Annotated in this window: 51 protein-coding genes (1 of these 51 only partly in view); 15 read left to right on the forward strand and 36 right to left on the reverse strand. The window is 64.2% G+C overall.

What is annotated here, in order from left to right:
• The 3 genes in view from BN69_RS14380 to BN69_RS14390 are tightly spaced (at most 51 nt apart) and all read right to left on the reverse strand, a layout consistent with a single transcriptional unit that may run on beyond the window.
• Positions 1–462, reverse strand: the 5' portion of a protein-coding gene (locus tag BN69_RS14380) for a GNAT family N-acetyltransferase (protein ID WP_014892363.1). Its footprint begins 381 nt before the window's first position; the window shows 462 of its 843 coding nt (coding positions 1–462); its start codon is at positions 460–462; its stop codon lies beyond the left edge, outside the window.
• Positions 463–513: 51 nt separating this feature from the next.
• A complete protein-coding gene (gene prs, locus BN69_RS18905) occupies positions 514–2,034 on the reverse strand; it encodes a ribose-phosphate diphosphokinase (protein WP_014892364.1) in 1,521 nt (506 codons plus the stop codon).
• Between the two features lie 30 nt (positions 2,035–2,064).
• On the reverse strand, positions 2,065–2,721 hold the full coding sequence (locus BN69_RS14390; protein WP_014892365.1) for a dienelactone hydrolase family protein: 657 nt from the start codon (positions 2,719–2,721) through the stop codon (positions 2,065–2,067).
• A 194-nt stretch (positions 2,722–2,915) separates the two neighbouring features.
• Between BN69_RS14390 and BN69_RS14395 the strand changes: the two genes are divergently transcribed.
• The 4 genes from BN69_RS14395 (at position 2,916) to BN69_RS14410 (ending at position 5,538) form a co-directional block, all read left to right on the forward strand.
• Positions 2,916–3,104 (forward strand): hypothetical protein, encoded by a 189-nt coding sequence (locus BN69_RS14395; RefSeq protein ID WP_014892366.1) that lies wholly within the window; start codon positions 2,916–2,918, stop codon positions 3,102–3,104.
• A gap of 15 nt (positions 3,105–3,119) precedes the next feature.
• The gene (locus BN69_RS14400) at positions 3,120–4,184 is read left to right on the forward strand and encodes a hypothetical protein (protein WP_014892367.1); all 1,065 of its coding nucleotides are present in this window, start codon (positions 3,120–3,122) and stop codon (positions 4,182–4,184) included.
• A 10-nt stretch (positions 4,185–4,194) separates the two neighbouring features.
• Positions 4,195–4,866, forward strand: a complete 672-nt coding sequence (locus BN69_RS14405; protein WP_014892368.1) for a phosphoribosyltransferase — start codon at positions 4,195–4,197, stop codon at positions 4,864–4,866.
• Positions 4,867–4,968: 102 nt separating this feature from the next.
• Complete coding sequence (locus tag BN69_RS14410) at positions 4,969–5,538, forward strand: L,D-transpeptidase (protein WP_014892369.1); 570 nt, start codon at positions 4,969–4,971, stop codon at positions 5,536–5,538.
• Here BN69_RS14410 and yidD read toward each other — a convergent pair.
• From yidD to BN69_RS14485, 15 genes are all read right to left on the reverse strand, one after another.
• Positions 5,535–5,873: a membrane protein insertion efficiency factor YidD gene (gene yidD / locus BN69_RS14415; protein ID WP_014892370.1), complete on the reverse strand. Its 339-nt coding sequence runs from the start codon at positions 5,871–5,873 to the stop codon at positions 5,535–5,537. The genes BN69_RS14410 and yidD overlap by 4 nt on opposite strands.
• A 145-nt stretch (positions 5,874–6,018) precedes the next feature.
• Complete coding sequence (gene rpoC, locus BN69_RS14420; protein ID WP_041927408.1) at positions 6,019–10,197, reverse strand: DNA-directed RNA polymerase subunit beta'; 4,179 nt, start codon at positions 10,195–10,197, stop codon at positions 6,019–6,021.
• A 182-nt stretch (positions 10,198–10,379) separates the two neighbouring features.
• Positions 10,380–14,516, reverse strand: coding sequence for a DNA-directed RNA polymerase subunit beta (gene rpoB, locus BN69_RS14425; RefSeq protein WP_014892372.1), 4,137 nt, complete (start codon positions 14,514–14,516; stop codon positions 10,380–10,382).
• Between the two features lie 181 nt (positions 14,517–14,697).
• Positions 14,698–15,075 (reverse strand): 50S ribosomal protein L7/L12, encoded by a 378-nt coding sequence (gene rplL, locus BN69_RS14430; protein WP_014892373.1) that lies wholly within the window; start codon positions 15,073–15,075, stop codon positions 14,698–14,700.
• 42 nt (positions 15,076–15,117) lie between these two features.
• Positions 15,118–15,633 (reverse strand): 50S ribosomal protein L10, encoded by a 516-nt coding sequence (rplJ, locus tag BN69_RS14435; RefSeq protein ID WP_014892374.1) that lies wholly within the window; start codon positions 15,631–15,633, stop codon positions 15,118–15,120.
• Between the two features lie 500 nt (positions 15,634–16,133).
• The gene (locus BN69_RS14440; protein ID WP_244434968.1) at positions 16,134–16,427 is read right to left on the reverse strand and encodes a hypothetical protein; all 294 of its coding nucleotides are present in this window, start codon (positions 16,425–16,427) and stop codon (positions 16,134–16,136) included.
• 104 nt (positions 16,428–16,531) lie between these two features.
• Complete coding sequence (pheT, locus tag BN69_RS14445; RefSeq protein ID WP_014892376.1) at positions 16,532–18,946, reverse strand: phenylalanine--tRNA ligase subunit beta; 2,415 nt, start codon at positions 18,944–18,946, stop codon at positions 16,532–16,534.
• A complete protein-coding gene (locus BN69_RS18560) occupies positions 18,943–19,416 on the reverse strand; it encodes a HEPN domain-containing protein (protein ID WP_014892377.1) in 474 nt (157 codons plus the stop codon). The genes pheT and BN69_RS18560 overlap by 4 nt, the downstream gene beginning before the upstream one ends.
• Positions 19,417–19,418: 2 nt before the next feature.
• Positions 19,419–19,721, reverse strand: coding sequence for a hypothetical protein (locus BN69_RS14455; protein WP_014892378.1), 303 nt, complete (start codon positions 19,719–19,721; stop codon positions 19,419–19,421).
• A gap of 11 nt (positions 19,722–19,732) precedes the next feature.
• Positions 19,733–20,815, reverse strand: coding sequence for a phenylalanine--tRNA ligase subunit alpha (pheS, locus tag BN69_RS14460; protein WP_014892379.1), 1,083 nt, complete (start codon positions 20,813–20,815; stop codon positions 19,733–19,735).
• A gap of 244 nt (positions 20,816–21,059) precedes the next feature.
• Positions 21,060–22,052, reverse strand: a complete 993-nt coding sequence (locus BN69_RS14465) for a bifunctional enoyl-CoA hydratase/phosphate acetyltransferase (protein ID WP_014892380.1) — start codon at positions 22,050–22,052, stop codon at positions 21,060–21,062.
• A gap of 15 nt (positions 22,053–22,067) precedes the next feature.
• The gene (locus tag BN69_RS14470; protein WP_014892381.1) at positions 22,068–22,595 is read right to left on the reverse strand and encodes a DUF3280 domain-containing protein; all 528 of its coding nucleotides are present in this window, start codon (positions 22,593–22,595) and stop codon (positions 22,068–22,070) included.
• Positions 22,592–23,359 carry a M48 family metallopeptidase gene (locus BN69_RS14475; protein WP_014892382.1) on the reverse strand — a complete coding sequence of 256 codons (768 nt, stop codon included), beginning with the start codon at positions 23,357–23,359 and terminating at the stop codon, positions 22,592–22,594. The genes BN69_RS14470 and BN69_RS14475 overlap by 4 nt, the downstream gene beginning before the upstream one ends.
• A gap of 117 nt (positions 23,360–23,476) precedes the next feature.
• The gene (locus BN69_RS14480; protein ID WP_014892383.1) at positions 23,477–24,091 is read right to left on the reverse strand and encodes an SCO family protein; all 615 of its coding nucleotides are present in this window, start codon (positions 24,089–24,091) and stop codon (positions 23,477–23,479) included.
• Positions 24,092–24,195: 104 nt separating this feature from the next.
• A complete protein-coding gene (locus tag BN69_RS14485; protein WP_014892384.1) occupies positions 24,196–24,546 on the reverse strand; it encodes a hypothetical protein in 351 nt (116 codons plus the stop codon).
• A gap of 153 nt (positions 24,547–24,699) precedes the next feature.
• Between BN69_RS14485 and BN69_RS14490 the strand changes: the two genes are divergently transcribed.
• From BN69_RS14490 to BN69_RS14500, 3 genes are all read left to right on the forward strand, one after another.
• On the forward strand, positions 24,700–26,217 hold the full coding sequence (locus BN69_RS14490; protein WP_014892385.1) for a helicase HerA-like domain-containing protein: 1,518 nt from the start codon (positions 24,700–24,702) through the stop codon (positions 26,215–26,217).
• A gap of 254 nt (positions 26,218–26,471) precedes the next feature.
• A complete protein-coding gene (gene rpoH / locus BN69_RS14495) occupies positions 26,472–27,350 on the forward strand; it encodes an RNA polymerase sigma factor RpoH (protein ID WP_014892386.1) in 879 nt (292 codons plus the stop codon).
• 180 nt (positions 27,351–27,530) lie between these two features.
• Positions 27,531–28,208, forward strand: a complete 678-nt coding sequence (locus BN69_RS14500) for an SDR family oxidoreductase (protein WP_014892387.1) — start codon at positions 27,531–27,533, stop codon at positions 28,206–28,208.
• Positions 28,209–28,318: 110 nt separating this feature from the next.
• Here the strand turns inward: BN69_RS14500 and BN69_RS14505 are convergent, their stop codons facing one another.
• From BN69_RS14505 to BN69_RS14530, 6 genes are all read right to left on the reverse strand, one after another.
• A complete protein-coding gene (locus tag BN69_RS14505; protein ID WP_051013321.1) occupies positions 28,319–29,095 on the reverse strand; it encodes an ABC transporter ATP-binding protein in 777 nt (258 codons plus the stop codon).
• Complete coding sequence (locus BN69_RS14510) at positions 29,037–29,792, reverse strand: ABC transporter permease (RefSeq protein WP_014892389.1); 756 nt, start codon at positions 29,790–29,792, stop codon at positions 29,037–29,039. Before BN69_RS14510 ends, BN69_RS14505 begins: the two co-directional genes overlap by 59 nt.
• Positions 29,789–30,772 (reverse strand): ABC transporter substrate-binding protein, encoded by a 984-nt coding sequence (locus tag BN69_RS14515; RefSeq protein WP_014892390.1) that lies wholly within the window; start codon positions 30,770–30,772, stop codon positions 29,789–29,791. Before BN69_RS14515 ends, BN69_RS14510 begins: the two co-directional genes overlap by 4 nt.
• 156 nt (positions 30,773–30,928) lie before the next feature.
• Positions 30,929–31,672 (reverse strand): MBL fold metallo-hydrolase, encoded by a 744-nt coding sequence (locus BN69_RS14520; protein WP_014892391.1) that lies wholly within the window; start codon positions 31,670–31,672, stop codon positions 30,929–30,931.
• Between the two features lie 61 nt (positions 31,673–31,733).
• Positions 31,734–32,219 carry a DUF6790 family protein gene (locus BN69_RS14525; protein WP_014892392.1) on the reverse strand — a complete coding sequence of 162 codons (486 nt, stop codon included), beginning with the start codon at positions 32,217–32,219 and terminating at the stop codon, positions 31,734–31,736.
• Positions 32,216–33,784, reverse strand: a complete 1,569-nt coding sequence (locus tag BN69_RS14530; RefSeq protein WP_014892393.1) for an alpha/beta hydrolase — start codon at positions 33,782–33,784, stop codon at positions 32,216–32,218. The genes BN69_RS14525 and BN69_RS14530 overlap by 4 nt, the downstream gene beginning before the upstream one ends.
• Positions 33,785–33,974: 190 nt before the next feature.
• Between BN69_RS14530 and parE the strand changes: the two genes are divergently transcribed.
• Entirely contained in the window at positions 33,975–35,990 is a 2,016-nt protein-coding gene (gene parE / locus BN69_RS14535; protein ID WP_014892394.1) for a DNA topoisomerase IV subunit B, read from the forward strand.
• 160 nt (positions 35,991–36,150) lie between these two features.
• Positions 36,151–37,218 (forward strand): sensor histidine kinase, encoded by a 1,068-nt coding sequence (locus BN69_RS14540; RefSeq protein WP_014892395.1) that lies wholly within the window; start codon positions 36,151–36,153, stop codon positions 37,216–37,218.
• Here BN69_RS14540 and BN69_RS14545 read toward each other — a convergent pair.
• From BN69_RS14545 to BN69_RS14570, 6 genes are all read right to left on the reverse strand, one after another.
• Positions 37,199–38,566: a DUF2252 domain-containing protein gene (locus tag BN69_RS14545; protein ID WP_014892396.1), complete on the reverse strand. Its 1,368-nt coding sequence runs from the start codon at positions 38,564–38,566 to the stop codon at positions 37,199–37,201. The genes BN69_RS14540 and BN69_RS14545 overlap by 20 nt on opposite strands.
• Before the next feature lie 62 nt (positions 38,567–38,628).
• Entirely contained in the window at positions 38,629–39,021 is a 393-nt protein-coding gene (locus BN69_RS14550) for a (deoxy)nucleoside triphosphate pyrophosphohydrolase (protein WP_014892397.1), read from the reverse strand.
• A gap of 17 nt (positions 39,022–39,038) precedes the next feature.
• Complete coding sequence (locus BN69_RS14555) at positions 39,039–39,557, reverse strand: carboxypeptidase-like regulatory domain-containing protein (protein WP_014892398.1); 519 nt, start codon at positions 39,555–39,557, stop codon at positions 39,039–39,041.
• Between the two features lie 144 nt (positions 39,558–39,701).
• Positions 39,702–40,949 carry a bifunctional glutamate N-acetyltransferase/amino-acid acetyltransferase ArgJ gene (gene argJ / locus BN69_RS14560; RefSeq protein WP_014892399.1) on the reverse strand — a complete coding sequence of 416 codons (1,248 nt, stop codon included), beginning with the start codon at positions 40,947–40,949 and terminating at the stop codon, positions 39,702–39,704.
• A 203-nt stretch (positions 40,950–41,152) separates the two neighbouring features.
• The gene (locus BN69_RS14565) at positions 41,153–42,055 is read right to left on the reverse strand and encodes a peptidylprolyl isomerase (RefSeq protein ID WP_014892400.1); all 903 of its coding nucleotides are present in this window, start codon (positions 42,053–42,055) and stop codon (positions 41,153–41,155) included.
• A 125-nt stretch (positions 42,056–42,180) separates the two neighbouring features.
• Entirely contained in the window at positions 42,181–45,138 is a 2,958-nt protein-coding gene (locus tag BN69_RS14570; RefSeq protein ID WP_014892401.1) for a bifunctional [glutamine synthetase] adenylyltransferase/[glutamine synthetase]-adenylyl-L-tyrosine phosphorylase, read from the reverse strand.
• A 316-nt stretch (positions 45,139–45,454) separates the two neighbouring features.
• On the opposite strand from BN69_RS14570, the gene BN69_RS14575 reads away from it, so the two are divergent.
• Together BN69_RS14575 and BN69_RS14580 are read left to right on the forward strand one after the other, a co-directional pair.
• On the forward strand, positions 45,455–46,303 hold the full coding sequence (locus BN69_RS14575; RefSeq protein WP_014892402.1) for an ATP-binding protein: 849 nt from the start codon (positions 45,455–45,457) through the stop codon (positions 46,301–46,303).
• A 113-nt stretch (positions 46,304–46,416) separates the two neighbouring features.
• Positions 46,417–46,929, forward strand: coding sequence for a hypothetical protein (locus BN69_RS14580; RefSeq protein WP_014892403.1), 513 nt, complete (start codon positions 46,417–46,419; stop codon positions 46,927–46,929).
• 293 nt (positions 46,930–47,222) lie between these two features.
• On the opposite strand, the gene nth is transcribed toward BN69_RS14580, so the two are convergent.
• Complete coding sequence (nth, locus tag BN69_RS14585) at positions 47,223–47,924, reverse strand: endonuclease III (protein WP_014892404.1); 702 nt, start codon at positions 47,922–47,924, stop codon at positions 47,223–47,225.
• A gap of 48 nt (positions 47,925–47,972) precedes the next feature.
• On the opposite strand from nth, the gene BN69_RS14590 reads away from it, so the two are divergent.
• The gene (locus tag BN69_RS14590) at positions 47,973–48,464 is read left to right on the forward strand and encodes a DUF2244 domain-containing protein (RefSeq protein WP_014892405.1); all 492 of its coding nucleotides are present in this window, start codon (positions 47,973–47,975) and stop codon (positions 48,462–48,464) included.
• A gap of 32 nt (positions 48,465–48,496) precedes the next feature.
• On the opposite strand, the gene BN69_RS14595 is transcribed toward BN69_RS14590, so the two are convergent.
• The 3 genes from BN69_RS14595 to BN69_RS14605 all read right to left on the reverse strand — a co-directional run bounded on the left by BN69_RS14595 (position 48,497) and on the right by BN69_RS14605 (position 50,488).
• Positions 48,497–49,138 carry a DedA family protein gene (locus BN69_RS14595; protein ID WP_014892406.1) on the reverse strand — a complete coding sequence of 214 codons (642 nt, stop codon included), beginning with the start codon at positions 49,136–49,138 and terminating at the stop codon, positions 48,497–48,499.
• Between the two features lie 108 nt (positions 49,139–49,246).
• Complete coding sequence (locus tag BN69_RS14600; protein WP_014892407.1) at positions 49,247–49,606, reverse strand: hypothetical protein; 360 nt, start codon at positions 49,604–49,606, stop codon at positions 49,247–49,249.
• A gap of 441 nt (positions 49,607–50,047) precedes the next feature.
• A complete protein-coding gene (locus BN69_RS14605; RefSeq protein ID WP_014892408.1) occupies positions 50,048–50,488 on the reverse strand; it encodes a VOC family protein in 441 nt (146 codons plus the stop codon).
• Between the two features lie 112 nt (positions 50,489–50,600).
• On the opposite strand from BN69_RS14605, the gene BN69_RS14610 reads away from it, so the two are divergent.
• The 3 genes from BN69_RS14610 to BN69_RS14620 are packed head-to-tail and all read left to right on the forward strand — an operon-like array spanning position 50,601 to position 53,564.
• A complete protein-coding gene (locus tag BN69_RS14610; RefSeq protein WP_014892409.1) occupies positions 50,601–52,013 on the forward strand; it encodes a cation diffusion facilitator family transporter in 1,413 nt (470 codons plus the stop codon).
• A gap of 33 nt (positions 52,014–52,046) precedes the next feature.
• The gene (locus BN69_RS14615) at positions 52,047–52,304 is read left to right on the forward strand and encodes an exodeoxyribonuclease VII small subunit (protein ID WP_041926990.1); all 258 of its coding nucleotides are present in this window, start codon (positions 52,047–52,049) and stop codon (positions 52,302–52,304) included.
• 42 nt (positions 52,305–52,346) lie between these two features.
• Positions 52,347–53,564 (forward strand): DUF2235 domain-containing protein, encoded by a 1,218-nt coding sequence (locus BN69_RS14620; RefSeq protein ID WP_014892411.1) that lies wholly within the window; start codon positions 52,347–52,349, stop codon positions 53,562–53,564.
• Here BN69_RS14620 and BN69_RS14625 read toward each other — a convergent pair.
• Together BN69_RS14625 and BN69_RS14630 are read right to left on the reverse strand one after the other, a co-directional pair.
• Complete coding sequence (locus tag BN69_RS14625; protein ID WP_244434969.1) at positions 53,519–54,877, reverse strand: DUF3422 family protein; 1,359 nt, start codon at positions 54,875–54,877, stop codon at positions 53,519–53,521. The genes BN69_RS14620 and BN69_RS14625 overlap by 46 nt on opposite strands.
• Before the next feature lie 29 nt (positions 54,878–54,906).
• Positions 54,907–56,547, reverse strand: coding sequence for an alpha-D-glucose phosphate-specific phosphoglucomutase (locus BN69_RS14630; RefSeq protein WP_014892413.1), 1,641 nt, complete (start codon positions 56,545–56,547; stop codon positions 54,907–54,909).
• Between the last annotated feature and the right edge of the window lie 111 nt (positions 56,548–56,658).

A 56,658-nucleotide genomic window follows, 5' to 3' on the forward strand; every position in this document is an offset into this window, starting at 1 on the left:
GTAACGCACGATCTCGTCGAATGGAACTTCAGCCAATTCGGCCACGTCTGCAGGCGCTTCGCCGCCGCCGACGCATCGATGACGTATGTTGCGATAGGCGAATGTGAAGCCGTAGCGCGCATAGGTCTGCTGAAGGTCGATCGCGGCGTCGAGGCCGACATTGCGCCCCTGCACATGCCGCAGCGCGACGTCCAGGAGCCGAAGGCCGACGCCCTGTCCACGATGAGCCGGACGAACGATGAAAAGCCCGACATAGCCGAAGGACTCGTCATAGGCGACGGCGGAGACGCAGCCCAGAGGCTCGCCCGCGCGCTCGGCGATGAAGAATCCCGCCGGGTCGACGGCGTAGAAACTCTCCGCGTCATAAAGTCCGGGATTCCAGCCTTCGGCCGCGGCCCAATCGAGCGCGCGGTCAACTTCGCTCTTGGACATTCGGCGAATGACGATGTCTTCGAAGTTCATGCGAGGCTTGTGGCGCGAGTCGCTGCAGGACGCAACCGGAGCGCCCGGCGGCTAGGGACCGTCCTCCAGCAGCTGCGTGATCGAGCCATTTGCGTGCAGGCGTCGGATCGCCTCGGCCAGGAGGCCGGCGACGCCGACCACAATCAACCGGTCGCCAAGCGCGGCCGCCATGGGCGGTTGCAGCGGCGCTGTATCGGTGATGATGAGCTGGTCGATTGGCGCGCTCTTAAGCGCGGACGCCGCCTTTTCGGAAAAGACGCCGTGGGTCGCCGCGACCCAGACATGCGCCGCGCCATTCGCGCGGCAGGCCGCGGCGGTGCGCGCCACCGTGCCGCCGCCGGCGATGAGGTCGTCGATGATGATCGCGGTGCGATCCTTGACGTCGCCCGCGAAAATATCGCCGACGACGTGGCCTTCGCTTCGATATTTATCCATGAAGGCCTTGGCCACGGGCCGCTTCAGCATGCGTTCAAGCCGCAGCCGAAAAAGTTCCGCGCGCTTCTCGCCGCCAAGATCGGGAGAGACGACGGCGACGGGCCTGTCCCCGATGTTGGCCGCGACATGACGCGCAAACAGCGCCTGAGCGTCAAGGTGAACCGTCTCGCAACGAAAGGCGTTCTGAAAGGCGGCGATGTTGTGCACGTCGACGCAGACCACACGATCCGTTCCCAGCGCTTCAAACAGCTGCGCGACATAGCGCGTAGTGACCGGATCGCGGGGCTTGGTGCGCCGGTCCTTGCGCGCGAAGCACAGATAGGGCGTGACGGCCGTGACGCGCCGAGCGCCCGCGTCCTTCAGCGCGCCGATGAAGAACAGCAGTTTGCACAGCTTGTCGGCGCTGCTCGCGACCTCGTCGCCATTCAGGGTGAAAACGACGTAGCAGTCGCGGCCGCGCACGTTTTCGAGCGGCCGGATCTTATATTCGCCGTCTTCAAACTCGCGGTCTTCCAGCGGCGCGAGTTCGACGCCGAGCGCCTGCGCGACGTCTTCGCCAGCAGATATGCTGGCGCCGAGCGCGAAGAGCGCCAGGCCGGCCTCCGCTGTTTCGCGCGTCGCCCGTCTGGGCGCGCCATCCAGAACATGCGCCGAAATCGCGGTGAGCGCCGAGTCGATCGTGCTCCCGTCTTCCGAAAGCGGCGCCACCAGAATTTCCACGATGGCGCGATCGCGTCCACGTTCCGCGCTGGTGTATTGCGCGAGCACGGGTTGGCCGGTTCGCCGCACCTCCTTGAACAGACGACGCAGCCGCACCGCGCTGCGGCGATTTCCCGCTTCGCTCAGCCTGTCGCCGATCCGGTAAGGGCCCAGCAACGTCGCCGCCGCCGCCGCGCCTTCGATCAGGACGCCGTCGTCGTCCTGTCCCTCGAATCGATGAACGAACAAGGTTTCGGCGGCGCCGCGCTCTTCCGGCGCAAAGCTGATCGCGCTTCGCCGAGGCGCGACGGCGCCGGCGCGCGCCGCCTCCCAGCGCTCATGTAAGACATCGAGTTCCTGTCGTTTCGGCTGAGGCGCGAAGTCCAGACGTTCGAAAAGCCGCTTGAGCGGTGGTTCGGTCTGCGCCATCGTCGTCATTTGTCGGAGCCTTCTGTCGTTGCGATGGCGCTATGCGTCCACCGCGCCGCGACCGGCGCAAAGATGCTCGATGAACCATTTGGTCGCGCGCTCAACGACGCTCTCCAATGTGCCGGGCTCCTCGAAGAGATGGGTGGCGCCGGGGACGATGTCGAGACGGCTGCGGCATCTGAGCAGCTGCTGCGCGCTGCGATTGAGTTCAATCACGCCATAGTCCAGTCCGCCGACGATCAGCAATGTCGGCGCTTGAACCCGCCGCAGCGCGTCGCCTGCAAGATCAGGCCGGCCGCCGCGCGAGACGACGGCGGCGACGCGCGGTTCGTCGGCCGCGGCGACGAGCGCGGCGGCGGCGCCCGTGCTCGCCCCGAACAGCCCGACCGGCAAGCGAGCAATATCGCTGTCGCCGATCCAGGCGATCGCCTCGCCGACGCGCGCGCCGAGCAGCGGAATATCGAAGACGTTGCGCCGGAATTCGCCTTCCTCGGCGGTGAGGAGATCGAACAGCAAACAGGCGAATCCCTGCGCGACAAGTCGCTCGGCGACATATCTGTTGCGCGGACTGAAGCGCGAGGAGCCGCTGCCATGCGCGAAAATGACAAGCCCCTGTGGCGATTGGGGCAGGTACAGCGAACCCTCCAATCGATGGGGGCCGATTGCGACGTCGGCGGTCGTGAAGTCGCTCGTCATCGGGACCTCGTGCGGATGGGACGTTTCAGCCTAAATGGCGTCGCCCTATAAATCGTCGATCTGGAGAAGCGGCTCAGACCTCGCCATATCCTGTTGCGGAGGCCCATTGCGCGCCACAGCTTTATTTCGATGCATTCGCAGCCGAAGATCGATGTTCAGGGCGTTGAGCCGTCATCCGACCGCAAGAAAAGATCATGCGCAAGATCGAGAAGCCCGACGAACGCTTTGAACATGCGACAGCCTGCCGCGGCTTGGTCGAAGGCCGCGGCGCGCTGCAAACTGGCGCGCTTTACGAGATTAACCTGCATCTTATCCTGTCGGACCGGCGGACGGCCGGAAAGGCCCGCACGCGAGCCGCGCCGCTCATCTGCGTCAAGGGCTGAGAAAGCAGCGCGACGATGGAGTCGATCCCCCCTAGCGGAACGCCCGCCACTGGCGACGCGGACTCGCCCTCAACCGCCGAAAAGGTTCGATTTCTCAGCGCGCCTGATTCCTATCCGCATGCGCCGGCGTCGGTGGCCGTGCTGGAAACGCATATGTCCTATGTGTTTCTGGCGGGCGATAAGGTCTACAAGCTCAAGAAACCCGTTCGCTATCCCTTTCTCGACTTCTCGACCATCGATGCCCGCGAACATAATTGTCGCGAGGAGGTGCGCCTCAACCGCCGGCTCGCGGCCGATGTGTATTTGGGCGTCGCGCCGCTGACCTGTGGTCCGATGCGCCGGATGGCGCTCGGCGGCGAGGGCGCCGTCGTCGACTGGCTTGTCGAAATGCGCCGCCTGCCGCGCGAAGCGATGCTCGATCGGCTGATCGCTGAAGATCGCTTGAGCGCGGCGCAGATCGACGCGCTCTGCGACACCTTGGGGAAATTCTATCGCGGCGTGGAACGCTCCTCGATCAGCGCCGAGGATTATGCGCTGCGGTTTTTTCGCGAGCAGGAAAAGAATCGAGACGTTCTGACGCGGCGGGATTTCGCGCTCGATCATGGGCGCACGCCCGTTCTGCTCGATATCCTCGACGCCAGACTGGCGGCCAGCCGATCAGAGTTGCAGGAGCGCGTCTTTCAGGGCCAGGTCGTCGATGGGCATGGCGACTTGCGCCCGGAGCATATCTGCTTTCGCGACCCCATCGTCATCTTCGACTGTCTGGAGTTCAACGCCGAACTGCGCCAGGTCGATCCCTTCGACGAGCTTGCCTATCTTGGCGTCGAATGTGCGCTGCTCGGCGCGAAAACGTTCGGCGCGGCGCTTGTCGATAAGGTGGCGCAGCGCCTCTCCTGCGACCCCCCGCGACGCCTGGCGTCGCTTTACGCGGCTTGGCGCGCGGTGCTGCGCGCGCGGCAGTCTGTCGCGCATCTTCTCGATGACGCGCCGCGGGAGCCAAGGAAGTGGGAGCCTCTGGCGACGCGCTATCTTAACGTTGCGCAGTCGGCGCTCGCCGCCGACAATCCGACACGAAGGTGAGGGCGCCGCCATGACCTTTTACGACCGAACCGACGCTGGACATCGCCTTGCCGCCACGCTTGAGAAATTCAGGGGCGAGGATGTTGTCGTCTTCGCTCTGCCGCGCGGCGGAGCGCCCGTCGCCGAGCCAATCGCGGTTTTGCTGAAGGCGCCTCTCGATCTCGTGCTCGTCAGGAAAATTGGCGTGCCCTTCCAGCCGGAGTTGGCGATGGGCGCCGTGGCGGATGGCGGCGCGCCGGTCGTCGTGCGCAACGACGACGTGATCGCCATGGCGGATGTGAGCGAACAAGAGTTTGAGAGAGTTTGCGCGCGCGAGCTTGAGGAGATCGAGCGTCGCCGTCAGCTCTATCTTGGCCGGCGGCGGCGGCCGGAGGCGAAAGGGCGCATCGCCATCGTCGTCGACGACGGCGTCGCCACCGGCGCGACGACGCGCGCAGCCTTGCGCGCCGTCCGCGCGCGTGCGCCGAAAAAGCTTGTGCTGGCCGTGCCGGTCGCGCCTCCAGACACGCTGGAGTCTCTCAGCGATGAAGTCGATGAGATTGTCTGTCTTGAGACGCATCGCGCATTCGGCGCGATTGGCTTTTTCTACCGGGACTTTCGCCAGATCAGAGATGACGAAGTAATCGAAATCCTCGACCGATGCGCCAAAAGGGCCGGGGACGCATCGAACGCGACGATCTGAGCCGCCGAACGGCGCGTATCGGATCCATGGCGTCGTATCGGCGACCCGAAATCAGCCATAATCGGCCAAAAAGCTCGGTGCGCGGCTTTCGGGAGATCGACCATGCGCCGAAACAGCGGACCTATGATTCTCGCCGCGCTTCTCTTCATCGCGGCCCCGGCGCAGGCGTTCGACAGCCCGATCAATCGCGGTCCGCTCGCCGACTTCCTCAATGTATTTCGCGAGCAGGCGATACCGCGGCAGGTCGTCTATTGGCGCCATCCGCAGTTCAAGCGCGGCACGGTCGTCATCTCGACCAAGGACCGTCGGCTCTATTACGTGCTCGGCGATGGACGCGCGATCGAATATGGCGTGGGCGTCGGCCGAATGGGCTTCACCTGGTCAGGCGTGAAGACGATTTCGCGCAAGCGCGAGTGGCCGGACTGGAGTCCGCCGCCGCAGATGCTCAAGCGCAGGCCGGATTTGCCGCGCCATATGGCCGGCGGCATGGAAAATCCGCTTGGCGCGCGCGCGCTCTACCTCGGTTCGAGCCAATATCGCATTCATGGCTCCAACGAGCCGGACACGATCGGCGCCGCCGTGTCATCGGGCTGCATCCGCATGACCAACAAGGACGTCGTCGATCTCTACAGTCGCGTCAAGGTCGGGACGAAAGTCGTCGTGCTCAATTAAGGGCGGCCGGCGTTCGTCTTGTCTTCGGGCGCGACGGCTTCACAGACCAAGCGCTGGCGCCAGACGCCATAGCGCCAGGGCGTGAGCGGGCTCGCGTCGGCGCGCAGAGTTGCGGGCGCTGGGTCGAAACCCGCGCCGCCGCCCGGACGGCAGCGGCAGATCCGCGCGAACGCCATCCAGCCGCCAGCCCAGAGGCCATGTTTCGCGATGGCTTCGTCGGCGTATTCCGAGCAGGTGGGCGCATACCGGCAGAAGCGTCCCGCGAAGGCCGAGAAGGTGACGCGATAGACGAAGATCAGCGCGCGCGCGGCGCGCGCGGGCAGGGATGGGGACATCATGCGCGTCGGATATTCCCTCTCCCGCTTGCGGGAGAGGGTGGCCCTGCGAAGCAGGGTCGGGTGAGGGCCCTCATCCGTCGCCACGAAGCGGCGACACCTTCTCCCGCAAGCGGGAGAAGGGAGTCCTTAACATATGGCGATCTCACTCCGCCGGCGGCAGCGCCGGCGCAGGCTCGGCCGCTTCGGCGCGCTGCTCGATGATGAGTTCGTCGCGTCCGCCAGCGACGGCGCGGAACTTCGCCATCGCCGCGCCGGTGCCGGCCGGAATGAGCCGGCCGACGATGACGTTCTCCTTGAGCCCGACGAGCGGGTCGATCTTGCCGTTGACGGCGGCCTCGGTGAGCACGCGCGTCGTCTCCTGGAAGGAGGCGGCGGAGAAGAAGGAGCGCGTCTGCAGCGAGGCCTTGGTGATGCCGAGCAGCACCGGCGTGCCCGTCGCAGGCTTGCCGCCATTCTCGAGCGCCTTGGCGTTCGCTTCCTCGAGCTCCAGCTTGTCGACCTGCTCGCCTTCGAGGAAGCCGGTGTCGCCCGGATCGACGATGTCGATCTTCTGCAACATCTGACGCACGATCACTTCGATGTGCTTGTCGTTGATGTTGACGCCCTGCAGCCGGTAGACCTCCTGGATCTCGTTGACGAGGTAAGCCGCAAGCTCCTCCACGCCTTTGATCGCCAGAATGTCATGCGGCGCCGGATTGCCGTCGACGATGTAATCGCCCTTCTCGACGACGTCGCCATCCTGAAGGTGGATATGCTTGCCCTTCGGGATCAGATATTCGACCGGATCCGCGCCTTCCTCGGTCGGCGTGATGGTGATGCGCTGCTTGTTCTTGTAGTCCTTGCCGAAGGCGACCGTGCCGGAGATTTCCGCGATGATCGCGTGATCTTTCGGACGGCGCGCCTCGAAAAGCTCGGCGACGCGCGGCAGACCGCCGGTGATGTCGCGGGTCTTGGCGCTCTCCACCGAAATACGCGCGACAATGTCGCCGGCCTTCACCGTCGAGCCCGGTTCGACGGCGATGATCGAGTCGACGGGCAGCAAGTAGCGTGCGTCGCCGCCGCGGGCCAGTTTGACGATCTTGCCGTCGGGGCCCTTGATGACGATCGACGGCTTCAGACTGGCCGAACGCAGGTTCAGGCGGTAGTCCATGACCATGCGCTTGGTGATGCCGGTCGATTCGTCGACCGTCTCCGACATCGATTGCCCTTCGACGAGCTCCTCGAAGCCGATGACGCCGTCGACTTCGCTGATGATCGGACGCGTGTAAGGGTCCCACTCGGCCAGTCGCTGGCCGCGCTTCACCTTGTCGCCCTCGTCGACCTTCATTTTGGCGCCATAGAGCAGGCGGTTCACCGCCCGCTCCTCGCCATTGGGGCCGAGGATCACGATGGCGACGTTACGCGCCATGACGATGAGGTCGCCGTCCGAGTTGCGGGCGAGATGGCGATTGCGCACATGCACCTTGCCCTCGAAGTTCGACTCGATGAACGACTGGTCAGCCAGCTGCGCAGCGCCGCCGATATGGAAGGTGCGCATGGTGAGCTGCGTGCCCGGCTCCCCGATCGACTGCGCCGCGATGACGCCGACGGCTTCGCCCATATTGACGGGGGTGCCGCGCGCGAGATCGCGTCCATAGCACTTGCCGCAGACGCCGTTCTTGGCCTCGCAGGTCAGGACCGAGCGAATCTTCACCTCCTGAATGCCGGCGGCGTTGATCGCGTCGATGTGCTGCTCCTGGATCATCTCGCCGGCCGGCACGATCACGGTCTTGCCGTCCTGCGACATCAGATCTTCCGCCGCGGTGCGGCCGAGGATTCGCGACGTCAGCGAGGCGACGACCTGTCCCGCGTCGATGATCGCGCGCATGCGGATGCCGTTCTGCGAGCCGCAGTCAGTCGAAGAGATGATGGAATCCTGCGCGACGTCAACGAGGCGGCGCGTGAGATAGCCCGAGTTCGCCGTCTTCAACGCCGTGTCGGCGAGACCCTTGCGGGCGCCGTGCGTGGAGTTGAAGTATTCAAGGACGGTGAGGCCTTCCTTGAAGTTCGAGATGATCGGGCTCTCGATGATCTCGCCCGAGGGCTTGGCCATCAGCCCGCGCATCGCGGCCAGCTGCTTCATCTGCTGCGGCGAGCCGCGCGCGCCGGAATGCGACATCATGTAGATCGAGTTGATCGGCACGTCGCGGCCATGCTCGTCCTTGCTCACCGACGAGATGCGCTGCATCATCTCCTCGGCGAGCTTGTCCGTGCACTTCATCCAGGCGTCGACGACCTTGTTGTATTTTTCGCCCTGGGTGATCAGGCCGTCATTATACTGCTGCTCATATTCCTTGGCCGCCGCCCGCGTCTCGGAGACGATCGCCTCCTTGTTTTCCGGCACGACCATGTCGTCCTTGCCGAAGGAGATTCCCGCCTTGAAGGCTTCGCGGAAGCCAAGCGACATGATGCGGTCGCAGAAGATGACCGTCTCCTTCTGACCGCAGTTGCGGTAGACGGTGTCGATCATGTTCGAGATTTCCTTCTTGGTCATCAGTTTGTTGACGACGTCAAAGGGAATCTTGTCGTGCTTCGGCATGAGCTGGCCGAGCATCATGCGGCCGGGCGTCGTGTCGAAAATCTTCGACACGCGTTTGCCCTTCTCATCATAGGTCCAGGCGCGGCCCTTGATCTTGGTGTGGAGCGTGACCGCCTTGGCGGCGATCGCGTGCTCGATCTCGCCCTGGCTCGCGAAGGCCATGCCCTGTCCGGGTTCGCCGTCGCGCTCAAGCGTGAGATAATAGAGGCCGAGAACGATATCCTGCGACGGCACGATGATCGGCTGACCATTGGCCGGATGCAGAATGTTGTTCGTCGACATCATCAGCACGCGCGCTTCGAGCTGCGCTTCAAGCGACAGCGGCACATGCACGGCCATCTGGTCGCCGTCGAAGTCGGCGTTGAAGGCGGCGCAGACGAGCGGATGCAGCTGGATCGCCTTGCCCTCGATCAGCACCGGCTCGAAGGCCTGAATGCCGAGACGGTGCAGAGTCGGCGCGCGATTCAGCAGCACCGGATGCTCGCGAATGACCTCGTCGAGGATGTCCCAGACTTCCGGCTTTTCCTTTTCGACGAGCTTCTTCGCCTGCTTGACGGTCGCCGAATAGCCCTTCGCGTCGAGACGCGAATAGATGAAGGGCTTGAACAGCTCGAGCGCCATCTTCTTGGGCAGGCCGCACTGATGCAGCTTCAGCTCCGGACCGACGACGATCACCGAGCGGCCGGAATAATCGACGCGCTTGCCCAAGAGGTTCTGGCGGAAGCGGCCCTGCTTGCCCTTCAGCATGTCGGCGAGCGACTTCAGCGGACGCTTGTTGGCGCCCGTGATCACCCGTCCGCGGCGGCCGTTGTCGAACAGCGCGTCGACGGCCTCCTGCAACATGCGCTTCTCGTTACGGATGATGATGTCCGGCGCGCGCAATTCGATCAGCCGCTTTAGACGATTGTTGCGGTTGATGACGCGGCGGTAGAGATCGTTCAGATCCGAGGTCGCGAAGCGGCCGCCGTCCAGCGGCACGAGCGGACGCAGATCCGGCGGGATGACCGGAACTTCCTTGAGGATCATCCATTCGGGGCGATTGCCCGACTGCAGGAAAGCCTCGATGATCTTGAGACGCTTCGCCAGCTTCTTGGGCTTGAGCTCGGTCTTCGCTTCGGAGATCTCGATGCGCAGCGACGCGGCGATGGCTTCGAGGTCCATCGACTCAAGAAGCTTGCGGATCGCTTCCGCGCCGATCATGGCCGTGAACGTGTCCTGGCCATATTCGTCCTGCGCGCGCAGATATTCGTCTTCCGACAGCAACTGACGCTCCTTGAGCGGCGTCAGGCCCGGATCGATGACGATGTAGGACTCGAAGTAGAGGATGCGCTCAAGATCCTTGAGCGTCATGTCGAGCAACAGGCCGATGCGCGAGGGCAGCGACTTCAGGAACCAGATGTGGGCGACGGGCGCGGCGAGCGAGATGTGGCCCATGCGGTCGCGCCGCACGCGCGCGAGGGTGACCTCGACGCCGCACTTCTCGCAGATGACGCCCTTGTATTTCATCCGCTTATATTTGCCGCACAGGCACTCATAGTCCTTGATCGGACCGAAGATGCGCGCGCAGAACAGTCCGTCGCGCTCGGGCTTGAACGTGCGGTAGTTGATCGTCTCGGGCTTTTTGATCTCGCCGTAAGACCAGGAAAGAATCTTCTCCGGGCTTGCGATCGAAATCTGAATCTGGTCGAAGGCCTGCGTCGCCACGACCGGATTGAAGAGATTCATGACCTCTTGCTGATTCATGGTCTTCTCCTGGACCGGGATGGAAGCGCGCCTTGCGTCTTCCGCCGGTTGAAATTCTTTGTCGCGCTCCTTCTCCCGCTTGCGGGAGAAGGTGTCATGCGAAGCATGACGGATGAGGGCCCTCACCCGGCTCGACTGCGTCGAGCCACCCTCTCCCGCGAGCGGGAGAGGGAAACGCGAACTTACTCCGCCGCCTCGGCCGCCGTGGGCGGCGCTTCCTCTTCCGGCTCCGCATTGGTCAGTTCGACGTTCAGCGCCAGCGAGCGCATCTCCTTGATGAGCACGTTGAAACTCTCCGGAATGCCCGATTCGAAGGTGTCGTCGCCGCGCACGATCGACTCATAGACCTTGGTGCGGCCGGCGACGTCGTCCGACTTCACGGTCAGCATCTCCTGCAGCGTATACGCGGCGCCATAGGCTTCGAGCGCCCAGACCTCCATTTCGCCGAAGCGCTGACCGCCGAACTGCGCCTTGCCGCCCAGCGGCTGCTGAGTGACGAGCGAGTAGGGGCCGATGGAGCGCGCGTGGATCTTGTCGTCGACGAGATGGTGCAGCTTCAGCATATAGATGTAGCCGACGGTCACCTTGCGGTCGAAGGTCTCGCCGGTGCGCCCGTCGAAGAGCCGCACCTGACCTGACGAGGCCAGTCCCGCCTTCTCCAGCATGTCGACGATGTCCTTCTCGCGCGCGCCGTCGAACACCGGCGTCGCGATCGGCACGCCGCGCTTCAAATCCTTGCCGACTTCCACGAGGCTCGTCTCGTCGAGCGAGGCGAGTTCCGGATCGTCGCCGTAGATTCCGGTCAGCGCTTTGCGCAAAGGCTTGACGTCTTTGCTGCGATAATAGGCGTCGACCGCCTGGCCGACCTGCTTGCCGAGACCGGCGCAGGCCCAGCCGAGATGCGTCTCGAGAATCTGTCCGACGTTCATCCGGCTCGGCACGCCGAGCGGATTGAGCACGATGTCGACAGGCGTGCCGTCCTCGAGGAACGGCATGTCTTCCTGCGGCACGATGCGCGAAACGACGCCCTTGTTGCCGTGACGGCCGGCCATTTTGTCGCCGGGCTGGATCTTGCGCTTCACCGCGACGAAGACTTTGACCATCTTCATCACGCCGGGCGGCAGTTCGTCGCCGCGCTGCAGTTTCTCGACCTTGTCGAGGAAGCGGTTCTCAAGCCCCTTCTTCGACTCGTCATATTGCTTGCGCACGGCTTCGATCGACGCCATCAGCGCGTCGTCCTCGACGACGAAGGTCCACCACTGCGAGCGGGGATATTCGTCGAGGATCGCCTGAGTCAGCTTCTCGCCCTTCTTGAACGACTTGGGGCCGGCGACGCCGACCTTGCCGATCAGCGTTTCACAAAGGCGCGTATAGACGTTGCGGTCCAGGATCGCGAGCTCGTCGTCGCGGTCCTTGGCCAGACGCTCGATCTCCTCGCGTTCGATCGCCTGGGCGCGCTCGTCCTTCTCGACGCCGTGGCGGTTGAAGACGCGCACTTCGACGATGGTTCCCTGAACGCCCGGCGGCACGCGCAGCGACGTGTCGCGCACGTCGGAGGCCTTTTCGCCAAAGATGGCGCGCAACAGCTTCTCTTCCGGCGTCATCGGGCTTTCGCCCTTTGGCGTGATCTTGCCGACGAGAATGTCGCCGGCCTGCACCTCGGCGCCGATATAGACGATCCCCGCCTCGTCGAGATTCTTCAGCGTCTCTTCCGAGACGTTGGGAATATCGCGGGTGATTTCTTCCGGACCGAGCTTCGTGTCGCGCGCCATCACCTCGAATTCATCGATGTGAATGGAGGTGAACACGTCGTCCTTGACGATGCGCTCGTTCAGGAGGATCGAGTCCTCGAAGTTGTAGCCGTTCCAAGGCATGAAGGCGACGAGCACATTGCGCCCGAGCGCCAGATCGCCGAGGTCGGTCGACGGACCGTCGGCGATGATGTCGCCCTTCACCACAAGATCGCCGACGCGAACAAGCGGCTTCTGGTTGATGCAGGTCGACTGGTTCGAGCGCTGGAACTTCATCAGCCGATAGATGTCGACGCCGGGCTTGCCCGGATCGAGTTCTTCGGTCGCGCGGATGACGATACGGGTCGCGTCGATCTGGTCGACCACGCCGGTGCGGCGCGCCGAGATGGCGGCGCCGGAGTCGCGCGCCACGATCGGCTCCATGCCGGTGCCGACGAGCGGCGCGTCCGCCTTGACGAGCGGCACCGCCTGGCGCTGCATGTTCGACCCCATCAGCGCGCGATTGGCGTCGTCGTTCTCAAGGAACGGAATCAGCGCCGCGGCCACGGACACGAGCTGCTTGGGCGACACGTCCATCGCGTCGACCTTCTCGCGCGGCACGAGCATGACGTCGCCGGCGTGACGGCAGAGCACGAGGTCTTCCGTCAGATTGCCGTCCTTGTCGACTTGCGCGTTCGCCTGAGCGACGTGATATTTCGCCTCCTCCATCGCCGACAGATAGGCCACTTCGCCGGTCACCTTGCTGTCGCGCACGCGACGATACGGCGCTTCGATGAAGCCGTATTTGTTGACGCGGGCGAAGGTCGCGAGCGAATTGATCAGGCCGATGTTCGGACCTTCCGGCGTTTCGATCGGGCAGATGCGGCCGTAATGCGTCGGATGCACGTCGCGCACCTCGAAGCCCGCCCTTTCACGGGTCAAGCCGCCCGGGCCAAGCGCCGAGAGACGACGCTTATGCGTGATCTCCGACAGCGGATTGGTCTGGTCCATGAACTGCGACAGCTGCGACGAACCGAAGAATTCGCGCACGGCGGCCGCCGCCGGCTTGGCGTTGATCAGGTCCTGCGGCATGACCGTGTCGATGTCGACCGACGACATGCGCTCCTTGATGGCGCGCTCCATGCGCAGCAGGCCGAGGCGATACTGATTCTCCATCAGTTCGCCGACCGAGCGCACCCGGCGGTTGCCGAGATGGTCGATGTCGTCGATTTCGCCGCGACCGTCGCGCAGATCGACGAGCGCCTTGACGACCGCGAGGATGTCCTCGCGGCGCAGCGTCCGCGTCGTGTCCGGCGCGTCGAGATCGAGGCGCATGTTCATCTTCACGCGGCCGACGGCCGAGAGGTCATAGCGCTCCGGATCGAAGAACAGCGAGTGGAACATGTTTTCCGCCGTGTCCATCGTCGGCGGCTCGCCCGGGCGCATGACGCGATAGATGTCGAACAGCGCCTCTTCGCGAGTCGAGTTCTTGTCGACGGCGAGCGTATTGCGGATGTAGGGCCCGATATTGATGTGGTCGATGTCGAGCACCGGCAGCTCGTCGAAGCCCTTTTCGATCAGCAGCGGCAGCGTTTTCACGGTGATCTCGTCGCCCGCTTCGGCGAAGATCTCGCCGGTGGCGGGGTCGAAGAGGTCCTGCGCGAGATATTGGCCGTAGAGCTCTTCCGGCGCGACGCGAATCGCCTTCACGCCCTTCTCGGCGAGTTGGCGCGCGGCGCGCACGGCGAGCTTCTTGCCGGCTTCGAGAATCACCTGGCCGGTGTCGGCGTCGACCATATCGGCGACAGCCTTCACGCCCTTGATGCGCTCGGCGTCGAACGGCATGCGCCAGTTCTCGCCGTCCTGCGTGTACAGGATGGTCTTGTAGAAGGTCGACAGAATCTCTTCGCCGTCGAGGCCAAGCGCGAACAGGAGCGACGTCACCGGAATTTTGCGGCGGCGGTCGATGCGCGCATAGACGATGTCCTTGGCGTCGAACTCGATGTCGAGCCAGGATCCGCGATAGGGAATGATCCGGGCGGCGAACAGCAGCTTGCCCGACGAATGGCTCTTGCCCTTGTCGTGGTCGAAGAACACGCCCGGCGAGCGATGCATCTGCGAGACGATGACGCGCTCGGTGCCGTTGACGACGAAGGTGCCGTTCGACGTCATGAAGGGCATGTCGCCCATGTAGACGTCCTGCTCCTTGATGTCCTTGACCGACTTCGCCTGCGTGTCGGGATCGACGTCGAACACGATGAGGCGCAGCGTCACCTTGAGCGGCGCAGCGTAGGTCATGCCGCGCTGGCGGCACTCGTCGACGTCATATTTGGGCTGTTCGAACTCGTAGCGCACGAATTCGAGCAAGGAGACCTGCGAGAAGTCGGAGATCGGAAAGACGGACTTGAAGACGGACTGCAACCCCTCGTCAGGACGGCCGCCTTTCGGCTCGTCGACAAGGAGGAACTGATCGTAGGAGGCCTTTTGAACCTCGATCAGATTCGGCATTTCCGCCGCTTCGCGGATATGTCCGAAGAATTTGCGGATGCGCTTGCGACCGGTGAACTTTCTCGCCGACGTCTGAGCCATGTCGCTTTTCGAGCCTCTTTCTTCGTTGGGCCGACCGTCCCGCTGCGAGAGGTCCTTCGCCCGTCAAGCGCTCGTCATTGCGGCGTGAGTCCCGCGTCGGTGAGCGCCTTCTTTTTTCATTGGCCGCAGCCCCGGCGCGCCGGGGCTGCGACAATCGCGACGCCGCCAGAGGCGGCGGCGATTACTTGAGTTCGACCTTGGCGCCGACCTTTTCGAGAGCGGCCTTGATCTTCTCGGCCTCGTCCTTGCCCACGCCTTCCTTGATGGGCTTGGGCGCGCCTTCGACCAGGTCCTTGGCTTCCTTCAGGCCGAGGCCGGTTATTGCGCGGACCTCCTTGATGACCTCGATCTTCTTCTCGCCGGTCGCGGCCAGGATCACGTTGAACTCGGTCTTCTCCTCCACGACCGGCGCGGCGGCGGCGGCGCCCGGAGCGGCGGCGACGGCGACGGCGGCGGCGGCGGAGACGCCCCACTTCTCTTCGAGGAGCTTCGCGAGTTCAGCCGCCTCGAGGACGGTCAGCGCCGAGAGGTCTTCGACGATCTTTTCGAGATTTGCCATTTGTTGCGTCCTTTGAATTTGGTTTGTCTGGTTCTCGGCCTCTTAGGCCGCGTCTCGATTGGCGTAGGCTCCGAAGACGCGCGCGAGCTTGGCGGCTGGCGCGGTCGAGAGCTGAGCGACCTTGGTCGCGGGCGCCTGAATAAGGCCCACGAGCTTGGCGCGCAGTTCGTCGAGGGACGGCATCGTCGCAAGCGACTTGACGCTGTCCGGATTCAGAGCAGTCTTGCCCATGGCCCCGCCCAGGATCACAAACTTGTTGTTGTCCTTGGCGAAGGCCACGGCGACTTTCGGCGCCGCCACCGGATCGTCCGAATAGGCGATCAGGGTCGGCCCCTTGAGCAGGGGCGCGATGGAGGCGACGTCGGCGCCATCGAGAGCGATCTTGGCGAGGCGGTTCTTCGCGACCTGGACCGTCGCGCCAGCATTGCGGGCCTGCTTGCGCAGGTTTTGCAGCTGGGCCACGGTCAGGCCGGAGTAGTGAGCGACCACGACGACGCCGGTCTTCGAAAAGACTTCGCGCAACGCCGCGACCGCTTCCTTTTTCTCCGCTCTGTCCACGGTTGCTCTCTCTAACGGGCGGGAATCCCGCCGGTTGCGACATGTCGCTCGCTTGAGGCGAGCGACGCCGTAGATCCTGTCCCCGTCACGGCGCAACGCCGCGGCGGTTGAAGGGGCGCGAACCAAATTCGAAGGACGCACGCGGAAAGCCCGTTTGCGGCCTCTAAAATTCCGGTTTCCCCGTCTGTGCAGGCCGCCTTCAAGATGACGGATCGCTCCGCCTTCCCTTGGGCCGATTGAGCCGCTACAGGGTTGAAACCCCTTGCGTGCGCCGGCAGTCTCGGACAGGACATGGCCGGACGGGACACGAGGGAGAACCCCCGGGTCCGCCGGCCTATCCGCCGCCTTTTCCTAGGCCCTGTAGGGACTTGGGTCGAGGCGGAAGCTCAAAACTGAAAACGGGGCCGCAGGTCGATTGGCCAGCCCCGGATCGTCTATTTAAGGGGAGTGGGCCGGTTTGCCAAGGGGAAAAACAATGTTTCTCACCCAGTTCAGGAGCGTTACCGCCGCCCCGGCGTGAACTCCATCCGCACGCGGCCGCCGCGCCCGCGCGCCAGCTCGGCGCGCCCGGAGCGCGCGGCGGGGCGGGAGGCGCTGCGGCCCGACGCTTTCCCGCTGTGGCCGCCCTCGCTGGCGACGCCGGGATAGCTCGCTCCGCGCTGACCGCGCGTGGGACCGAAGGAGGCCAGGCAGCGGTTGTAGGCGTCGGCGTCCTTGATCGCTTCGCAATCATCGATGCTTCGCGGCGCGGCGAGCGCCGGAGCGGCGAAAAGGAGCGATGAGGCGAAGAGCATGGCGCCAATAATGCGCGCGTCATTGCGAGGAGCGGAGCGACGAAGCGCTCCAGGGGCGGCCTCAAAGCGCTGGATTGCTTCGCTTCGCTCGCAATGACGGACGGTCATCCCCTCAGCGTCGCGCCGCATTTCTTTTCCGCCTCCGTTACGATCTTCTGGGCCACCGCTTCGATCTCCGCGTCCGTCAGGGTCTTTTCCCGCGGCTGCAGCGTGACCGCGAGGCCAATCGATTTCTTGCCCTCGGCGACGCCCTTGCCCTCATACACGTCGAAGACGGCGACGTCGGCGATCAGGGTCCGCTCGGCGCCCTGCGCGGCCTTCACCAGATCGCCGGCCGGGGCGGCGCGATCGACGATGAAGGCGAAATCGCGGGAAACCGGCTGGAGATCTGAAATGTCCAGCTTCGGCTTGATCTTCGTCGGCTTCGCCTTGGGCGCGGGGAGCGCGTCGAGAATGATCTCGAACGCCGCCACCGGCCCCCCGACGTCCATGATTTTCAACGCCCGCGGATGCAATTCGCCGAAATGGCCGACGACGGTCTTCGGCCCGAATTGCAGCGTCGCCGAGCGGCCGGGGTGAAACCATGGCGGGCCCCCGGGAACGATCTGCAGACCGCCGGCGGCGACGCCGAGCGCATTGAGCAGCGCCATGGCGTCGGCTTTGGCGTCATAGGCGCCGGACTCGCGCGGCGGCGCCGACCAGTGGCGCCCGGCGCCCGCCAGTCCGCGCCGCACGCCCGCCGCCGCGAGGCGCTGGCCGGTCTCGGTCGCGTCGAGAAAAATCTGGCCGACTTCGAAGAGGTTCTGATCGCCGAGGCCCCGCGCGGCGTTGCGGCCGGCGGCGGCGACGAGGCCGGGCAGCAGGCTCGGCCGCATGTCGGAAAGATCGGCGGCGATCGGATTGGCGAGCGCCAGCGCCGGCTTGCCGCCGCCAAACGCCTCCGCCTGCGCCTTGGAGACGAAGGACCAGGTCACCGCCTCGACGAGGCCTTGGCCGGCGAGCGCGCGGCGGGCGTTGCGGGCGCGCTTCTGCATCATGGTCAGCACGGGCGGCGCGACGCCCTCGGCGCGCGGCAGCGGCGTCGAGGGCACATTGTCGACGCCGATCATGCGCACGACTTCCTCGACGATATCCGCCTTGACCTCGATGTCGGGACGCCAGGAGGGTACGGCGATGCGCGCGTCGGCGTCGCCGGCTTTCTCGACGGTAAAGCCGAGGCGCTGGAGGATGACCGTCGCCCGCGCGGGCTCGACGTCGATCCCCGCGAGGCGCTTGATCTCGCCCCACGGAAAATCGATGACGCGCGGCGCGCGTGGAACCGCTCCGGCGAGGGCGAGGTCCGACGGCTCGCCGCCGCAGAATTCCAGCACGAGCTGCGTCGCGAGTTCGATGCCGGGCAGCGCAAAGGCGGGGTCGACGCCGCGCTCGAAGCGATAGCGCGCGTCGGTGACGATGCCGAGCTTGCGGCCGGTGTGGGCGATATTCATCGGGTCCCAGAGCGCCGTTTCGATCAGCACGTCGGTTGTCGATTCATCGCAGCCCGACGCTTCGCCGCCCATGACGCCCGCGAGCGATTCAGGGCCATTGTCGTCGCAGATGACGACCATGCTCTCGTCGAGTTCGTATGTCCGACCGTCGAGCGCGAGCAGCGTTTCGCCTTCGCGCGCGCGGCGCACGACGAGATCGCCCTTCACCTTTTTCGCATCGAAGACGTGCAGCGGCCGCGCGCGATCGAAGGTCAGGAAATTGGTGATGTCGACCAGCGCATTGATCGGGCGAAGGCCGATCTCGCGCAGCCGCGCCTGCAGCCAGGCGGGGCTTTGTCCGTTCTTGACGCCGCGCACGAGCCGCAGGCCAAAGAAGGGCGCGAGATGCTTGTCATCTTCTTTAAAGTCGAGCGTCACGCTGACGGGGCAGGGGAACTTGCCTTCGACGGGCAGAATGTCTTTGTTCTTGAGGACGCCCAGCTCCGCCGCCGCAAGATCGCGCGCTATGCCATGGACGCCGGCGGCGTCGGGACGGTTGGGCGTCAGATTGATCTCGATGATCGGATCGTCGAGGCCCGCCCATAGCGCGTAAGAGGCGCCGACCGGCGCGTCTTCGGGCAGATCGATGATCCCCTCATGATCGTTGGAGAGTTCGAGTTCGGCCGCAGAGCACAGCATGCCGAGCGACTCGACGCCGCGGATGACGCCCTTGCCGAGCGTGATCTTCTTGCCGGGGATGTAGGTTCCCGGCGGCGAAAAGACGCTCTTCATGCCGGTGCGGGCGTTCGGCGCGCCGCAGACCACCTGCACGGGCGCGCCGGCGCCAGTATCGACCATGCAGACGCGCAAACGGTCGGCGTTTGGGTGCGGCTTCGCCTCGATCACGCGCGCGATGGTGAAGTCTTTGAGCTGCGCAGCGGGGTCGTGCACATGTTCGACCTCGAGGCCGATGCGCGTCAGCGTCTCGACGATCTCGCTGAGCGAGGCCGACGTGTCGAGATGTTCTTTAAGCCAGGAGAGGGTGAATTTCATTGGGTGCGGTTCTTGAAGATGAGATAGACGGCGAGCGTGCGGCGATCTTGAGAGGACAGATTCTTCAGTTCCGCGACGATGGATCGAGCTGATTGAACGAGCCGATCGCACTCGGACTTCCTGTATAAGCGTCCGCTTGGCAGATAGTCCGACCGAATCCTCTCGCTTTGAAGTTCTACGACGCGGTTTCCTATCGCCTTGAAGATTTGGTTATTGTTCAGGGGGGCGGCGCTGAACGCCAGTTTAAGTGACTTGTGGTCGAGGGCTCTATATACGCGCTCAAATTCCGGCGTCTTCTTTGAAGCGGCGCCCGAACCCAAAAGCTCTGATGCACATAGAGCGGTGATCGCGTGAAACACCGCATAATAGGCGGTGCTTACGGCGCGTCGTTCGACAGCGGCGCTCTTAATCTCGCGACTTCGGCGACTAAGCTCATCGGCCAGCCATAGCAGGCGTTCCACCATCGTCATGGCTAGTGCATTCCACGACTAACATCTTCGTCTTCTCCGTCGAAATCGTCCGCGCCCGGAAAGTCTTGATTGAGGAAAACGAATCTCTTGTCGCCCTGCTGTTGGAGGCGCTCGCGGATTTCGCCGACAGACTCATAGAGTTCGTCGACATTTTCGACCGGATGAGCCAAATGAACCGTGACGCGAATGATCTCTTCGCCGTCGAAGTCTTCCTCCACCTGCACATCCGCGCTGGAATAGCCGTCCTTGGCGAATCGCTGACTGAGCACGCCAGTGACGACTTCTGTTACCTGGGCCAAGTTCATCGTCGCATCTCCTACAAGCCGCTCAACCCGCCCGCGAGCGTCGGGAACTCGAGCGGCCTGAATCCATAATGCTCCAGCCAGCGCGTGTCGGCGTCGAAAAAGGCGCGCAGATCCGACATGCCATATTTCAGCATGGCCAGCCGGTCGACGCCGACGCCGAAGGCGAAGCCCTGATAGCGGTCCGGATCGATGCCGCAGTTCCTGAGCACATTGGGATGCACCATGCCGCAGCCCAAAATCTCCATCCAGTCCTCGCCCTCGCCGAAGCGGATCTCGCCGCCCTGGCGCCGGCACTGAACGTCCACCTCCATCGACGGTTCGGTGAAGGGGAAGAAGGACGGACGAAAGCGCAGCTTCACGCCCTTCACCTCGAAGAAGCTCCTTAAAAATTCTTCGAGCGTCCATTTGAGATGCCCAAGATGCGTGGTCTCGTCGATGACGAGCCCCTCGATCTGATGGAACATCGGCGTATGCGTCTGGTCGAAGTCGCAGCGATAGACCCGGCCCGGGCAGATGACGCGGATCGGCGGCTTCTGGGACAGCATCGTGCGTACCTGCACCGGGCTCGTATGGGTGCGCAGCAGCCGTTTCTCGCCAGTCTCCGCCGTCAGAAAGAACGTGTCCTGCATCTCCCGCGCCGGATGCCCCTCGGGGAAGTTGAGCTTGGTGAAATTATAGTCGTCGCTCTCGATGTCCGGCCCCTCGGCGACCGCGAAGCCCATGTCGGCGAAGATGATCGAGAGCTCGTCCGTGACCTGCGAAATCGGATGGATGCGCCCGCGCTCCAGCGGTCCCGCCGGCGCAGGCAGCGTCATATCGAGCGTCTCGGCCGTAAGGCGCATCGCCAAAGCCGCATCGGCAAGCTGCTCGCGTCGCGCGGCGATCGCCTCCGCCGCCTTGTCCTTCAGCGCATTGATCTTCGCGCCCTCGGTCTTGCGCTCCTCGGGCGACATCTTGCCCAGCGTCGCGAGCAGCGCCGAGATCGCGCCCTTCTTGCCGAGCGCGGCGAGGCGCACGGCTTCGAGCGCCGCCTCGTCGGCGGCCTCGTCGATCTGGCGCAGCGTGTCTTCTTCGAGTTTGGCGAGGTCGGTCATTTCGGTTTCGATTTTCGCGAAGGCCATCGAGTCCTCATCCTGAGGAGCCCGCGCCCGAGCCGGGCTTGCCCGACTTGGGGATGGGCGTCTCGAAGGACGAGGACGCGATGGGCGCGCGGCCTATGCCCTCGTGCTTCGAGACGGCTCCTGCGGAGCCTCCTCAGCATGAGGGCATAGGACAGCCGTTCACGCCGGGAATACTTGCGCCGCCTTCTGCCATGCGGGGGGCCGCCTGTCGAGAACGCTAGGGAACGGCGCGCGGGCGGTGGGTGAAGATCTGCGCCAGCGCCGAAGAGACGACGCGCGAATCGACGTCGTCGGCGCGGCTCGTCAGCACGATCGGAACGCGCGCGCCGAGCACCAGCCCCGCGGTGTCGGCGCCGCCGAGGAAGACGAGCTGCTTCGCCAAAATATTGCCCGCCTCGAGATCGGGCGCGACCAGAATGTCGGCGTCGCCGGCGACCTCGGACTCTATGTGCTTGGCGTCGGCCGCTTCGCGCGAGATGGCGTTGTCGAAGGCCAGCGGACCGTCGAGGTCGGCGCCGGCGATCTGGCCGCGGTCGGCCATCTTGCACAGCGCCGCCGCCTCGATGGTCGAAGGGATTTTCCCTTCGACCGTCTCCACCGCCGAAAGCAGCGCCACCTTGGGACGTTCGATGCCGATCGCATGGGCGAGATCGACCGCGTTGCGAACGATGTCGCGTTTAAAATCCAGCGTCGGCGCAATGTTGATCGCCGCGTCGGTGACGAGCAGCAATTTGTGATAATATGGCGCGTCGATCACGAAGACATGGCTGATCCGCCGGTCCGTGCGCAGTCCGGCGCCCTCGCGTATGACAGCGGTCATCACCTCGTCGGTGTGCAGCGCGCCTTTCATCAGCGCATGCAGCCGGCCGCGGCGCACGAGCTCCACCGCCTGATCGGCGGCGGCGTGGCTGTGCGGCGCGTCGACGATCTCGACGCCCTCCAGCGAGACGCCGCTCGTGCGGGCGGCCGCCTCGATCTTCGCCCGCGGTCCGATAAACGTCGGGACGATCAGCCCTTTGTCGCGCGCGGCGATCGCGCCTTCGACCGAGCGCGCGTCACAAGGATGGATGACGCCCATGCGGATGGGCGGCAGCGCCTGCGCCTGGCGCACCAGCGCATCGAGCAAGGCGCCGCGCGTGCGCGCTTGCGCCACCATGGACCAGGGCGGGCGCGACGTCGCCGTCGGTTCACAGCCAGCGCTCTGGCTCATACGGGCCTCCTTCGATCAGTTCGGCGGATCGCGGGCGATGCGATCGACGAAGAATTTCGTCGCGCGCGCCCAGGATTGATCATTATCGCCGCGAAAATCGAATCCCTGATGATAGATCAGCTCGCCCGTCGAGACGCGCGCGATTGAAACGCCCATGCTGAGGATCAGCGTGCTGACCTTATTGACGACGCCGGTTAGAACGAGATCGGCGCCCGCCTTGCGGGCCAGCGACGCTTCGCAGCCGTTGCAGGTGCGAATGTAGGTTTGTTTCAAGATCGCGTCGAGATCCGCCGCGATGGGGCCCCGGTCGACGATGTCATAGACGCGACGCGCGGCGAGTCCCGCTCCGATGTCGTCACGCGCCCGCGCCAGTCGTTTTGCATGTTCGGCGCTTTGGTCGACAGGCTCGTTTGACGTGTCGACCAGCTCGAAATCGAGAACGAGCAGGCGTTTGCGCGGCTCTTCGGCCAGCGCCGACGCGGCGCGCGACAGCGGGAGCGACAGGAGCAGGGCGAGTCTGAGCAGGCCGCGGCGGTCGATCATCGCGCTTTGGCTCCATATTTGTGGAGGTGCGCGCCATGGGCGGAGAGCCAGGCTTCGGCGTGATCCGTGTCGGCGCAGAGCCGCCGCGTCAGCTCCCAAAATCGCGGCGAATGGTCGAGATGCACGAGATGCGCGACCTCATGGGCGGCGAGGTAATCGAGGACGAAGGGCGGCGCCATGATCAGCCGCCAGGAAAAGTTCAGCGAGCCGGAGGCCGAACACGATCCCCATCGGCTGATCGGATCGCGCAGGCCGACGCCGCGGGGCGGCAGACTGAGCGCGGCGGTGTGGCGGGCGACGGCCTCTTCGAGGTCGCGCCGCGCCTCCCGCTTCAAATAATCCTGAACGCGGCGGTGCACATGTTCGGTCTGACCGGCGACGCACAGCGCGAAGGGAGCCTCGGCGTCGTCTCTTGGTTCGATCCAGGTGACGCCGCGGCGGTCCGGATGATGGGCGATCATATGATCGACGCCGCGAAGAGGCGCGACCGAACCATGCGCGAAGGGAATGGTTGCAGGCAGCCTGTCGAGACGCGAGGCGATCCAGGCGGCGTGACGCTGAGCGAAATCCCGCGCATCGCGCAGTGACGCCCGCTTCGGCATCGTCAACACCGCATCGCGCGCGGCGAAACGCACGCGCAAGGTGAATCGCCGCGCATTCTGCGACCGACGCAAAGCGACGAGAATTGTTTCGCCGGCGTGAACCAATGTGAGAATCGACGCGCCGCCATTTGGCGCCGGTCCCTCGCGCAGGAGTCGAAGCATAGCGCTCATGCTAGCGCAAACGCCATAGGAGTCGCGAGTTCCAAAATTGCGGCAGGATGAAAATATTTCCCTTGCGTTGCTTTTTTGCGCGCTCTGCGATGCGGGCGACTGTGCGCGCTACAGATGGCGTTCAAGCTCACGCGCGGCTTCGGCGGGGCGTCGCGCCACGTTGAACGGGCTTACAAAGCGGCCCTTTTTGTCCATCAGATAAACGACAGTGGTGTGGTCGACGGAATAGTCCTCGTCCTTGCCGGGCGCACGCTTAGAGAAGATGCGATATTCGCGCAGCACGGGATCGATCGACGCGCGCGGACCGGTGACGCCGATGATGCGCGGATCGAAATTGGAGAGATAGTCTTTGAGCGCCTCGGGCGTGTCCCGTTCCGGATCGACGGTGACGAACAGCGCGCCGACTTTCGTGTCCGGTCCCATCGCCCGCAAGATCTCCGACATCTCGAAGAGCGTCGTATGACAAATATCAGGACAATGCGTATAGCCGAAGAAGACGAGGAAGGGCCGGCCGAGAAAATCCTGCTCGGTCACCTGCTGCCCGGTATGCGCGGTGAGCTGAAAAGGTCCGCCGATGACTTCCGTCGACGTCGTGGGCTTGCCGCTGGTGAAGTAGACGAAGGCGCCGAATATGAGCGCGAAGACCGCGCCGACGCCGATCAGCAGCGGCCTCGAAATGCCTGGTCCGCTGGCGGATTGTGCGCCCTTTGCGCTGCGTTTCATTCCCTTTGCGCCACCCTTCGATCCGTTGGCCATCGTGCGTTTCCTGATTGTTGTCGTGTGCGGCGCGCGCCGCAGCGGGTCCGCTTGGCGAACCGCGAATAGGATCAGTCCGCGAAAACTATATGGGCGTCATTGCATAAGTCCACGTCGCCTGAATCCTTCGCGTCGTCGAACGCCCAACGCGCCTCAAAGCGGCAACCTCTGGCGCCGGTGATCGGAAACCGCGTGTGGCCTCCGGCGGCCAGCGGCTTATCGAGCTTGCCGACGATGGCTTCCGGGGTCTTGTCTTTGGCCGCCATGACGATCTCGAAGCTCTTGAGCGGCACGGGACGCTGGTTCTCCAGATCGACGGTTTGCGCCAGCTTCGCCGGCGCCGTTCGCGGCTTCGGCGCGCCGACCGCCGGCGCGACGCCGGCGGCGGCGATGACGCCGATCATCGCCAAGCGTAGCTTCATTGGACCCTCTCCCGGCGGGAACTTATCCCGCCCTTTTGCATTCGCCAAGCACTGTCGGCGCCTGTGCGGCGCCGAACGGGCGGATATGCGCGTCCCGCGCCGATGGTGTAGCTTCGCGCAATTGCGATTCCTGACTGTGAAAGCGCTTTAACCATGAGCGAAACTCCGAGCCCCGCTCCAGGCAAAATCCTCATCGGCGCAAGCGTAACGGACGGGAAACCGCGCGCTTACCGCTACCTTCTGCTCGCGCTTGGCAATCGCCATGGCTTGATCGCGGGCGCAACCGGCGGCGGCAAAACCGTTTCGCTGCAGCTGCTCGCCGAAGGCTTCTCGAACGCCGGAAGCTGCGTCTTTCTCGCCGACGTCAAAGGCGATCTCGCGGGACTGTCGCAGCCGGGCGAAGGCAAGTCGGCCTTCGTCGCGCGCGCCAGGGAGATTGGCGTCGCTTACGAGCCCGATCGGTTTCCCGTCGCCTTCTGGGACGTTTTTGGCGAACAGGGACACCCGGTTCGCGCTTCGATCTCGGAAATGGGGCCGCTGCTGCTGTCGCGCCTGCTCGATCTGAACGACACGCAAGAGGGCGTTCTCAACATCGTTTTCAAGGCGGCCGACGAGCAGGGCATGTTGCTGCTTGATTTGAAGGATCTGCGGGCGATGCTCGCGCATGTCGCCGAGAACGCCGCGGCCTACAAACAGAAATACGGGAATGTGGCGCCCGCGAGCGTCGGCGCCATTCAGCGCCAGCTGTTGGTGCTGGAGACGCAGGGCGGCGATCAGTTTTTTGGCGAGCCGGCGCTCGACATCATGGATTTCCTGCGTGCCGATCGCGACGGCCGCGGGGTCATCAACATCCTCGCCGCAGACAAGCTCATGCGCGCGCCGCGGCTCTATGCGACCTTCCTTCTTTGGATGCTTTCCGAACTGTTCGAAACCCTGCAGGAAGTCGGCGATCTCGAAAAGCCGAAGCTCGTCTTCTTCTTCGACGAGGCGCATCTTCTGTTCAACGACGCGCCGAAGGCGCTGCTGTCCGCGATCGAACAGGTCGTGCGTCTCATCCGCTCGAAAGGCGTCGGCGTCTATTTCATCACGCAAAATCCGCTCGACGTGCCGGATACGGTTCTGGGCCAGCTCGGCAATCGCATCCAACATGTGCTGCGCGCATTCACGCCCCGCGATCAGAAGGCGGTGCGCGCCGCCGCCGAGACGTTTCGCGACAATCGCGCCCTCGAGGAAGCCGAGGCGATCATGCAGCTTGGAGTCGGCGAAGCGCTGGTGTCCATGCTCGACGCCAAGGGAACGCCGGAAGTCGTCGAACGAACGCTGATCGCGCCGCCGTCCGCCCGCGTCGGACCGATATCGCCGCAGGAGCGGAAGGCCGTCATGGCCGCGAGCGCCTTCGGGGGAAAATACGACACGATGGTCGATCGCGAATCCGCTTTCGAAATGCTGCAGGCGCGCGCCGCCAAGGGCGAGGCCGAAAGCGGCGCAGGCGGCGGTCTGCTCGGCGCGCTCGGCGGCATATTGGGCGGCATTTTTGGCAAGGGCGACAAGAAGCGCATGTCGCCCGCGGAGCTTGCCGCGCGCGCCGCGATCCAATCGGCGGCGCGGTCCGCCGGGACGCAGATCGCGCGCCAAATTCTGCGCGGCGTGCTGGGCGGAATGTCGAAGTGAATTCGCGCCTCAAGATCGCGGGATCATAACGGGCAGGATCTTCGCCAAACTTGCGCGGCTAAACTTGCGCGGCCGAGCCTTTGAAACGCGCCATTCACATTGCTGAATCTTAATCCGTGCTTTAGCCTCCCTTCACGCAATTGTCATTTTCCAGCCCTCTAGGGGCGCCCTATAATGTCCCCCTGTCGCGGCCGGCGTTTCGTGGCCGCGCTTTGCGGACCCGCCATACTCAGGGGGTTCGTCAGGAGGGACTTATGGCGAATGCCTTGCCAATCGTCTCAGAAGACGGCCTAGCCCGCTATCTATCTGAAATCAGGCGGTTTCCAATGTTGGAGCCGCAGCAGGAATATATGCTTGCCAAGCGCTGGCGCGAACATGAAGACGCGAAAGCCGCGCAGGAGCTGATCACGTCGCATCTGCGACTCGTGGCGAAGATCGCCATGGGCTATCGCGGCTACGGCTTGCCGATCGGGGAAATCGTCTCCGAAGGCAATGTCGGCCTCATGCAGGCCGTCAAGCGCTTCGAGCCCGAGCGCGGCTTCCGCCTCGCGACCTATGCAATGTGGTGGATCCGCGCCTCGATCCAAGAGTATATTTTGCGCTCCTGGTCGCTCGTCAAAATGGGCACCACCGCGAGCCAGAAGAAGCTCTTCTTCAACCTTCGCAAGGCCAAGAGCCGCATCTCCGCTTTCGAAGAAGGCGACCTGAAGCCCGAGAACGTCGAAAAGATCGCGCATCGGCTTGGCGTGTCCAAGCAGGACGTCATCGACATGAATCGCCGCATGGGCGGCGACGCTTCGCTCAACACGCCGTTGCGCGAGGAGGGCGAAGGCGAATGGCAGGACTGGCTCGTCGACGACAGCGTCGATCAGGAGCATCTGCTTGTCGCCCACGAAGAAAGCGACAATCGCCTGAAGGCGCTGCGCGGTGCGCTTGACGTGCTCAATCCGCGCGAGCGGCGCATCTTCGAGGCGCGGCGACTGTCAGACGATCCTGTCACGCTCGAAACGCTCTCCGAGGAATTCGGTGTGTCGCGTGAACGCGTGCGCCAGATCGAGGTGCGCGCCTTCGAGAAGGTCCAGGCGGCGGTGCGCGACGGCGTCGCGCGGATCGAAGCGGCGCCCGCGGCGTAACGGCGCCGAATCCGAGGAATGATTGACGCGGCGCAGGAACGCGCCGCGTCTTCCCAGCCGGTCACGCCAGGTCGGTCTGCTCCTGCAAAAACGCGCCAACTCACCAGAGCTGGTTGCGCCTGCCCCAAGCCGTCGCTCGCTCTATATGGGTGAGACAGGGAGGCGCGCCAAAACAGCGATATGTCCCATTGGCTCATCGTCGGCGCCAGCCGCGGCATCGGACTTGAAACTGCGCGCCAGCTTTCGGCGCGAGGGGAGCGCGTGACCGCGAGCGTGCGCAGCGCGGCGGGGCTGGCGGCGCTGAAAGCGGCCGCGCCGCAGGCGGCGACCCTGCATTTCGACGTGCGCAATGAGGCCGAGATCGAGGCCGCCGCCGCGCGTGTCCGCGATCCGATCGACGTGCTGATCGCCAACGCCGGCGCCTATGGGCCGCAGCGCCAATCCTCGACCGACATGGATTTCGAAGGCGCGCTCGATCTGCTCTCGGTCAATACGCTCGGCCCGCTGCGCGTCGTCCAGGCCTTTCTGCCGCTGGTGAAGCGGAGCGCCCATCCCCGCATCGTGTTGATGACCAGCAGACTGGGCTCGATGTCGCTGGGCGGGACGGTCAATGTCGCCTACCGCGTCTCGAAAGTCGGGTTGAACAAGATCGCGCAATGTCTCGCCGACGATTTGAAGCCGGAAGGCGTCATCGTCGTCGCCCTCAGTCCGGGTCGGGTGCGCACCGACATGGGCGGGCCGAACGCCACGCTCGACGTGCGCGACAGCGTGGCGGGCGTCATTCACACCGCCGAGTCGCTGACGCTCGCCGATACGCGCCGCTACCTCGACTATCGCGGGGAGGAGCTTCCCTGGTGACGCGTTTGAAGATGCGCGCTGATTAGGTTCGCAAAACCAAGATTGCTGGATCGGCGCTGGATTCCCGGTCAGGCCGTCGGCCTGCCGGGAATGACGCCCAAGCGAACGGATTATCCGCAATCCGTTTGAGACTGCTGCTGCGGCCCGGCGCGCGCGACGGCGAGCGCGTCCCGCGCCTGGGTCTCGAGCTTCTCCGCGGTCTCTCTCTCCAACGCGCGTCGCGGCGTCGGCACGTCGAGCGTCGCGACGACGCGCGCCGGACGCGGCGATAAAAGGAATATCCTGTCCGCGAGCGCAATCGCTTCGGCGAGATCATGCGTCACGATCAGCGTGGTGATCCGCCGCTCGTCGATGAGTCTTGCGATCATCTCGCGCAGGTCTTTAGCAAGCGCCGCGTCGAGCGAGACCAGCGGCTCGTCGAGCAGCAGCAGGTCCGGCTTGACCGCGAGCGCGCGCGCCAGCGCGACGCGCCGGGCGAGCCCCAGCGAGAGTTCGCGCGGGAAATGCGACGCGTGTTCGGCGAGCCCGAGTTCGTCGAGAAGCGCGGCGATGTCGTCTTCGCGCGCATGCGGCGCGGCGATGCTTATATTATCGATGACGCTGCGCCAGGGCAGCAATCGCGGCTCCTGGAAAACCATGCCGAGCCGGCCGTGTTCGGGCAGGACGATCGCTCCGACATAGTCCTTGTCGAGTCCGGCGATGAGCCGCAGCAGAGTCGTCTTGCCGCAGCCGGACGGACCGACGACCGCGCCCGCCTTTCCGGCGGGCAGCGTCAGCTGCAAATCCTCCAGCGCGCGCAGCGGCCGTCGGCTCGCGGCATGATAATCCTTAGACGCGATCGAGACGTCGAGAGACGCCGCGCCGCCAGCGCGAGACGTGTCGTTCAAGAGGCTGCACCAGAAAGGTTTCGACGCCGAGCATCAGCGCGACGAAGGGAAGCGCGTAAGCAAGCAGAAGCTTCATGTCAAAGAGCTGAAACGCCATATTGATTTCAAAACCGACGCCGTTGGAGCGCCCCAACAGCTCCACGACGAGGACGATCTTCCAGACGAGCGACAGGCCGGAACGCGTCGCCGCCGCAAGATAGGGCGCGAGCTGCGGCAGGACGAGATGCTTCGCGCGTGCGGCCGGCGAAAAGCGGAAGACCTGCGCCATGTCTTCAAGATGCGGATCGAGCGCGCGCGCGCCCTCGCGCACGACGACGATGGCGTTGGGCAGCTTGTTGAGCGCGACGGCGCCGATCGCGGCGACTTCGGTCAGTCCCGCCCAGACATAGGCGAGCACGATGACGACCAGCGCCGGCAGATTGAGCAGCGTGACGAGCCAGGGATCGAGCAGCCGGTCGGCGAGCTTGCTGCGGCCCATGACATAGCCGATCGCTGCGCCGAAACTCATCGCGAGCGCAAAGGCGGCGACGACGCGCGCAAGCGTGATCGCGAGATTGAAGAACAGCCCGCCGGAGAGCGCCTCCTCATAAATCTTCTCGAAAACGGCGGCGGGTCCCGGGAGGCGATGCGGATCGGACAGCCACGCGCCGATCTGCCAAAGCAGAAGCAGCGCCGCAAGCGAGACCAGACGGATCAATGCGGCTTGCCTTCGGCGCCCTTATAGAAGGTTCCAGGATCGAGCGTTTTGCCGGGGCCGACGAGCTTTTCGCCGCCGAGCGCGGCGAGCGCCCCATAGAGCGTCCGGGCGTCGGCCTCTTCCTGGGCGATCGAGCGTTTCGGCGCGCCGGCGACATAGCGCTTGCGGTAGATGTCGAGCGTCTTGGCGTCCTTGCCGCCGAGGCGCTGCGCGATGACTGCGCCCCAGGCCCTATCGGACGTCGCAATCAGCTCCTTGGCTTTCTTCGTCATCGAAAAGAACCGCGCCAGCGCGTCCTTGTTCTTCGCCGCGAAATCCTCGTCGAAGACATAGCCGGTGACGACGACGTCGCCCTTGGCGCCGAGCGCCTTTTCGACCTCGGTGAGCTCAACGGCGCGGGCGAAGCCTTGGGCTTCGAGGTCGGCGGCGAAATTCCAGAATTCGAGCGCCGCGTCAATTTCGCCCTGCAGCGCCTTTTCGGCGATGAGCGGCGGCGCGCCGTACAGCACCGTCGCCGTCTTATCGAGATCGACGCCATCTTTGAGCGCATAGGCTTTGAGCATCAGCCAGCTCTTGTCGAGCGGCCCGCCGGCGACGCCGAGCGTCTTGCCGGCGAGGTCATTGACGCTCTTGATCGCGGGGTTCTTGGTCATCACCGCGCCGATCGCCGATGAGTGCGGGTAGAAGGTCAGCTTCGCGCCCTGCGCGCGCTGGCGGGCGACCCATAGCCAATCGGAGACGATGATGTCGGCGCCGCCGCCCTGGATGGCGATCTTGCCGGCGTCGGTCGAGGCGAGTTCGGCGGCGTCGATGTCGAGCTTCGCATTCTTGTCGAGGCCGAACGCCTTGGCGACGGCAAGCTCCCAGCCGAGCGTGCCAGTCTTCTGCAGCGCGATGCGCAGTTTTTCCGCCTGCGCCGGCGCGCCGGCGAGGAACAGGCTGGCGAGACAGGCGGCGAGAGCGACGAAGAAGCTGCGCATGTTTTCCTTTAGCTGTGCGCAGAAGTCTTACCGCAGGTAAGACTTTTCGTCGATGCGTCTGCACCCTCTTGACGATAGCGTTCGATCCCACTTGCGCGATTTCACCCTCCCCCTCAAGGGGAGGGTGGGCGCTCGCGCTTCGCCGAGAGTCCTGCCTCAGGGCGAGGGCAGGCGCGAACTCTTCGCCGCAAGCGCCGCGTCATAATAGTCGGCGAGCTGCGCGAGCAGGGCGGCGCAGTCGCCTTCGTAGCTCGAGCCGTGCATCATCGCGAGGCGATGGGGCGCGAGCGCCGCGAGGACGCGGATCGTCGGGCCGGTCATCGGCGTCAGCGACGTGGCCTGGAAGGCGTTCTCCGCCGTGATCGCCGCTTGGAGCAGGCTGTCGCGCGTCAGGGCCGGCCCCTGACCGATCTGCGTGAGGAGATCGCCGCAGAACAGCGTGCTTGTCGTCTCCTCGTAGATCACCCCCGATTCCCACGCATGCGGCACATGCGGCGTGTCGATGTAGCGCACGCGCCTTCCGCCGATGTCCATGATTTCGCCATTCGCAAGGGCGCGCGGCGGCCGGTCGGCGAGATCATTGAGCGACACCATGCACGCCGTCTGGCCATGAACCACCTGCGCCCGCGGCGCAGCGGCGAGCCAGAGATTCATCGCGCCGCATTCATCGGCTTCGACATGGCCGAAGGAGATCCAGCGCAGTCGCTCGACCGGCATGATCGCGCCCAGGGCCTTGGACACAAGCGGAAACAGCGCACGCGGGCCGCAATGAAAGAGCAGCGGCTCGTCGGCGTCGATGAGGAACTGGTTGAAGGTGAAACCGGCGGGCGCCGCGATCTCTGGCATATATGTCGACAGACGATAGATGCGCTCGGCGATTTCATCGACCTTCGTTTCCATCTCACCCTCTGACGGCGTTCGGTCGCCGCATGCGTGAATTCGCGCGGCCCTTCATCTGCGCCTAGCCCTTCTCCGCGTCCCATCGATGGCGAAGGTAAAGCAGCAGGAGCAGCCAGAGCGCGATAAAGCCGTCGGAGAAGATCGTCAAAAAATTGTAGGGCGCATAGTCCCCGGCGCGAAGCGTCTGCGCGATGTGGCCGTAAGTCGCCCCGAGCATGAACAACGACCATCCAAGCCCGGTGGCGAGCCAAAAGGCGCCGCGGATCCAAATGCAGAGAAATCCGAGAACGCCCCAGGCGCCGTCGTGAACGCCGACTTCGAACTGGAACGGGCTGCCCGGCGCCCAGCCGATGCTGCGCGCCGTCTGATCGGGGAAGAAGACATGCGGGACGAAGCCGAGCGGCAGGCCGATGACGCCGACGTCGAGAACCAGCGCATACAGCAGCAGCAGGCGAATGACGCGCGCGCGAGTCCTTGGGACTCTGCTGAGCGCCAAATGCGCCAGCGGCAGCAGCACGCTTAAGAATGCGACGATCAGTCCGATCATGTTGAAGCCGCCTGAACAGCGTCTTGCGCCGTAGCGGCGGCGATGCTGCGTTCGCTGGGCTTGAGCGCCTTGATCTGATGTTCTTCACATAGCGCGCTCAATGCGGCGAGACCGCCATAGAGCTTCTCCGTGTCGCCATAACCGATGGCGGCGAATCGATAAATGAGCCGACGCACGAGGCTGGGCTTCAAGAAATAGCCCGAGTGAACGTCGACTTCGCCTTTCACATAAATCCAAAGCAGGCGGAGATGTCCGAGCCAGGACAAGCTCGGCGCCGCGCCGCGCGTGGCGTCCGTCACCACGCCATGACCCTCATCGTCGATGCTGTCGGTGCAATCGAAATAGGTCAGTCTCTGGGCGAATGATTCTTCCGACTGCACGGCGTCGAGTTGGGCGTAAAGCTCATAGAGGGTGCAGGCGCCGACGCGCAAATTGCCGAGCGTGAGCTGTTCGGAAATTCCCCAGCGCGTCAGCACGCCGACATTGCCAAGTCGGTAGCCGAATCTGCGGCTCTTCGTCGGCAGCGAGAAGAAATTCGCCGTCGTCGAAATGTCGCGCAAAACCTCGTCGCCTTCGTTGCAGAAAAGATGCGCCTCCTGAAAGCGGATCAATGACGAGTGCAGCGCGTTGCTTCGGCCGAGCAGCAGCACCTCCGCCGGAATGTCGGGCGAGACCAGCACGAGGCGGCGCAAGAGAAAACTCTTGCCGATCTTCGATCTGACTTCCCGTTGCTGACGCTCGACTTCGCTTCCCAGCAGCGCCGGTCCGTGACGCATGGCGGCGATCGCCTCGGGCGAAAACACGTCGGACAAAATGCGCACGGCGTTGGTGACGACGAAGCCGCCCATGCTGTGTCCGATAAAGGAGAGGTCGACCCGTCCGGCGAGATCGTCGGCGTCGGTTCTGAGGGATCGCCGTTTCGGGTGTTTGGATAATTTATCGTCTATATCCCGAATGAGATTCACGAGGTCGGGCACGCCGTAATTCGTCGCTCGAAACCCGTCACGAAAATAGACGATGAGCCGAAGCAGAAACAGCGTAAGCGGAACGACGGCCATCGCGGCCGTTATGGCGGTTATGGCGACGCGCGCAAACGTCCACCAATCGCAGATCTCAAAATAGAAGTTCACCAGATAAACCGCCGCGAGGGCGGTAAACAGAACGCCGATGAGGAATAGGGGAGCGGCTTGCAAACCGCTCCGCCAGGGCGTTCCCATCGCTTCAGACGGCCAACGGTAGCCGACGCAAACAAGGCCCCGCCCTTGAAGCTCGGCGTCCTCGCTCACCGCAAGGAAGGACTTCTGATAGGTGTCAAGAACGCGGTCGCGCGGCGTATTGAAGCCATGCACGGTGATCAAAAGCTTGGGATTTTCCCGGTCGGCCAATGTTTCGACGATATGATCGATCGTTGAAGGCTTGCAGTATTCTGGGGTCGAGGGGACGCTTTCCTTATCGTCGATATTTTCGGGAGCTGTGCTTTCGACAAAGAACGCAGGCGCAAAAGCTTTTCCCGCTCCGGTCGCGACCTCGACCTCGTACACCGCCAATTCTTGAATCTGCGCCATGGATTGGCTCCAATTTTTCGGTTGAGCAAAAATCCTTAAGTGAGTATTTAGCCGGTCCGAGCATGCCTCAGCGCCGCCTGTGCGACAAGCCGAAGCGCTGTCTGCCTTTTTGTGAACTCCCTATGTCGGCCAGGCGAGGGCGCTTGCGCCGCGCCGGCCCACAGTGTCGCGAATCGCGCTAATATCGCCCATGGCTTCAAAACCCGATCTGTTCAGCGGCGCGCCGCGCAAGGCGCCTGCGTCGAAACCCGCCCCGAAGCGCGGGCCGGCGGAATATTCCGCCGCCTCGATCGAAGTGCTGGAGGGGCTCGAGCCCGTCCGCCGGCGCCCCGGCATGTATATCGGCGGCACCGACGAGGCGGCGATGCATCACCTCTTCGCCGAGGTGCTGGACAACGCCATGGACGAGGCCGTCGCCGGCCATGCGACCTTCATCGAAGTGACGCTGGAAACTGACGGCTGGCTTACCGTCAACGACAACGGCCGCGGCATTCCCGTCGATCCGCATCCGAAATTTCCCAAGAAATCGGCGCTGGAGGTGGTGATGACCACGCTCCACGCGGGCGGCAAGTTCGATTCAGGCGCCTATCAGACCTCCGGCGGCCTGCACGGCGTCGGCGTCTCGGTCGTCAATGCGCTGTCCGAAAAGCTCGACGTCGAGGTGGCGATCGCCGGCCAGCTTTACGGCCAGGAGTTTTCGCGCGGCCTGCCGCTCGGCAAGCTCAAGACGCTCGGCCGCGTCAACAACCGGCGCGGCACCAAGGTGCGCTTCAAGCCCGACGCCCAGATTTTCGGCGCCGGCGCGCATTGGAAGCCGGCGCGGCTCTTCCGCATGTCGCGGTCCAAGGCCTATCTCTTCGGCGGCGTCGAAATTCGCTGGCGCTGCGATCCTTCGCTGATCGACCCCGGCGCGGACACGCCGACGGAGGCGGTGCTGCGCTTTCCCGGCGGCCTGAAGGATTATCTGGCGCGCGAAATCCATGGGAAGGAACTTGTCGCCGATCAGCCCTTCGTCGGCAAGATCACGCGCGAAGGCGGCCATGGCTCGCTGGAATGGGCGGTCTCCTGGCTCGCCGAGGATGACGGCTTCGTCCATTCCTATTGCAACACCATTCCGACGCCGGACGGCGGGACGCATGAAGCGGGTTTTCGCGCCGCGCTCCTGAAGGCGCTCAAGGATCACGCCGAGCGGGTCGGACAGGCGAAGCGCGCCAAGGACATCGGCGCCGACGATCTCATGGGCCAGTCGGCCGCGATGATCTCGGTCTTCATTCGCGAGCCGGAGTTTCAGGGCCAGAACAAAAGCCGGCTGATGAGCGCCGAGGCGGCGCGCATCGTCGAAAGCGCGGTGCGCGACGCCTTCGACCATTGGCTCGCCGGCGCCCCCTCGCAGGCCAATAAGCTCCTGGATTTCGCCGTGGAGCGCGCCGAGGAGCGCCTGCGCCGGCGCGCCGAGAAGGACATCGCCCGCAAGACCGCGACCCGCAAGCTGCGGCTGCCCGGCAAGCTCGTCGACTGCACGAATAATTCGGCGCAGGGCTCGGAACTGTTCATCGTCGAAGGCGATTCCGCCGGCGGTTCGGCGAAGGAGGCGCGCAACCGCACGACGCAGGCCATTTTGCCGTTGCGCGGCAAGATTTTGAACGTCGCCTCGGCGACGAAGGACAAGCTCCTCGCCAATCAGCAGCTCGCCGATCTGACCCAGGCGCTCGGCTGCGGACTGGGCGCGCATTACCGCGACGAGGATCTGCGCTACGAGAAGGTCATCGTGATGACCGACGCCGACGTCGACGGCGCGCATATCGCCTCGCTGCTCATCACCTTCTTCTATCGGCAGATGCCGCGCCTCATCGAGAACGGCCATCTCTATCTGGCGCAGCCGCCGCTCTATAAGCTCACGCAAGGCGCGAAGACCGTCTATGCGCGCGACAATGAACATCGCGAGGAATTGATCGCCAAGGAGCTGACCGGCAAGGGAAAAATCGAGACCGGCCGCTTCAAGGGGCTGGGCGAGATGAGCGCGGCTCAGCTCAAGGAAACGACGATGGATCCGAGCAAGCGCACGCTGCTCAAAGTCGTCGTCGAGCCGGAAGATCGCGAGGAGACTGCGGACTGCGTCGAGCGGCTGATGGGCAACAGGCCGGAAGCGCGCTTCGCCTTCATTCAGGAGCGCGCCGCTTTCGCGACGGAACTCGTGGATATCTAGTCCAAGGCGATCGAACGCCGAAACATACGCGAAAGCGGGTTTGCTCATACTTCGAGGCGGCGTATGAGGCCGCCTCAGGGAGAGGAAACCCTTCGCCAAGCCTCTCGCGCGCGGACGCATCTGGGAGTATGCTGGTGTCCTCCCAACAGACAGGCGCCGCGTGACAGACACGGAAATTCGCCCAACGACGACCGAGGATGCGCGCTCCGCGCGGTCCTTCTGCGACGAGCAGGCCTTCGCCCTGGAGCGGATGCAGCTCGCGCTCGACGCCGGGCGCACCGGCATCTGGGATTGGAACCTCCTGACCGGCGAAGTGCATATCGACGAGCGCGTGCGCCGCTTATGGGGCCTTCCCGAGGGCGTTCCGGCAAGCTTTGAAATCTTCCGCAGCGCGCTGCATCCGCAGGACAAGAAGCGTACGAAAGAGGCTGTCGGCGTCGCGCTCGATCCCACCCACGAGGGCGACTACGAGATCGAATATCGCGTGATCGGTCAGACCGACCGCATTGAGCGCTGGGTCTCGGTGCGCGGCCGCACTTTTTTCGACGAAGGCCGCGCGGTCCGCATTCTCGGCACCGCGCGCGACATCACGCCGCGCAAGCAGCGCGAGCAGCATGTGCGCGTGCTCCTGCGCGAACTCGTGCATCGCTCGAAGAACCTGCTCGCCGTGGTGCAGGCGATGTCGCGGCAGACGGCCGCCGGTTCGCCCTCGGTCGAAGATTTTCAGCGCAAATTCGGCGCCCGCCTGCAGGCGCTGTCGATGGCGCATGATCTGCTCGTGTCGCAGGATTGGCGCGGCGCCTCGATGCGCGAATTGGTGCGCGCTCAACTCGCCTATTGCATGGACGTGCCGCAGGGCGACGTGACGTCCCGCGCGACGATCGATGGCCCGAAAATCATGCTGAAGCCGGAGGCGGCGCAGAACATCGGCCTCGCGCTGCATGAACTCGCCACGAACGCGCTAAGCTTTGGCGGCCTGTCGCGGCCGGACGGCGCCGTCTCGCTGACATGGCGGTTCGAGGACGGTCGGCTCAATATTGAATGGCGCGAGAGCGGCGGCCCCGCGGTGGCGATGCCGCCGCGCGAAGGCTTCGGCCATAAGGTCATCAAGCGACTTGTCGCGCAGGCGCTGGATGGGACGGCGACGCTCAACTTTCCGCCCGACGGATTGATCTGGACTCTGTCAATACCGGCGAGCTACGCGACCGTCAGGGACGTGCAGGCGTAGCGCCCTGCTGCGCGCAAAAGGCTTTGTAGTCTTCGGCGTTCTGACGCGCATAGAGCATCGCGAAGGACGCGAGCGCGTCGTCGAACGCCTCGCTTTTCCCCATGTATCCCGAAAGAGTCGCCGCATCGGTGGAACGCGCATGCGCGCGCGCCAAGGCGCGTCCGCACAATTTGGCGTAATCCAGCAGGTCGTGGCGTTGCATCAGTTCGGTAAGATCGCCGAGACGGCGCGTCTTCAGCTGACGCATGTAGAATTCTCGCTGCGAAGCAGGGTCGCGCGTCGGGCCGAGAAAAACGTCGGTCGCCGCCTGCATCATGCGTTGGCCTCTGACGACGCGCTCGCCCTGAACGCCAGGCCAGACGCCAAGGCCAAAGCGCTCAAGCACGGACCGCTTTGCTTCTTTCACCTGGATGTACAAGGGCTCGTCGTCCGGGCTCATAAACAGCGCGATCGTGCAATAGGTTCCGAGGCTGCCGACGCCGACGGCTTTGAAAGCGATGTCGCACAGACGGTAGCGGCCCAATAAAGCGGCGACGTGCGGCGGCAAATTCGCGAATGCGGCGGCGATGAGCCCGTTGACATCGAATTGGTTGGCGACGCCTTCGTCGAAGTGAAAGAGCCGCGGCGGCCGATCCTCGATTCGCAAGGCGCCGTTTGCTCCCTTCGCAATCTTCGGAAAGTCGTCGGCGTGGTCGTCTTCGTCCCCACGCGCCGACTGAGCGGCGCGTGCAACGGCGGAAAGAACTCGGTTACGGAGCTCCGCGAGGACGTCGCGTAGCGGCACGCGCGTGTTCCAGGCCTGGAGCGGCGACACGGCGGCGAGTTCCGTCACGGCCCTGCGATAGGCATTAAGAGCGGCCCGCGCCATTGATCTTGAGTCGCGCTCGCTCTTACCTGCGCAAAGCGCCGCGACGACGACGCTTGTCGCGAAGCGGCGCAGATCGACCGTGACGTCCGCATCGGGCAGCGTCTCGTCGAAATCATTCAGATCGAAGAGCGGATGTCCTTCCGGCGAAACGAAGGCGCCGAAATTCATGAGATGACAGTCGCCGCAGACCTGCGCGCGAATTCCTGGGGCCGGCTGCGCAGAAAGATCGGCGGCCATGACATCGGCGGCGCCGCGTAGAAAAGCATGCGGCGATTTGGCCATCGACTCGCGGCGAAGCGGAAGCAGGGATTGAATGCGGTCGCGCTCGGTCTCGGCGATGATCGCCGCCGCATTCCGGTTGGGGGCGGGCGTAAAGTCCCCCAGCGACTCGCGGGGGACGATCTTGCGCAGGGTCTTGCCTGCCGCGTAGCGCGCGCGACGGTTGGAGCTTTCTGTATGCGCAGCGCCTTCAATGATCATGATCAGGAAGTCCTTCAGCTCATGACAACGCACAAAAAATTCCGGTCAGCCGGCTGTCGCGCTCATCCCAGCAGATCGATCAGCGGACCGATCAGCGGCGCGTCGGCGGGCGGCATCGGATAGTTGCGCAGATCGCGCGCCCGCGCCCATTTCACCGCCTGGCCTTCCATCGGCGAAATAAAGCCCTCCCACTTACGGCAGACGTAAAGCGGCATCAGAAGATGGAAGTCGTCATAGGCGTGGCTCGCGAAGGTCAACGGCGCGAGGCAGGGCGCGCAGACCCGCACGCCAAGCTCCTCTTCGAGTTCGCGCGCGAGAGCGTCTTCCGGCCGTTCGCCGGGATGTAGCTTGCCGCCGGGAAACTCCCATAGACCGGCGAGCTGCTTGCCCTCGGGACGCTGCGCGATCAGCACGCGATTGTCGGCGTCGACGAGCGCCGCCGCCACGACGAGCAATAGAGTCACAGGCGCGCTCAATTGCCGGAGAGAACGACTTTCACCGGGCCGTTTTCCTTGCCGGTGAGCGTCACTTCTTCATACATCGCGCCGCCTTCAGGCGCGAGCGCATCCTTCGGCTTCCAGATGAGCTGGGTGGTAAGATAGTAGCGTCCGGGCGCGACATTTTCGAAGGTGAATCGCCCATTCGACTCCGTCGTCGTCGTGCGGGTCAGAGAGGCGTATTGCGTGTCCGGCTCGACCTTCGGAATTGACGCGGCCGGCAGGAATTTCACCGACCCGTAAAAATTCTTGATGCGGGTCTGGGCATAGGTCGTGGCCGGTATCAGCCTCACGGTTTCGCCGGCGGCGTAGCGCACGTTCGATCCCGAACCATCGCGCAGAAAGGCCTGTCCGGCGATGACGCCCCTGCCGGGCGCCCTGATGTAATTCGCCTGCGAGGGATCGAAGCCAACGCTTGGCGACGGACCACGCGCGGCGTTGCAGGCTGAGAGCAGTACGAGCGGCGCGGCGAAGAGAAGCTTGACGCAACGCATGACAATAACGCTCCACCAGAACGCAGGTCGCACACTTTGACCGGCGCCGACGCCCACCCCCCGCGGATCAGACCGGCGAGGCGGCTTCGGCGACGATCAGGCAATCTAGCACGTCATGCATCGTTCTGACGACTGCGACGGCGGTCAGCTCCGGTAGTCGCCGTTGATCGCGACGTATTCCTTGGTGAGATCGCAGGTCCACACGGTCGCCGCGCCTTTGCCCAGTCCAAGATCGACGTTGATGACGATGTCGTCGCGCTTCATGAGCTGCGACACTTCCGCTTCGTCATAGTCGGGGTCGCGCAGACCCTTGTGGGCGACGCGCACGCCGCCGAACCAGATCGCCAGCCTGTCGCGGTCGGCGCGCTCGCCGGCCTTGCCGACCGCCATGACGATACGGCCCCAATTGGCGTCTTCGCCAGCGATCGCCGTCTTCACGAGCGGCGAATTGGCGATGGAGAAGGCGACGCGCTTCGCCGCCTTGGCGCTGTCGGCGCCCGTCACCGTCACCTCGACGAATTTGCGCGCGCCTTCGCCGTCCTTCACCACTTGATGGGCGAGATCGAGCAGCACGGCGTCGAGCGCACGCTTGAAGTCGGCGAGCCGCTTGTCGTTCGCCTTTTCGATCTTCGGCGCGCCGCGTTTTTTCGCCGCGCCGGTGGCGAAGAGCAGCAGCGTGTCGGAGGTCGACGTGTCGCCGTCGACGGTGATCGCGTTGAAGCTGCCCTTGACGCCGCTCTCGAGCATCGCCTGCAGCGCCTCGGCGCCGATGACGGCGTCGGTGAAGACGAAGGCGAGCATCGTCGCCATATCGGGCGCGATCATGCCCGCGCCCTTGGCGAAGCCGCTGATCGTCACTTCGACGCCGGCGATCGTCGCCGTGCGGGTCGAGAGCTTCGGATAGGTGTCGGTCGTCATGATGGCGCGCGCGGCGTCCAGCCAGCCGTCGGGCCGCGCCTCTTGCGCGAGCTTCTCAAGCACGCCATCGAATTTATGCGCGTCGAGCGGTTCGCCGATGACCCCCGTGGAGGCCAGAAAAATCTGGCGCTCGGGCGCGCCGGTCGCCACGGCGGCGAGCTTCGCGGAGAATTTGACCGCCTGTGCGCCGGTCTTGCCGGTGAAGGCGTTGGCGTTTCCGGAATTGACCAACAGGGCGCGCGCCTTGCCGCCCTTCAGCTTGTCGCGGCACCAGTCGACCGGGGCAGACGGACATTTGGACCTGGTGAAGACGCCCGCGACGGCGGTTCCCGCATCGACCAACGCCAGCATGACGTCGGTGCGTCCGGCGTAGCGCACGCCCGCGGCGCCGACGCCGAAGCGAACGCCCTCGAGCGGCGGGATTTCGGGCGCGGATTTTGGCGCAAGCGGCGAGACAGGGGCGTCATGAGCCATAGCGGAGCCTTGTCGGTGGAGTGGACCTGCGGCTGGGTTTGCCCGGCGCTACGGCTCCGCGTCAAGGCCGACTTGGGGCGGTCTCGGGCAGATCGCTGTCCCTTGAGGGGAGAGTCGCGCCGTCACCCGCGCGGGCGCCCCGCCCGGAGATGCTTCGCGCTTCAACCCTCCCCCCATCAGGGGGAGGGCGAAGGGCTCGGCGCTCACTTCTTCTTGGGGTCGGCCGGCTTTTGCGTTGGGGCCGCCGGCTTGGCGCCGGGCGAACCCTCCGCCGGCGCGTCGGAACGTTCGATCTTGGCGCCCTCGCGCAATTTCATGACGAGTTCGCTCTGCGCCTTCTGCACGACATAGCGGGCGACCTGATCCTTCACCTCACTGAGCGGCGGAAAAACTTTCGGGCGCTTCTCGTCGAGCTTGATGATGTGCCAGCCGAATTGCGTCTTGATCGGATCGGAGACCTGACCCGGCTCCAATTTCGCCGCCGCGTCGCCGAACTCCGGCACCATGCGATCCTTCGTGAACCAGCCGAGGTCGCCGCCCTTGGCGCCGGGGTCCTTGGAAAGTTCGGTCGCCACCTTGCCGAAATCCTCGCCGGACTTGACGCGCTTCAGCGCGGCTTTCGCCTCTTCTTCGGTCGGCACCAGAATGTGGTGCGCGTGATATTCGGTTTCGGGCTTCTGGTTCTTCGCCGCTTCGTCATAAGTCTGCTTGACGGCTGCTTCAGTCGCCGCATTTTTGGCGACGTCGCCGAGCAGCGTCTCCATCAGCGCCTTGTCGCGCAGATAGGCGAGCTTCTTGGCGAATTCCGGCGTCTCGGCGAGCTTGTCGGCCTGCGCCTTCTGCACGACGAGCTGCTCGTCGATGAGGAAGTCGAGCACATAGGTTTCGCGCGCCTTGCCTTCGAGCTGACGCGGAATGGCGGGGCCAAGATCCTCCATCGCGAGCTTCAGGTCCTCGTCGGTGATCTCGACGCCATTGACCTTGGCGAGGGTTTTCGCGACCGCAGATGTCGCGCCGACGGCGCTCATCGCCAGCAGGGCGGCGAGCGCGGTCGCTCCGAGCGCGGCGCGGGCCAGAGAACGCGCATTCTTGCGGGCGTGAGACATGATGTGCTCCAAAAAGAGGCCAGAACGGCCCTGAACAAAAGCGGCCGTCGCCGCCGGCGGGAAATGCTCCTGCGCGAGGAATCCGGCGTATCTATGCCCGAGGACGCGGTTCTGACAACTCCCGGCTAGGCCGAAACCGGACGTTCGGCCACTTCGCCGACGACGCTCGTGAAAATTTCCCGGGTTCGCTTCTGCGTGTCGGCGAGCAGGGCTTCGAGATTGGAAAGATCGGGCGCGTCGCCGACGCGCAGCAACAGCTCCGTCAATCCGCGCGGCGCATCGGCGGGACGGAAAGCGTCGTCGATGGCGAGCCGCAGCAATTGCGTCAGCCCTTGATAGAGCTTTGAGGCGTCCGTCAGCGCGTCCGCCGCGCCTGCGTCGAGAAATCCGGCGTCTTTCACGCGCTGCAGGGCGACCGTGGCGTTCGTTGAAAAAAGCTCGGGATGCTGCGGGCCATGCAGCAGCATCAAATATTGCGCGATAAACTCGACGTCGATCAATCCGCCGGGGACCTGCTTAACCTCCCAGGGGCTCGTCGCGCCCTTTTCCTTTTCGATCCGCCGCCGCATGGACAAGACGTCGTCCTTGAGTTTTTGGGCGTCGCGAGGATGCGTCAGCGCCGTGCGGATCGCCGCTTCGACCCGAGTCGTGAACGCCTCGGGACCCGCGACGACGCGGGCGCGGGTCAAGGCCATGTGCTCCCATGTCCAGGCTTCATGCGCCTGATAGTCCGAAAAGGCGGCGAGACTGACGGCGAGCGGCCCGCTGTTGCCGGACGGGCGCAAACGAAAATCCACCTCATAGAGCAGGCCTTCGGCCGTGGGAGCCGAAAGGGCGCTGATCAGCCTTTGCGTGAGGCGGCCGTAATATTGCTGCGTTGAAATCGGCCGTCCGCCGCCCCGTGATTCCGCCAGCGGGTCGGCGTCATAGAGCAGCATCAGATCGAGATCGGACGCGGCCGTCATCTCGCAGCCGCCAAGCTTGCCCATGGCGACGATCGCACACGCGCCGCCATCGATCGATCCATGCGTTTTGGCGAATTCCTCGCAGACCCGCGCGAAGAGCCGGGCGATCAACGTTTCGGCGAGCCGGGTATAAGCGAAGCCGGCCTCAGCGACCGACACAGATCCGGTCAGAATGCGCACGCCGATGAGGAATTTCTGCTCCTGTCCGAAGATGCGGGCGCGGTCGAGCGCGTCTTCATAGGACCACGCCTCGGCGAATTGCGCGGCAAGGCGCTGCTCCAGCTCGCTTTGCGTCGGCACCGTCTCGAAAAACGCCGGCTCCATCAGCGCATCGAGCACGCGCGGGCGCCGGGAGATCGTTTCGGCGAGCTTGGGCGCCGCGCCCGTAATCGCGGCGAGGAGTTTGAGAAGCCGCGGCTGCGAGACGAGCAGGGAAAAGAGCTGCACCCCCGCCGGCAGTTTCGAGATGAGCCTGTCGAAAGCCAGAAAGGCGGCGTCGGCGTTCTCCGTCGCGGCGATGGCTTCGAGCAGGATGGGCGTCAGCTCCGTCAGCCGCTCGCGCGCGACGGTCGAACGCGTCGCGGCGTAGCGGCCGAAATGCCAGCCGCGGATGGTCGCCGTCACCGTCCTGGGGTTGGCGAAGCCCATATTGGCGAGGGTCTCGATCGTGCCCGGATCGTCGTCGTCGCCGGTGAAGACGAGATTGCCGGCCGAGGACGTCAGCTGCGGCGCGCTTTCGAAGAGCTTCGCATAATGGCTCTGCACCAGTTCGAGCCGCTTCAGCAGCGCTTCGGCGAAATCGGCGTAGCCTGAAAACCCCATCATGCGGCCGATGACGGCGACGCCCTCTTCAGTCTCGGGCAGCGTGTGTTTCTGCTCGTCGGCGACCATCTGGATGCGATGCTCGACGTCGCGCAAAAAGAGATAGGCTTCGCGCAGATCGTCGCGCGCCTCGCGCGCCACCCAGCCGCTCTCGACGAGCTGATCGAGCATCGCCAGCGTCGAGCGCCCGCGCAGGCGCCGATCGCGCCCGCCGGTGATGAGCTGCTGCGTCTGCACGAAGAATTCGATCTCGCGAATGCCGCCGCGGCCCAGTTTGATGTTGTGGCCGGCGACGGCGATCGCGCCATGTCCCTTATGCGCGTGGATCTGCCGCTTGATCGAATGCACGTCGGCGATCGCGGCGAAGTCGAAATATTTGCGCCAGACGAAGGGCGCGAGCTCCTGCAGGAATTGCTCGCCGGCGAAAATGTCGCCCGCGACCGGCCGCGCCTTGATATAGGCGGCGCGCTCCCAGTTCTGACCCATGCTTTCGTAATAGCTCAGCGCCGCTTCGAGCGGGATGGCGATCGGCGTCGCGCCCGGATCGGGACGCAGCCGCAGATCGGCGCGAAACACATAGCCGTCGGCGGTGCGCTCGCTCATGATCTTGACGATCCGCTTCGTCAGTCTGACGAATAAATCCACATCCTCCGACGGTTCGGCGAGGCGCACGCGCGAACGGTCGAAGAAGACGATGAGGTCGATGTCGGAGGAGTAGTTCAGCTCAAAGGCGCCGCCCTTGCCCATGCCCAGAAAAATCCATCCGGATCCGCGTTCCGGATCGCGCTGATCGGCGAGTTCGATCTTGCCGGCGAGCGCGGCGGCGCGCAGCGTGAAGCGAATGGCGGCGGAAAGCGTGGCGTCGGCGATCCGCGTCAGCGCCCGCGTCGCCTCCGGCATGTCCCAGACTTTGGCGAGATCGGCGAGCGCGATGACGAGCGCGGCGTCCTGCTTCGCGAGCCGCAGCAGGCGCATCAGCTCGGCTTCGTCTTGGGTTTCGATGTTTCGCGCGTCTTCGATCAGCGCCTCGACGCGCTGCGCGGGATCGCTGATGAGGATGCGGGCGAGCCGCGCCGGATCGCGGGCGGAAAGGTCGGTCAGATAGGGCGACGCGCCAAACACGCCGAGAAGCAGGTCTTGCGCCTTCGGCCGCTCCCCCAGCAGCCCCGCAAGCGCGCCATTGGCGGCGCCGTCCCTCTCCAACACGCGCGCCAGCGCCGCTTCGGCCTTCTCGACGTCGAGAGGCGCGATGAAGACCTTGGCGCGGTCGAGAAGGGCGTTGGCGTCCGAGGTCAAATTGATTTGCCTTTCAGGGCGTCGAGAGCGGTTTTGCGCCGGGATATAAATCCGGCTATGCGGTAAATCAGCTTTGAGAGTCGACAGGCGATCGTCAACGGAAAAAGCAGCCGGACCCTCGTCCTTCGAGACGGCTCCTGCGGAGCCTCATCAGGAGGAGGCTCCTTGGTTCCGCAGAAGGAACAGGCTTCACGGCGTCATTGTGGTCTCGACGCTGAGTGAAGCAGCGCCCAACAAGCTCCCTCATTCTGAGGAGCGTGCGGAGCGCGCGTCTCGACGGACGAACGAGCTGGGCGCCAATGATGAGAAGGATTTCATGTCGCAAGAGGATGTCGCACAGTTGCTCGCCCGCATCGCCGGGGCGCTGGAGCGTCTGGCGCCGCCGCCGCCCTCCGCGCCGGATTTCGCCGCCGCCGAGGCCTTCGTCTGGCGCGCGGCGGGAGGGGCGTTCCATCCCGTCCGCCGGATCAACCGCGTCGACCTGGCGCTGCTCAAGGGCGTCGACCGTCAGCGCGACATGCTTTTCGCCAACACCAGCCGCTTCGCGCAGGGGCTTCCCGCCAACAACGCGCTGATGTGGGGCGCGCGCGGCATGGGCAAATCCTCGCTGGTGAAGTCGATTCACGGGGCGCTGGCCGAGACGGGGCTGAAACTCATCGAAATCCATCGCGAGGATATTGAAGCGCTGCCCGCGCTGCTCGGCGCGCTGGCGCAGGCGCCCTTCCGCTTCATCGTCTTTTGCGACGACCTTTCATTCGACGGCGCGGAGACGAGCTACAAGGCGCTCAAGACCGCGCTCGAAGGCGGCGTCGAAGGGCGGCCGGAGAATGTGCTGTTTTACGCCACGTCGAATCGCCGCCATCTGTTGCCGCGCGACATGATGGAAAACGAAAGCGCCACCGCAATCCATCCCGGCGAGGTGATCGAGGAGAAGATTTCGCTCTCGGATCGCTTCGGACTTTGGATCGGCTTTCACAATTGCAGCCAGGACGACTATCTGGCGATGGTCTTCGGCTACGCCGACCGCTTTGGCCTCGGCGCGCCCGAAGCGACGATCCGCGCCGAGGCGCTGGAGTGGTCGATCACCCGCGGCGGCCGTTCCGGCCGTGTCGCCTGGCAGTTCGTGCAGGATCTCGCCGGACGCTTGGGGAAAGAATTGTTCTAAGATCGTCCGGCGTTTACGCGGTCACGCCGGACGTCGCCCCGGTTTTATTATCGCCCTCGCTAGCTTTCGTTCCGCATTAGCCTTAGCCTGAGCTGGGGTGAAAAGGGGGCAGCATGAGCTTCAAACGTACTGCGCTTATCTCGACCACGATGTTTCTGTCGCTGGTTTCTCTTTCGGAAAGCGCCTTTGCTTTCTGCGGCGTCTTGCAGGCGTCGGCCAGCGGCTATTCCAGGGAGGACGCGCTTTCGAAGGCCAACAACAAGGGACTGGTCGAGGTTCGAAGGCTTGAGGCGAATTATGGACGCGGCGCCGTTCATTACCAGCCCGCGGTGTCTTCCTGCCGGGAAGGCGGGAGGGTGAGTTGCTTCATTTCCCAAAAATTCTGCGTCGACAGCGGCCAGCGACAGCGGCCGGGTCGCGGCGAGGAAGGCCATTCGATGCATGGCTGCCCGCCGGGCACGCGGCCCATTCCGGAAACCGACAATTGCGTTCCGGTGCGCAAACGAACGAGCGAATTTGAAAGCCAGCCATGGAAAAAGCCGGGTTGCCGGACCTGGAAGCAGAGCTGCGACAGGGGCGACGCCCGGGCCTGCGGAAGATATGAGTCGACCTGCCAGGTCAATTGACGCGAGAACATTGCGAGACGCCTGCGCGGCAGGCGTCTCGGATCGCCTCTGGCGGATTAATAGGGACGCTCCGGCGTGCATTCCGCGCTCGTGCATCGCGGTTTGTAGGCATAGGGGATCATGGCGGCGACAAGCAGCAAGCCGCCCATAATGATGATCGCCATTCTGTAATTCATCGCGGTTCCTCTCCGACAGCGTCCGGCCCTTCGGCGTGATTCGAAGAAATCCCACGTCGCCCGCGGGGCGTCTGTGACTTTGTCCTCATCGCCGCATGGGCTGCCGGGATCAAAAGATCAGATCGTCTTGGCTTTGAACCGGCAGAGATCGGCGATCAGGCAGCGCGGGCATTCCGGCCTGCGCGCCTTGCACACATAGCGTCCGTGCAGAATGAGCCAGTGATGCGCGTGCAGAAGATATTTGTCTGGCACGATGCGCTCCAGTCCCGCTTCGACCTCTTCGGGCGTCTTGCCGCTTGCGAGCGGCAGCCGGTTGGAGACGCGAAAAATATGCGTGTCGACCGCGATCACCGGCTCGCCGAAGGCGACATTGAGCACGACATTCGCGGTCTTGCGGCCGACCCCGGGGAGCGCCGACAGTTCCTCGCGCGTGCGCGGCACGTCTCCGCCATGCCGTTCAATCAGCAATCGCGACAGGGCGACGATATTTTTCGCCTTGGCGCGGTAGAGGCCAATCGTTTTGATCAGCTCGCGCACGCGCTCTTCGCCGAGCGCCGCCATCTTGGCGGGCGTGTCGGCCTGCGCGAAGAGCGCCGGAGTCGCCTTGTTGACCCCGGCGTCGGTCGCTTGCGCGGACAGCACGACGGCGACGAGCAGCGTGAAGGGGTTTTTGTAACCGAGTTCGGTCTTGGGTTCCGGATTCGCGGCCGCAAGACGCGCAAAAATCTCTGCGATGCGCGCAGCTTCGGCGGCCGCCGGCCGCCGCCCGGCGCGCGGTTTTTTAGCGACGCGCGCGCGCTGACTGATTGTTTCCGCCATGGGCGCGTTATAACTTTTAGAATCTGAGGGACAAAGCCGGCAGGAGAAATGTCCGACCCCTTCGAGCGGAAAATTTACGAAGCGCGGCTGACGCCGCATCGGTCGATGACGCCGCACGCCTTCTATCTTTTCATTTTGATCTTCTGTTTCGGACAGCTGCTGTTCGCGCTGCCGTTCTTCTTCATGGGCGCCTGGCCCGTCGCCGGCTTCATGGGCCTCGATGCGGTCGGACTCTATCTCGCCTTCCGCGTCAGCTTCCGCGCCGCCCGCAGTCATGAGACGCTCGACCTCACGCCGCTGGAGCTCGTTTTCGCGCAGATCGGCGCGCGCGGACAACGAAAGGAATGGCGCTTCAACCCTTCCTGGGTGCGGCTTGAACAAACGATCCACGAAGAATTCGGGACCGAGCGGGTGGCCCTGATCTCGCGCGGCGAATGCATCGAGATCGGCGCCTTTTTGGGGCCGGATCAGAAAGCGGAGCTGGCGCGCGAACTCAACCGCGCGCTCATCGACGCGCGCATGGGCGCGCGTTTCGGCTAGAACGCGCTGCATCCCGCCCCAAGCGGCAAGATCTAGCGTCGCTGGCTCAGCATCGCGTCGGCTTCCCGCATCAGCCGCGCCTCGTGCCGCTTATAGTAGCGCCAAAGCACAAACAGGCCGACGGCGAGCCCGCCGGCGAGGGCCATTGCGATGGGACCCTCGATTTTTTCGAAGCCGGCCGTGAGGTAATAAGCGCCAAAGCCGAATACGCAGGCCCAAACGATTCCGCCCGACGCGTTATAGATGAAGAAGCGGCCTGGCGGCAGATGGTTTGCGCCGGCGAGCGAGGCCGCGAGAATGCGCAGCAATGCGATGAAGCGGCCGAAAAAGACGATTGCGCCGCCCCAACGATAGAAGAGATATTGGCCCAGGCGCAGCTTTTCCGGCCCGAGCCCGACATGATGGCCGTAGCGTTCGAGAAGCTTCGTTCCATACTCCCGCCCCAGCCAATAGCCGAGATTGTCGCCGACGATCGCGCCGGCGGCCGCCGCCACGACAATATTCTCGATGGCGATCGCTCCGGAGAGCCGCGCGTAAATCGCCGCGCCGACGAGCATGGTTTCTCCGGGCAGCGGAATGCCGGCGCTTTCCAGCGCCACGACGAGAAAGATCGCCCAGTAGCCATAGGTCGAGAGGATGGCGGCGATCTGCGCCTGATCGAGAAAATGCGTCATCCATGGCCCGGAAAGTATCCGCTTCCGCGACTCTCATGTAGGCCAAAACGCGCGAATGGCGACGTCGCCGAAACGAGGCCGCCATTCAAAAACGTCGATCAGACAGGATCAGTGATATTGCAGCGCAGTCTCTCGCGCGGCGCTGAAGGCGTAGGGCGGGGTCGCCGCCATAGCCTCGCTGTCCAAGAAGAAGGGGTCGCGCTCCAGCGTCACTTGGAGGACCTCCCGCAATCCTCTGAGCAGAGGCTGGTCGTCGCGCACAACCTTCACGCGAAGCGCCTCTTGCGCGGCTTCATCCGACCGGCTCGCGAAATCGCGCACCGCCATCGCGACGAATTTGCCAACGCTGACGCCTTTCTCTTCCGCCGCCGCGCGAACGCGCTCAGCGAAGCCGCCGCCAATGCAGGCCAAGGCGGCATGCGCAACCTTGTCGTTCGAGCAGGAATTGATCAGATCCACGATGACCATGACGACCTCCGCCCTTGAACGTTCCATGTTTCGGAACCCTTTGTTGGCCGCGGTGATCTTTATCCCGCGACATCAGTTTTCCTGGCGCCATGAGAGGCGCCGGTTTCCGCCAAACTATCCAGTCAAGCTGAACGTTATCTGTATAATTGCTGAAAAAATTCCGCATCCGACGAGCGGATGGGATATCTCAAGCCCGGCGAACAAGGCTGTCGGCGCCAGAGCCGAGAGACGTTCGCTCCCCATGCCGTGCGCTGCTGCCTTCTAACTGAAAGCCGTGACAGCTTCGCGACGAAGTTCGCCAGCATTTCAACAACATAGTGAACAGGCCGAGCTGAGGCCACAGCACGACTCCTGACTCAACTCATGGCTAGAGCAATGGTTCCGAGCAGCCAAAAAATTCGTAGCTGCGGCGCAATAGATCGCGCCGCGCCGCGGAAATCCTCACCAGGCGCCGATGTTGGGCGCCGAAGCCCAGGGTTCCATCGGCGGCAGCGGCGCGCCTTTTTGCAACAACTCGATGGAGATCAAATCCGGCGTTCGCACGAAGGCCATATGGCCGTCGCGCGGCGGCCGATTGATCGTCACGCCCGCCGCCTGCAGCCGCGCGCAGGCCTCGTAAATATTCTCGACGGCGAAGGCGATGTGGCCGAAATTGCGCCCGCCGGCATATGCGTCTTCGTCCCAATTATGGGTGAGTTCGATCATCGGCGCGCCGGTTTCCTTGGCTTGCGCGGCGTCCTCGGGCGCGGCGAGATAGACGAGCGTATAGCGCGCCTTTTCGTTCTGAGTGCGGCGCACCTCCTGTAGCCCAAGCGCGCCGCAAAAAAACGCCAGCGCGCGGTCGAGGTCGCCGACTCGGATCATGGTGTGCAGAAATTTCATATGCGGCTCCTATCTGATGCGTCCGCCATAATAGCGTTCCACGGCGCGGATTTGCGCCCGCGCCGGGCGCCTGCTAGAGCGCTGGCGCTCCCAAACGTAGGTGCCTAGCGACGTGACCGAGACGAAGGCTGTTCCTCGAGCGGCGCCGAGCGTCAAGCTGGCGGCCGCCAAGGCGTCGATCGCCGCCAGCGCTCTGCTCGCGGCGGCGAAGCTTGCGGCCGGCCTGTGGTCCGGATCGCTCGCGCTGCTGTCCGAGTCCGGGCACGCCTTCGTGGACACCGGCGCGACAGTGCTGACCTTCTTCGCGGTGCGCGAAGCAGAAAAACCTGCGGACGAGGAACATCACTATGGCCATGGCAAATATGAGGCGCTGGCCGCGCTGATCCAAACCGGCTTCCTCTTCGGCCTCGCCTTGTTCATCGTCGGCGAAGCCTGGAGGCGGTTGCAGGAAACAGATGTCGTGATCGACGCCGGCTGGCCGATCTATGGCGTTCTGGTCGTCTCGATCGTCGTCGATTTCGTGCGCTCGCGGCAGCTGCGGCGGATCGCAAAGGAAGAGGGCAGCGACGCGCTGGCCGCTGACGCGCTGCATTTTTCGAGCGATCTGGTGTCATCGGCGCTGGTGCTGCTCGGTCTCATTGCGGCGCATTATGGGTTCGAGCGCGGCGACGCGCTCGCCGCCTTGGGCGTCGCCGCTTTTATCGCCGTCGCGGGATTTCGGCTGGGCCGTCGCACGATCGACACGCTGCTCGACGCCGCGCCGCGGGAAATGGCGCCGCATCTCGAGAGGGCGATCATCGACGTGCCGGGCGTCATCGCGATCGATTCGCTGCGCTTGCGCACGATCGGCCCTGACATCGTCGGCGAAGCGACGATTGGCGTTTCGCGCGGCTTGCGCGTCGAGCAGGCGGCGCGCATCAAATCGGCCGTCGCCGAAGCGATCGCCACAGTCACGCCGCGCGCCCGGGTCACGCTGTCGATCGAGCCGCGGGCGCTTGACGACGAAACGATCGCGGAACGCATCCTGCTGGTCGGCGCGCGTCGCCACATTCACGCTCATCATGTCATCGCCCAGCAAATCCAGGGCAGGCTATCGATCGGCGTCGACGTCGAGCTCGATGGCGCCATGCCGCTCGGCCGGGCGCACGCGATCGCCGCCGACTTCGAGAGCGCGCTGCGCGACGAATTCGGCGCCGACGCCGAAGTCGACACGCATATCGAGCCGCTGGAGATGCAACTGCTCGCGGCGCAGGTCGCCGATCGCGGTCCTGCCGGCGCGATTGAAGCGGCGCTCGCGCGGGTCGCCGCTCAGACCCGACCGCCGGCGCAAGTGTGGGACGTGCGAGTCCGCGAAACGGCCGGAGGCTTCGTCGTCAACTTCCGCTGCCGTCTCGACGCGGCCGTGTCCGTGCAAAGCGCCCATGACGCGCTTGACGAGATCGAGCGCCGCACGCGCGAGGAATTTCCAGCGATTCTGCGCATCGTCGGCCGCGCCGAGCCGGGCGATCGCTCGGCCGCCGCATAGCCAAGGATGCGCGCTTCGTCTATGAGAGACGCCATGACGCAGGAGCCGGACGCCGCCGCAGACATCGCCTCGATGCCTTTCGAACAGGCGATGCAGGAGCTGGAACGCATTGTCGGCGATCTGGAGAAGGGCGCCGTCTCGCTCGACGAGTCGGTGAAGCTCTATGCGCGCGGCAAGGCGCTGCAGGCGCGCTGCGAAGCGCTTCTCGCCGAGGCCGAAGCCCGCATCGAGAAAATCACGCTCGGCGAGAACGGCCAGCCGACAGGAGTCGCGCCTTTCGACGTCCAGTGATATGTTCTTGCCGCAATTTTCATTACGATAAGGAATATTGCCATGCCCAAGAAGCTGGTCATTTTTTGTGACGGCACGTGGAACGAGTTGATCGAGCGCGGCACTAACGTTCTACGGACTTTACAGGCGTTCGAGAGCGCTGACAGCGACGGCAACCCGCAGCTCGTGCACTATATTGCAGGCGTTGGAACGCGACGCGGCGAGAAATTCAAGGGGGGAACTTTCGGGTACGGCATTTCGAACAACATCAAGGATGCCTATTCCTTCCTTGTGAGCAATTACGACGAGAACGATGAAATTTATTTATTCGGGTTTAGCCGGGGCGCTTACACCGCGCGAAGCATAGCGGGTTTGGTTCATAACCTTGGAATTCTCAAGCGATGCAATATGCCTCGGGTTTCGATCGCCTACGATCATTACAAGGACAGGAAGTCAGAGGGCTGGAAACCAAAGGGCGCCGACGCGATAAAGTTTAGAGCTGAACACTGCCATCCTTGGCCCGTCAGAATCCGGTTTCTTGGCGTATGGGACACGGTTGGCGCGTTGGGCGCGCCCTATGGTGAATTCTTAGGCTACTTGGTTGATAAGCTGTTTGGGTGCAGTTTCCATGACGTGGAGTTAAGCGAGAGTGTTGAAAGCGCGTATCACGCTCTGGCCGCGGACGAGCGTCGCTGGCCTTTTCGACCGGCGCCGGTCAAGTTGACCGACTACCATCTGCAGCGGAACGAGCGCAATATATCCGAGCATGGATTTCCGCTTTACAAACAAAAGTGGTTTCCAGGCGTGCATTCCAATGTCGGCGGCGGCTACTCTCGATATGGATTATCCGACGGCGCGCTGGAATGGATGGCGGAATGCGCGCGAAGGAACGAGCTTAACATCGCGCCGCTGGCCACAGCGAGATTTTCCGCGGATCGCACCTTCAAAAAAGATTATTCGCAGCCCATCGAAAGGAGCCAAAAGCTCTATTATCAATTACTGACGGCGGCGTTTGTCAAAGCGCCTTCGCTATTTGGAATCAGGTCCGTCTACCCGCGCTGCGATCACCCACTCGTTGAGCACGTTACCTGGTCCGGCGAATATATTCGGCCGATTGGCCCCGACGAAGACATCGAAGCCGTGCAAGAGAAGCGGAAAATCGATCCAGCATACGACAAGATGTGGCGTGATCTTGAGGCCGCTCGGAATCGCCGTCCTCTGATAAGCACGGCAGTTCAATCCAATTGTTCCTCCTCCGCCGCCTCTCGCGACAATCTGTGAACGCGGGCCATAAACGCGATAGCGATGAGCACAGCGATCGGCATCGCGAGGGCGGCGACGAGATCGGCGGAAACCTGCGGCGGAAGGGCGCCCGCGGCCTTGAGCCCCTTGGCGATAAAGCTGAAGAGTCCGGTGAGAAAATAGGCGAGCCCGGCGATCGTGATTCCCTGCACGATGCGGTTGAGCCGCATCTGCAAACGCGTGCGGCGATTCATCTCTTCAAGCAGCGCGCCGTTCTGCCGCTCCATCTCCAGCGTGATTCCGGTGCGCATCAGATCGGTCGCGCGCTCGACCTGCGCCGAAAAGCGGGTCTGGCGAGCCTCGACGGCGTTGCAGGTTTCGATCGCTGGATCAAGGCGCGCATTGAGGAAATCCGACATCGTCACATATTGGCCTTCGCGCCGTTCCTGCAGCTGCGAGAGCCGGTTCTTCACCAGCGCGCGATAGGCGCGGCTCGCGTCGAAACGGAAGGCCGTGCGCATCGACAGCGCCTGACCGCACGCGAGCAGGTCCGAGAGCCGCTTTAGCAAAAGGTAATTGACGCGCATGTCATGCGCTTCGTTCAGCGCTTCGGTGATGCCCGAAAGCTCTCGCTCCATGTTGGCGAGCTGCGGCGAAACCTGCCGCGCGAGCGGCAGCCCGAGCAGCGCCATCGTGCGATAAGTCTCGATCTCGAGGACGCGCTGCGCGAGACGGCCGGCTTCGAACCGCGGCAGCGCCGTTCCGCGGATCAGCATGCGCGTAAAGCCGTATGCGTCGACGGCGAAGTCGGTCAGAACCTGCGCGTCGCGATCTTCAACGCCGACGACGCAGAGACTCTGCGAATTGAAATAGGAGGCAAGGTCTTCGACCGATCGCGCGCCGTCGACGACGCAGAGCTGCGTCGCGACGATGAGAACGCCCGGCGGCTTGAAGGCGATTTCGCCCGCTTTGAACGGATCGGCGTGCGCGAAGGGGATATCGGCGCCGACGCCGGTCGACCAGCTGTAGGTGGTGAATTCGCTATGCTGCTCCCAGCGAAGCCGCCAGTCGCCGAAGATAAAATAGTGGAATCGCGCGCATGGATCCGGCGCCAGCACGCCATGCGCGAGCGCGAGCGCGCCGATCGCTTCACGGTCGGCCGCCGCCGCTTCGTGATCCGTGGCGAAGGCATAGTGATAGATGCGCCGCGGCGCGTCGAGCGGCAGGAACGGCCGCGCGTGCAGCTCCGCGAGAACCGCCTCGCGGAAGGGATGCTCGCTGAGAGGGGTGGGTTCGACTTCGCTGATTCCCATTGCGTCCTTTGGCGCGCATTGGAGGGCTGCATCATTCACGCGACTGAATCCTGTTCCCAGCCTGGGGCTCAGGTGATGACGCTCGGCGCGGCGCGCTGCGTATAGCGCTCGATGGCGGCGATTTCGCGCGATAGTCTCACGAGATCGGCGAGCGCCGCCTCGGTCTCCATATGCTGCCGCGCGGGATCGGGTTCGTAGCGCTCGATATAGACGCGCAGCGTCGCGCCGGCCGTGCCGGTGCCCGACAGCCGGTAAACGATCCGCGAGCCGTCGGCGAAGATCACCCGCAAGCCCTGATGCTGCGAGTCCGAGCCGTCCACCGGATCGTGATAGGCGAAGTCGTCGGCCGTCGCGACTTCGAGAGCGCCGAAATTTTGGCCCTTGAGAGTCGGCAGACGCTGGCGCAGCGCGTCGATCAGCGCATGGGCGCCGTCGCTCGCGACCTCCTCATAGTCGTGACGGGAATAATAGTTGCGCCCATAGGTCGTCCAATGTTGTCGAACGATGGCGTCGACGCTCTCCTTGCGCGCGGCGAGAATGTCGAGCCAGAACAGCACCGCCCATAGCCCGTCCTTCTCGCGCACATGATCGGAGCCGGCGCCGGCGCTTTCCTCGCCGCAGATCGTCACGAGGCCGGCGTCGAGCAGATTGCCGAAATATTTCCAACCCGTCGGCGTTTCGAAGAGCGGGACGCCGAGCCTTGCCGCGACGCGGTCGGCGGCGGCGCTCGTCGGCATGGATCGCGCAAGTCCTGCGACGCCCTTGCGATAGCCGGGCGCAATCGTGGCGTTGGCCGCGAGGATCGCGAGACTGTCCGACGGCGTGACGAAACGCCCGCGGCCGATGATGAGATTGCGGTCGCCGTCGCCGTCCGACGCGGCGCAAAGATCGGGCGCGGCGGCCGACATGGCGAGATCGTAAAGATGTCTCGCGTGGACGAGATTGGGATCGGGATGATGGCCGCCGAAATCGGGCAGCGGCGTCGCATTGATGACGCTGCCCGGCCGCGCTCCGAGCTCCTCTTCGAACAGCACGCGCGCATAGGGGCCGGTGACGGCCGACATGGCGTCGAAGGTGAAGGTGAAGCCCGACCGAAAAGCGTCGCGGATGCGATCGAAATCAAAGAGCGTCTGCATCAGCGCTTTGTAATTCGCGACGCTGTCGACGACATCGACGCGCATGTCGCCGAGGCGCGTTTCGCCGAGCCTGTCGATATCGACGTCCTGCGCGTCGACGATCCTGAACGACGTGATCTCGCGGGTGCGCGCGTAGATCGCGTCCGTCACCTTCTCCGGCGCCGGACCGCCGTTCGCGACATCGTATTTCACGCCGAAGTCGCCGTGCGGGCCGCCAGGGTTGTGGCTGGCGGACAGCACGATTCCGCCGAAAGCCGTAAGCCCGCGAATGAGCGCCGAAGCTGCGGGGGTCGACATTATGCCGCCCTGTCCGATGACGATGCGGCCGACGCCGTTGGCGGCGGCGATCTTCAGGATCTTTTGAATCGCCTCGCGGTTGTAATAGCGGCCGTCGCCGCCGACGACGAATGTTGCGCCCCGATATCCCTCCAGACTGTCGAAAATCGATTGAATGAAGTTTTCAAGATAGTGGCGCTGCTGGAAGACCGCGACTTTCTTGCGCAGGCCGGATGTGCCCAGGCGTTGATCGGCGTAGGGCGTCGTTGCGATCGTGGTCGCCTGTGAATTCGCCATGTGGGCGGAGGCCTCGCGTGTTTCGTGGCGCCGCGGGGGCGCGGCGCCCGCTTCTACAATTCGTCCCCGGCGACGCCAAAAGGGCGGCGCGAGCGAATCCCGCGCCGCCTT

The organism is Methylocystis sp. SC2 (assembly GCF_000304315.1).
In the GTDB taxonomy this organism is placed as follows: Bacteria; Pseudomonadota; Alphaproteobacteria; order Rhizobiales; family Beijerinckiaceae; genus Methylocystis.

Excerpts from the sequence above, each read along its gene's own strand:
- prs (WP_014892364.1), bottom strand. The coding sequence starts at position 2,034 with ATGACGACGATGGCGCAGACCGAACCACCGCTCAAGCGGCTTTTCGAA.
- BN69_RS14390 (WP_014892365.1), bottom strand. The coding sequence starts at position 2,721 with ATGACGAGCGACTTCACGACCGCCGACGTCGCAATCGGCCCCCATCGA.
- BN69_RS14395 (WP_014892366.1), top strand. The coding sequence starts at position 2,916 with ATGCGCAAGATCGAGAAGCCCGACGAACGCTTTGAACATGCGACAGCC.
- BN69_RS14400 (WP_014892367.1), top strand. The coding sequence starts at position 3,120 with ATGGAGTCGATCCCCCCTAGCGGAACGCCCGCCACTGGCGACGCGGAC.
- BN69_RS14405 (WP_014892368.1), top strand. The coding sequence starts at position 4,195 with ATGACCTTTTACGACCGAACCGACGCTGGACATCGCCTTGCCGCCACG.
- BN69_RS14410 (WP_014892369.1), top strand. The coding sequence starts at position 4,969 with ATGCGCCGAAACAGCGGACCTATGATTCTCGCCGCGCTTCTCTTCATC.
- yidD (WP_014892370.1), bottom strand. The coding sequence starts at position 5,873 with ATGTCCCCATCCCTGCCCGCGCGCGCCGCGCGCGCGCTGATCTTCGTC.
- rpoC (WP_041927408.1), bottom strand. The coding sequence starts at position 10,197 with ATGAATCAGCAAGAGGTCATGAATCTCTTCAATCCGGTCGTGGCGACG.
- rpoB (WP_014892372.1), bottom strand. The coding sequence starts at position 14,516 with ATGGCTCAGACGTCGGCGAGAAAGTTCACCGGTCGCAAGCGCATCCGC.
- rplL (WP_014892373.1), bottom strand. The coding sequence starts at position 15,075 with ATGGCAAATCTCGAAAAGATCGTCGAAGACCTCTCGGCGCTGACCGTC.
- BN69_RS14440 (WP_244434968.1), bottom strand. The coding sequence starts at position 16,427 with ATGCTCTTCGCCTCATCGCTCCTTTTCGCCGCTCCGGCGCTCGCCGCG.
- pheT (WP_014892376.1), bottom strand. The coding sequence starts at position 18,946 with ATGAAATTCACCCTCTCCTGGCTTAAAGAACATCTCGACACGTCGGCC.
- BN69_RS18560 (WP_014892377.1), bottom strand. The coding sequence starts at position 19,416 with ATGACGATGGTGGAACGCCTGCTATGGCTGGCCGATGAGCTTAGTCGC.
- BN69_RS14455 (WP_014892378.1), bottom strand. The coding sequence starts at position 19,721 with ATGAACTTGGCCCAGGTAACAGAAGTCGTCACTGGCGTGCTCAGTCAG.
- pheS (WP_014892379.1), bottom strand. The coding sequence starts at position 20,815 with ATGACCGACCTCGCCAAACTCGAAGAAGACACGCTGCGCCAGATCGAC.
- BN69_RS14465 (WP_014892380.1), bottom strand. The coding sequence starts at position 22,052 with ATGAGCCAGAGCGCTGGCTGTGAACCGACGGCGACGTCGCGCCCGCCC.
- BN69_RS14470 (WP_014892381.1), bottom strand. The coding sequence starts at position 22,595 with ATGATCGACCGCCGCGGCCTGCTCAGACTCGCCCTGCTCCTGTCGCTC.
- BN69_RS14475 (WP_014892382.1), bottom strand. The coding sequence starts at position 23,359 with ATGCTTCGACTCCTGCGCGAGGGACCGGCGCCAAATGGCGGCGCGTCG.
- BN69_RS14480 (WP_014892383.1), bottom strand. The coding sequence starts at position 24,091 with ATGAAACGCAGCGCAAAGGGCGCACAATCCGCCAGCGGACCAGGCATT.
- BN69_RS14485 (WP_014892384.1), bottom strand. The coding sequence starts at position 24,546 with ATGAAGCTACGCTTGGCGATGATCGGCGTCATCGCCGCCGCCGGCGTC.
- BN69_RS14490 (WP_014892385.1), top strand. The coding sequence starts at position 24,700 with ATGAGCGAAACTCCGAGCCCCGCTCCAGGCAAAATCCTCATCGGCGCA.
- rpoH (WP_014892386.1), top strand. The coding sequence starts at position 26,472 with ATGGCGAATGCCTTGCCAATCGTCTCAGAAGACGGCCTAGCCCGCTAT.
- BN69_RS14500 (WP_014892387.1), top strand. The coding sequence starts at position 27,531 with ATGTCCCATTGGCTCATCGTCGGCGCCAGCCGCGGCATCGGACTTGAA.
- BN69_RS14515 (WP_014892390.1), bottom strand. The coding sequence starts at position 30,772 with ATGCGCAGCTTCTTCGTCGCTCTCGCCGCCTGTCTCGCCAGCCTGTTC.
- BN69_RS14520 (WP_014892391.1), bottom strand. The coding sequence starts at position 31,672 with ATGGAAACGAAGGTCGATGAAATCGCCGAGCGCATCTATCGTCTGTCG.
- BN69_RS14525 (WP_014892392.1), bottom strand. The coding sequence starts at position 32,219 with ATGATCGGACTGATCGTCGCATTCTTAAGCGTGCTGCTGCCGCTGGCG.
- BN69_RS14530 (WP_014892393.1), bottom strand. The coding sequence starts at position 33,784 with ATGGCGCAGATTCAAGAATTGGCGGTGTACGAGGTCGAGGTCGCGACC.
- parE (WP_014892394.1), top strand. The coding sequence starts at position 33,975 with ATGGCTTCAAAACCCGATCTGTTCAGCGGCGCGCCGCGCAAGGCGCCT.
- BN69_RS14545 (WP_014892396.1), bottom strand. The coding sequence starts at position 38,566 with ATGATCATTGAAGGCGCTGCGCATACAGAAAGCTCCAACCGTCGCGCG.
- BN69_RS14555 (WP_014892398.1), bottom strand. The coding sequence starts at position 39,557 with ATGCGTTGCGTCAAGCTTCTCTTCGCCGCGCCGCTCGTACTGCTCTCA.
- argJ (WP_014892399.1), bottom strand. The coding sequence starts at position 40,949 with ATGGCTCATGACGCCCCTGTCTCGCCGCTTGCGCCAAAATCCGCGCCC.
- BN69_RS14565 (WP_014892400.1), bottom strand. The coding sequence starts at position 42,055 with ATGTCTCACGCCCGCAAGAATGCGCGTTCTCTGGCCCGCGCCGCGCTC.
- BN69_RS14575 (WP_014892402.1), top strand. The coding sequence starts at position 45,455 with ATGTCGCAAGAGGATGTCGCACAGTTGCTCGCCCGCATCGCCGGGGCG.
- BN69_RS14580 (WP_014892403.1), top strand. The coding sequence starts at position 46,417 with ATGAGCTTCAAACGTACTGCGCTTATCTCGACCACGATGTTTCTGTCG.
- nth (WP_014892404.1), bottom strand. The coding sequence starts at position 47,924 with ATGGCGGAAACAATCAGTCAGCGCGCGCGCGTCGCTAAAAAACCGCGC.
- BN69_RS14590 (WP_014892405.1), top strand. The coding sequence starts at position 47,973 with ATGTCCGACCCCTTCGAGCGGAAAATTTACGAAGCGCGGCTGACGCCG.
- BN69_RS14595 (WP_014892406.1), bottom strand. The coding sequence starts at position 49,138 with ATGACGCATTTTCTCGATCAGGCGCAGATCGCCGCCATCCTCTCGACC.
- BN69_RS14600 (WP_014892407.1), bottom strand. The coding sequence starts at position 49,606 with ATGGTCATCGTGGATCTGATCAATTCCTGCTCGAACGACAAGGTTGCG.
- BN69_RS14605 (WP_014892408.1), bottom strand. The coding sequence starts at position 50,488 with ATGAAATTTCTGCACACCATGATCCGAGTCGGCGACCTCGACCGCGCG.
- BN69_RS14615 (WP_041926990.1), top strand. The coding sequence starts at position 52,047 with ATGACGCAGGAGCCGGACGCCGCCGCAGACATCGCCTCGATGCCTTTC.
- BN69_RS14620 (WP_014892411.1), top strand. The coding sequence starts at position 52,347 with ATGCCCAAGAAGCTGGTCATTTTTTGTGACGGCACGTGGAACGAGTTG.
- BN69_RS14630 (WP_014892413.1), bottom strand. The coding sequence starts at position 56,547 with ATGGCGAATTCACAGGCGACCACGATCGCAACGACGCCCTACGCCGAT.